The sequence below is a fragment of the Faecalibacterium prausnitzii genome, assembly GCF_003287495.1.
GTDB lineage: Bacteria > Bacillota > Clostridia > Oscillospirales > Ruminococcaceae > Faecalibacterium > Faecalibacterium prausnitzii_I.
Map to the genome: position 1 here is coordinate 456202 of NZ_PRLE01000001.1, position 57671 is coordinate 513872.

The following is a 57671-nucleotide window of genomic DNA, read 5'->3' on the forward strand; positions in this document are numbered from 1 at the left end:
AGTTGACCCAGCGGAGCAGACCGTCCTTGTCCGCGTGGCCGGAGAGGCCGGTCAGCTGGCAGATGTCCGCCTGCACCTCGATGGTCTCGCCGAAAAGCTTGACGGTGGTGGCCCCATCTATTAAGGTGCGGCCCAGAGTACCCACGGCCTGATAACCCACGAAGAGGATGGTGCATTCCGGCCGCCAGAGGTTATGCTTGAGGTGGTGGCGGATACGGCCCGCCTCGCACATGCCGCTGGCCGAAAGGATGACTTTGGGCACCGGGTCGGCGTTGATCATCCGGGATTCGTCACTGGTGATGCTGACCCGCAGCCCCGGGAACTGGATCGGATTGATGTTGGCGTCCAGCAACGCCCGGGTCTCGGTATCGTAGCATTCTTCATCCGTGTTTTGGAAAATGCGGGTGGCCTCAATGGCCAGCGGGCTGTCGATGTAGACCGGGAAGTTTCCGTGGCCGGTGACAAGACCTTTTTCCTTGATCTCCCGGATGAAGTAGAGCAGCTCCTGGGTGCGGCCCACCGCAAAGCTGGGGATGACCACATTGCCGCCCCGGTCGAACGTCCGCTGCAAAATCTTGCTCAGCTCCGCCACATAATCGGGCTTGGGACCGTGGAGGCGGTCGCCGTAAGTGGATTCCATCACCACATAGTCGGCGTCCGTGATGTAGGCCGGGTCCTTGATGAGGGGCTGGTTGGTGTTGCCGATATCCCCCGAGAAGACCAGCTTGGTGGTGCTGCCGTTTTCCGTGACCCAGATCTCGATGCTGGAGGAGCCCAGCAAATGGCCCACGTCCACAAAGCGGATCTCCAGCCCGGGGGCCAGCTCCACTTTCGTCTCATAATCCACGCCGATGAACAGCTTCATGGCCGCTTCGGCGTCCTGCACCGTGTACATCGGCTCAACCGGGGCGTCACCGGCACGCTTTGCCTTGCGGTTTTTCCACTCAGCTTCAAATTCCTGAATGTGCGCCGAGTCCCGCAGCATAATGTCGCACAGCTCCGTGGTCGGCTTGGTGGCGTAAATTTTACCCCGGAAGCCGTTGCGCACCAGCAATGGCAGCAGGCCGGTATGGTCGATGTGGGCATGCGTCGCCAGCACACCGTCGATCTCACCTGGGGCCACCGGGATGGGCTGGTTCTCGTAGATGTCCTTGCCCTGTTCCATGCCGCAGTCGATCAGGTAGCGCTGCCCGGCTGCTTCCAGCAGTGTACAGCTGCCTGTTACCTCATGGTTCGCACCCAAAAATGTCAGTTTCATAAACACACCTCCCGGTACGGTTTGGATTCCAGCCCAATTATACCACATTCGTCGGTTGTCTTCTGCCCAAATCGCAGCGTGTTTCTCGGGCAAAACGCCGAAACCTTGAAAAATTTTTTAGACAATCTTGACAAACCACCCTGAATTGCGATAAACTGAAAAATGTATGACGTAACTTCTACACAAGATTCAAAATAGAGAGGTTGTTTTTATGGTTCGTAACGATTTGCGCAACGTTGCCATTATCGCTCACGTTGACCACGGCAAAACCACTCTGGTGGACGCAATGCTGCATCAGAGCGGTGCATTCCGTGATAACCAGGTTGTCGCCGAGCGTGTCATGGACAGCGGCGATATCGAGCGTGAGCGCGGCATTACCATTCTGGCCAAGAACTGCTCCTGCACCTACAAGGGCGTCAAGATTAACATTGTTGATACCCCGGGCCACGCCGACTTTGGCGGCGAGGTGGAGCGCGTGCTGAAGATGGTCAACGGCGTTCTGCTGCTGGTGGACGCTGCCGAGGGCTGCATGCCCCAGACCCGTTTCGTGCTGCAGAAGGCCCTGCAGCAGAACCTGAGCCTGGTGGTGGCCATCAATAAGATTGACCGTCCTGATGCCCGCATTAAGGAAGTCATCGACGAAGTGCTCTACCTGCTGATGGATCTGGGCGCTACCGATGAGCAGCTGGACTGCCCCATGCTGTTCTGCTGCGGCCGTCAGGGCACTGCCAGCCTGGATCCGGATGTCCCCGGCACCGATCTGGTCCCCCTGTTCGATACCCTGCTGAGCACCATCAAGCCGCCTGAGGGCGACCCCGCGGCTCCGTTCCAGATGCTGGTGTCCTCCGTGGACTACAACGAGTTCGTCGGCCGCATTGGCATTGGCCGCATCCAGAACGGCGTGGCCAAGGTGGGCGAGGAAGTCGTCGTCTGCGACTGGCACAACCCCGACCTGAAGATGCGTGGCCGCCTGACCAAGCTGTATGACTTCCAGGCCAACGGCCGTCAGCCCTGCGACAACATCACCGCAGGCGATATCGTCGCATTCTCCGGCCTGCCCGATGTCACCATCGGTAACACCCTGTGCAGCCCCTCCCAGGTGGAGCCGCTGCCCTTTGTCAAGATCAACGACCCGACCGTTGAGATGACGTTCTCTGTCAACGACAGCCCCCTGGCTGGCCGTGAGGGCAAGTTCGTCACCAGCCGTCAGATCCGTGACCGCCTGCAGAAAGAGCTGCTGAAAGACGTTGCTCTGAAAGTGGAAGACTCTGCCACCACCGATTCGTTCCGTGTCATGGGCCGTGGCGAGATGCACCTGTCCATCCTCATCGAGACCATGCGCCGTGAGGGTTATGAGCTGCAGGTCTCTCCCCCGCATGTTCTGACCAAGATCATCGACGGCAAGACCTACGAGCCTATGGAGCACGTTGTCATCGACGTCCCGTCCCAGTATCAGGGCGCTGTCATGACCGGCCTGGGCCAGCGCAAGGCCATCCTGCAGCAGATGGAGTCCCTGGGCACCGACCGTGTCCGCCTGGAGTTCCGGATGCCCAGCCGCGGCCTGTTCGGCTACCGCAACCAGTTCCTGACCGATACCCACGGCGAGGGCATCCTCAACCAGATCTTCGACGGCTATGACGTCTGGGCTGGCATGATCGCCAACCGCTCCACCGGTTCTCTGGTCAGCTTTGAGACCGGCGAGGCTGTCACCTACGGCCTGTTCAACGCACAGCAGCGTGGTACTCTGCTGGTGGGCGCTGGCGAAAAGGTCTACGAGGGCATGGTCATCGGCTACACCGCTTCCGGCGAGGATGTGGATGTCAACGTCTGCAAGACCAAGCACCTGACCAATACCCGTGCTTCCGGCTCTGACGACGCTCTGCGCCTCATCCCCATCAGCAAGCTGAGCCTGGAGGGCTGCCTGGAGTTCCTGGCACCTGACGAGCTGCTGGAGGTCACCCCGGAGAACCTGCGCATCCGCAAGCAGATCCTGAACCACGAGCAGCGCATGAAAGCCAAGAGCAAGCTGAAGTAAGCTGCCGCGTTAAAATCAAATCGTACAAAATCCCCGATGTTCTCACAACCGAGAGCATCGGGGATTTTTGTTTGTTCCAATCACAAATTTTCAGTTCACCGCGTACGCGCTGCCCAGGGTCCAGGCATTGGTGGAGGCATACTTGGCGTGGTTGCGCAGGTAGGTGACCCAGGCACCGTAGCCGTTGCCCGCCGAGAAGTGGACGCCGTCCGGGGCGGCCAGCACCTCTTTCAGGTTGCCCTCACCGTCTGCCATCGCCTCCCACAGGTCCAGATAAACGCAGCCTTTCTGCGCTGCCAGCTGGGCCAGCTGCTCATTCACCGAGCGGAGGACATCACTGGCGAGGCCCGGCTTTTCGGCCGCGGCTTCCGGCCGTACCGGCGGGATGGACTGCACATAGATCACGCAGTCGTCCCCCAATGCCTGCCGCAGCAGGTCCAGCATCTGGCCGTAATAGGCCAGGAAGCGGTCTGCCGCCCCCAGTGTGGTCAGGGTGTTGGTGCCCAGCAGGAGATACAGCTTTTTGGGCCGCGCGGCTGCCAGCACATCCAGCGCCACTTCCTGCCCGCGCACACTGCTCTTGACAGCGCTCCGGTTGACGATGGCATCCGGGCCAACACCTGTGTAGCCGCAGATGAGCGCCCCGCCCAGGTTGATGCTGTAGTCCGAAAAGCCGACCGTCAGGCTGTCGCCCAGGAACGCGGCATCCGAGAAGTAGCTCAGGTCCACCTGTCCGCAGCCGGGCTGGCGGATCACGCTGCTGTCATAGGCTTTGACGTGATATGCCCCTGCCGTCTGCCGGGCCGGGCCAAACTGCTCCAGTGTCACCGCCGTACCGCCGCCTGCGTTGGCTGTGGCACTGCTGTCACCGTTGGCCGTGGCGCTGTCCGCGCCGGCACTGCCCTGCATGGGCAGCGGAGCCAGAATGTTCTGCGCCGTGCCTGCCGTGGCCGTCTGCTCTGCCTCGTCCTGATGCTTCTGGCCATTTTCCAGAATGGCTGTAATGGCAAACGACAAGATCAAAATGGCCGCAATAACTCCCAGCAGCCGCAGTTTGCCGCCTGCGCCGCCCCGCTGCCCATGGCCGCGGGTAGCATGATACTCATGTGAAATGCCCATCGTCTTTTTCCGCCCTCGTTTTCTTCCAGTTCTTTTCTTTATAATACGGGTATTCTGCCCGGAAAATTGCGTGTTATCCGCCGCGCAGCCATTTTTCAGACTGTGCGGGTTTTATTGTAGCATAATTTTTTTGCCCATGCAACCAATTAGGGCTTGCATACAACAGGCAAAACGGTTACAATAGAAATGTGACAGTTTTGTGCCTATTTCTTGAAGTGCATTCACATGCTGTCACCATTTTTGTACTACTTGCAGCCGTTGGTTCACCATTCCCGCCGCGACACGCAGTGCAGGGCGTATCGCACACCATGCGGGAGCCGCGCGGAAAGCGGCTGCGGAAGTAGAAATTTTTTCGGATCGGTAAGAAGGAGGTTTTCATGGCCAAGAACATCATCATCGGCCAGAGCGGCGGCCCCACGGCCGTCATCAATTCCAGTCTGGCGGGCGTGTACAAGGCGGCCCGCAGCCTGGGCGCGGATACCGTCTACGGTATGAAGTACGGCATTGAGGGATTGCTCAAGGAAGAGCTGCTGGAGCTGAACGTCCTGCTGGACGACCGCATGAGCATTGAGCTGCTCAAGCGCACCCCCTCCAGCTATCTGGGCAGCTGCCGTTTCAAGCTGCCGGACCCGGAGACGGATTCCACCCCGTTCGTCAAACTGTTTACCCTGTTTGACAAATACGACATCTGCGCGGTGTTCTACATTGGCGGCAACGACTCCATGGACACCATTGCAAAGCTTTCCCGCTATGGAGCCAAGGTGGGCAGCAGCGTCCGGTTCATCGGGGTCCCCAAGACCATCGACAACGACCTCTGCCTGACAGACCACACGCCGGGCTACGGCTCTGCCGCCAAGTACATTGCCACCATCCTCAAGGAGGTCATCCGTGATTCCTCTGTTTACAACATCCGCAGCGTGACGGTGGCCGAGATCATGGGCCGCCACGCGGGCTGGCTGGCCGGCGCGGCCTGTCTGGCCGGCGGCGAGGACTGTGACGGCCCGGATCTCATCCTCCTGCCGGAAGTCCCCTTTGACCCGGAAAAATTCCTGGCCAAGGTGGACGAGCTGCAGCGCACCAAGCCCAATGTCATCATCGCGGCCAGCGAGGGCGTCAAGACGGCTGACGGCACCTACCTGTGCGACCTCGTCTCCGGGGCCGGGCAGCTGGACGCCTTTGGCCACAAGGCCATCCTGAGCGGCACCAGCCGCTACCTCTCCGAGCTCATCCACGAGAAGCTGGGCTGCAAGAGCCGCGCCATTGAGTTCTCGACCCTGCAGCGCTGCGCCAGCCATCTGGCCAGCCGCACCGACGTGAACGAGGCTTACGCCGTGGGTGGCGCCGCCGCAGCAGCAGCCTTTGCAGGCGAGACGGGCCGGATGATCGCCCTCAAGCGGATCTCCAGCTACCCTTACCAGTGCATCACCGAGTCGGTGGATGTGCAGCAGGTGGCAAACCTGGAGAAAAAAGTGCCCCTGGACTGGATCACCCCGGACGGGATGCAGGTGACGGCGGCCTTTGAGGAGTACGCCCGCCCGCTGATTCTGGACGAAGTGACCCCCGTTTACGTCAACGGTACTCCGCGCCACATCCGTCTGTAAATCTTGTTCTGCCCGGGCGGCCGGGCAAAGCCTTTGTCCCCCTTTCCGCGTCTGTTTTCGTGCTTCCTGCACGATTTTAGAATAAAAGCCGAAACAGAAAAAAACAAAGGAGAAATCATCATGGGTAAAAATGCAATCGTTGGTCAGTCTGGCGGTCCTACTTCCGTTATCAACGCAAGTCTGGCCGGTGTGTTCGAGAGCTGCAAGAGCCGCGGTGCCGATGTCGTATACGGCATGTGCAACGGTGTTGCTGGCCTCCTGGAGGAGCGCGTGGTGGATCTGTCCACCCTGCTGACGGACGACCTCGACATCGAACTGCTCAAGCGCACGCCGTCCAGCTTCCTGGGCAGCTGCCGCTACAAACTGCCGGACTGGCACACCGATGAAGCTGTGTACAAGAAGCTGTTTGCCATCCTGGAGAAGCTGAACATCGGTTACTTCTTCTACATCGGCGGCAACGACTCCATGGACACCATCGGCAAGCTGGCAGATTACGGCGCACGCATCCAGAGCGACATCCGCTTTATGGGCGTGCCCAAGACCATCGACAACGACCTGATGGTCACTGACCACACCCCCGGCTACGGCTCTGCTGCCAAGTACATCGGCGTGGTGATGAAAGAGATCATCCGTGACGCTACCGTTTACGGCACCAAGTATGTCACCGTGGTGGAGATCATGGGCCGCAACGCCGGCTGGCTGACCGCTGCCGCTGCTCTGGCCAAGGGCGATGACTGCGAGGGCGTGGATATGATCTGCCTGCCCGAAGTCCCGTTCAATGTGGACCACTTCATTGAGAAAGTCCGCGTCATGCAGGAGAAGAAGCCCAGCATCGTGATCGCCGTCTCCGAGGGCGTCAAGCTGGAGGATGGCCGTTATGTCTGCGAGCTGGCTGACGATGTGCACGCGGTGGACGCATTCGGCCACAAAGCCCTGACCGGTACCGCCCGCTTCCTGGCCAACACCGTGGCCCGCAGCCTGGACACCAAGACCCGTTGCATCGAGCTTTCTACCCTGCAGCGCTGCGCTGGCCACCTGACCAGCCGCACCGACATCACCGAGGCTTATCAGGTCGGCGGTGCTGCCGCCAAGGCCGCCTTTGAGGGTGTCACCGGCCAGATGGTCGCCCTGAAGCGCATCTCCAACAGCCCGTACCAGTGCACCACCGAGCTCCACCCCATCAGCGAGGTGGCAAACCTGGAGAAGAAAGTGCCGCTGAGCTGGATGAACGAGAACCATACCCAGATGACGGAGGACTTCCTCGATTACGCGCGTCCGCTCATTCAGGCAGAGCTGACCCCGCTGTACATCGCAGGCCTGCCCCACCACATCTACATGAAGAAGTAATTTCTCCTTTCCCGTTTCAGATACGCAGATAAAAAGGAGCGCTGTTTCCAACGAAACAGCGCTCCTTTTGTTATTCATTCTATGAACTGTGCCGCATCACGGAGTCAGACGGTTGGGGCCGCGGAACAGGAACTCCGCGTCCTTGATGGACAGGCCGCAGAGCAGCATGGTCAGACGGTCGATGCCCAGGCCAAAGCCGCCGTGCGGGGGGCAGCCATACTGGAAGAACTCCAGATAGAACTTGACGTCCTCGGCCAGGCCCTTTTCCTCTGCCTGCTTCTTCAGCACCTCGTAGCGGTGCTCACGCTGGGCACCGGTGGTGATCTCCACGCCGCGCCAGATCAGGTCGTAGCCCTGGGGCACGCCGTTCTCGTCGCGCATGTGGTAGAACGCGCGCTTCTCCGCGGAATAATCGGTGATGAAGAGGAACTCGTGGTTGTAGTGCTTCTTGACCCACTCGTAGCTCAGGCGCTCGGCCTCGGTGGTCAGATCGCCTTTTTCGGACTCATCGACGGTGTAGCCGAACTCTTCTTCCAGGCCCTTGTACAGGTCGGCCAGCTTGACCACGGGGAACGGAGTCTCCGGCACGATGACTTCCTGGCCGAACAGCTCCTTGATCTGGTCGCCGTAAGCCTCCTTGACGGCTTTCAGGCCGGCCGTCAGCAGCTCCTCCTCCATCTTCATGACATCACGGTAAGAGGTGATGTAGCTGAACTCGAGGTCAAAGCCGGAGAACTCGGTGGAGTGCTTATTGGTGTAGCTCTTCTCGGCGCGGAAGACAGGGCCCGTCTCAAAAATGCGCTCGAAACCAGCCGCCATGGCCATCTGCTTATAGAACTGGGGGCTCTGTGCCAGATAGGCATTGCGGTCAAAGTAATCCACCTTGAACACCTCAGAGCCACTCTCGCTGGCCGCGGCGATCAGCTTGGGGGTGTGGATCTCAATGAAGCTGCGATCCAGCAGGAACTTGCGCATCGCGTTGACGAAGCAGCTCTGTGCCTTGAACATCAGCTGGTTCTCATCGGTGCGCAGGTCGATCCAGCGATAATCAATGCGCTGGTCGATGCTGGAGCGCTCGACGGCTTTTTTCTTCTTGGTGGCCGCGATCTCCTTGCGGACGATGGGCAATGCATCCGCAATGCTCTCGATCTCGATCTCCGAGGGGATCATCTCGATGCCGCCCATCTTGACGTAATCGTTCTCCATCACCTTGCCGGTGACGGTGATGACCGAATCCGGGGTCAGCTTGTCGATGGTGTCCACCAGCTCGGGGTGGTCGGCTTTCTCGACGGTGATCTGGAGCTTGCCGGTAATATCTTTGAGCACGATAAAGGCCATGGCCTTGCTGTTGCGCAGGTTCTCAATGAAACCCTGCACCTTGATCGTGTTTCCAATTTCCTTGGGTACCTCTTGGATGTAGGTGCGATTCATGGAAATCCTCCTTTTTGGTGTTCCGTTATCTATCCTATTATATAACATTTTCGGCATAAATCAACCCGAAACGCCGATTAAACCTCTCCGTCATCTTCGCTTTGCTCGATGCCAGCGAGACTGAGAGGTTTTACTTTTTATGATGCAGCGTCCCCGTGCCGCCCTCCACGACACCATCGTGGTCCAGCACCGCCTTGATGGTGCCAAAGAAGCACTTCACGTCCAGCCCAAAGCTCAGGTGCTCCACATAGTAGCCGTCCAGCCGGGCCTTATCGGCGATCTCCAGCTCATCGCGGCCATGGATCTGGGCCCAGCCCGTCAGGCCGGGGCGGACATCGTTGGCACCGTATTTGTCCCGCTCGGCCAGCAGGTCGTACTGGTTCCAGAGGGCCGGCCGGGGGCCGATGACCGCCATGTCGCCCACAAAGATGTTCCACAGCTGGGGCAGCTCGTCCAGGCTGGTCTTGCGCAGGAACCGCCCCACCCGGGTGATATACTGGTCCGGGTCGTGGAGGAGATGGGTGGGCATATCGTGGGGGGTGTCGATCCGCATGGTGCGGAATTTCAGGATGTTGAAATGCTGTTTGTGGATGCCCACCCGTTTCTGCTTGAAAAACACCGGGCCGGGCGAATCCAGCTTGATGGCGATGCAGAGCACCAGCAGCAGGGGCGAAAGGCAGATCATGCCGCCCAGTGATAAAATAACGGCCAGCAGCCGCTTGATTCCATTCCGATACATGGAGGTTCCTCCCTTTGGTTTTGGTTGCGCTCCTATTATAACAAGGGGCTCGACAATTTTCAATTCGGCGGGGCGGATTTCCGCACGCCCTGTTCCGAGTATGGGCTGCATCGGTTTTTGAAAAACTCCTGTTTTGTTGTATCATCTGGCTGGTTTTTTCCCTTGCCGCCCCGCCCGGCCTGCCGCATTCCGCTTCCTTTTCAGCATTTTACGTTTTTACTTGCTTTTTACACTCCGGGTGCTATAATATGAAGTTGCGTTCTGCCTCCGGGCAGGACTGATTTTGGAACGATTTTAACAATACAAAGTGTAAGAAATGCAAGAAAAAGCTTGTTCAAAGGAGGCGGATTTTCCATGGCGCAGATTTCCCGTTCTGGCGATCTGACCAGCGGCCCGATGCTGCAAAAAATCATCCTGTTTTCGCTCCCGCTGGCGGCGTCCAGCATTTTGCAGCTGCTGTTCAACGCAGCAGACGTTGTGACGGTGGGCCGCTTTGCGGGCAGCACCGCTCTGGCGGCGGTGGGCTCCAACGGTGCCCTCATCAACCTGCTGGTCAACCTGTTTGTGGGCCTCTCGCTGGGTGCCAACGTTGTGGCTGCCCGCTGCTTTGGCGCGCGGGACGATCAGGGCGTGCAGAATACTGTCCACACGGCGGTGACGCTGGGCCTTGTCAGCGGTGTGCTGCTGGCGGGCGTGGGCTTTTTTGTGGCCCGGGGCCTGTTGGAGCTGATGTCCAGCCCGGAGGATGTCATTGACCTGGCCACCCTCTACCTGAAAATTTACTTTCTCGGGATGCCCATGACCATGCTGTACAACTTCAGCTCGGCACTGCTGCGGGCCGTGGGCGACACCAAACGGCCGCTGTTCTGCCTGGCGACGGCAGGCGTCATCAATGTCATCCTGAATCTGGTCTTCGTCATTGGTTTCCAGATGAGCGTGGCCGGCGTCGCGCTGGCGACCATCATCAGCCAGACGGTTTCCGCCTGCATGGTCACGGCCCTGCTTCTGAAAGAGGAGGGCCCCCTCCACCTCGACCTGCACAAGCTGGGCTTCCACAAAGGGGCCCTGACCCAGATTTTGCTCATCGGCCTGCCGGCCGGCCTGCAAAGCACAGTGTTCAGCCTCTCCAATGTGGTCATCCAGTCGGCGGTCAACTCGTTTGGCTCCACGGTCGTGGCGGGCAACTCGGCAGCCTCCAACATCGAGGGCTTTGTCTACACCGCCATGAACGCCTTTGCACAGGCCGCTGTGACCTTTACCAGCCAGAACATGGGTGCCCGCCGGTATGATAACCTGGACCGCGTCATGCGCAACTGCCTGCTCTGCGCGGTGGGCATTGGCGTGCTGCTGGGCGGCGGCGCGTTCCTGGGCGGCAACCTGCTGCTCCACTTTTACTCCACCGATGAAGCCGTGGTGGCCGCGGGCCTGGCCCGAATGCGGATCATCTGCACCACTTACTTCCTCTGCGGTGTCATGGACACGCTGGCCAGCTGCCTGCGCGGCCGGGGCTACTCGGTCATGCCCATGATCGTCAGTCTGGTGGGCAGCTGCCTGCTCCGTCTGGTCTGGATCGCCACGGTGTTCCAGCTGTTCCGCTCCACCACCACCCTGTACATCAGCTACCCCATCAGCTGGATCTTAACGGCGCTGGTGCACTTCATCTGCCTGATGGTCGTGCGCAAAAAGCTCCACGCGGAGTCCGCCGCCATGGCTGCCTGAGTTCTGCTTCGCAATGCCTCCGCGCCGAAATGGCGCGGGGGCATTTATTTTGCTTCCGCTGCCCGCAGCAGGCGGAGAATGCTGTTGAGGGTGTAGGTGTAGTTTTCCCGGCTGGCGTAACGGGACTGCGCAAAATCCATGGCCTGCCGGTTGATGGAAAACACAGCGGTCAGGCCCAAGGCCGGGTCATCGCAGAGGTCTTCCACCTCCGGCAGGACGCCGCCCACGATGGCCACCACCGGCACGCTCTTCTCTTTCGCGTGCTTTGCCACGCCGCTGATGACCTTGCCCCGGACGCTCTGGGTGTCCAGCCGCCCCTCGCCGGTGAGGACAAGGTCACAGCCGTCCAGCCGGGCGTCAAACCGGACCAGATCCAGCACGGCCTCAATGCCGGGCCGCAGCTGTGCCCCCAGGAACGCCACCATGCCAGCACCCAGGCCGCCTGCCGCGCCTGCACCGGGCAGAGCGGCTACCGAACGGCCCAGCTTTGCCTCGATGACACCGGCCAGCGCCCGGAGCTGCCCGTCCAGAAAGACTACCGCGGCCTCATCGGCACCCTTTTGGGGCGCAAAGACGCAGGCCGCACCGGTTGGGCCGTAGAGCGGGTTATCGATATCGCACATGGCGGTGAGGGAGACGCCCGCCAACAGCTTTTCCGCTTCTTTCGTGTCGATGTCCGCCACCTCGCTCAGGGTACCGCCCACGGGCACAAAATCGCTGCCATCGGCCCGGAGGAATTGGACCCCCAGCGCCGCCGCACAGCCGCAGCCGCCATCGTTGGTGCAGCTTCCGCCCAGCCCCAGCAGGATGTTCTGGCTGCCCGCCTCCACGGCGTGGCGGATGAGCTGACCCACGCCGTAAGTGGTGGTCTTACAGGGGTCTTTGCGATCTTCTACCTGAGGCAGACCGGCGGCCGAGGCCATCTCAATCACGGCCTGCCCGCCGGGCAGCTGTAAGTATTCTGCCGTGATGGCCTCCCCATAGGGGCCCGAGACGGGCACGGAGACCAGCGTGCCGCCGCAGGCCTCATGGAAGCAGGCCACCGTTCCCTCGCCACCGTCGGCCACGGGAATCCTGACCACCTCGCACCCGGGGAAATACGCCTCCAGCCTCTGCGCCGCAAGGGTGCAGATCTCCTGGCTGGAAAGGGTGCCTTTGAACGAATCCGACACAACGATGCACTTTTTCATTTCTCCACCACCTGTTTTTCTTGAGGAAGTCTGATCACTTGTTCACCACGTTCTGGGGCTGGCCCGCCAGGAACGCCCTGACGTTCTCCACGGTGCAGTCCATAATGCGCTGGCGACTGCTCCGGGAACCCCAGGACATGTGCGGGGTGATGATGCAGTTCTTGGCTTTCAGCAGCGGGTTGTCGGCCCGGATGGGCTCCGTGGACACGACATCCAGACCTGCACAGGCCACCTTGCCGGAGTTGAGGGCGTCGGCCAGGTCCTGTTCCACCACCATTTGGCCGCGGCTGTTGTTGATGATGATGACGCCGTCTTTCATCTTGGCGATGTTCTCTTTGTTGATGATGCCGGTGTTGAAGTCCATCAGAGGCATCTGGAGGCCCAGCACATCGGAGCGGGCAAACAGGTCGTCCAGCTCCACGAACTCCACGCCCAGGTCCTTCGCGGCCTGGGAGGGGGAGCGGTCATAGGCGATGACGTGCATTCCCAGCGCCTTGGCAGCCTCGGCAGTGTGGATGCCGATGCGGCCGCAGCCCAGCAGGCCATAGGTCTTGCCTGCCACCTCGATGAGGGGATAATCCCAGTAGCACCACTCCTCGCCGTTCTGCCACTTGCCCTCGTGGACGGTACGGTCGTGATGGCCGATGTGGAGGCAGGCCTCCAGCATCAGGGCAATGGCAAACTGACTGACGGAGTAGCCGCCGTAGTTGGGCACGTTGCAGACGGGGATGCCTTTCTCCTTGGCATAGGCAATATCCACTACATTGTATCCGGTGGCCAGTACAGCGATCAGTTTCAGGTTGGGGCATTGATCCATGGTGGCCTTGGAGATGGGGGTCTTGTTCAGGATGGCCACATCGGCGTCGCCAATGCGCTCGGCAACGAGATCCGATTCCTCATAGGAAGTGCGGTCATAGACCACCAGCTCGCCCAGCTGCTCCAGAGCGCTCCAGCTCAGGTCGCCAGGGTTTTCCGTATAGCCGTCCAGCACAACGATTTTCATACAATTTCCCTCCATTTCTTTACAGGTGTTTTGCCAGCAGATAGCGGTCATGCCCACCGTACATCTCCCGCCGGGAAACGATCTCAAAGCCGCTGGCTTTGGCGTTATTCAGGCTGTAGGGGTTGCCGGGGCTGACGGTGGCCCCAATGCCCACGATGCCGGGCCGAAGCAGCGGCAGCGCGTCTTCCAGCAGGATGCGCTGCAGACCATTGCCCCGCCAGTCCGGGTGGACGATGACGCTGTCGGCATTGGCCCAGTACTCCCACTCGGCCTCCGGAATGCCCATGAACGCAGCGTAGTTGTGCGCACTGTGCCCGCAGTACCGCAGGATAAAGTAGGCCCCCAGCCGCTCGCCGTCCCATGCGCCCAGGCAGAGGTCGTGTTCGAGATAGCTCTGGATATTTTCCAGCGTATCGGGCATGAACAGCTCCGGGTTCGGCATCATGGCTCGCACCTCGTTCTGGAGCCGGTAGACGGTCTCGGCCTCTTCGCGCGTACACTGCCGGAGCGTGACCGACAGCGACGCCGCCCTGCCGCGGACCTGATGAAGACAAAGTTCCATTTCTGCAATCCCTCCCAAAATAAAATCATACTTTCTTTGCGATTCCAGTATAAATGCCATTTCAAAGAATGTCAATTTATGTTATACTGATGGAAGGGATGCTGGCAGTCTGTGCTCTTGGGCGCTGCTGCCCGCCTCCTGAAGTCTCTGCGGGGCTCACCCTGCATGTGTACCGGAGGAAAACGACCATGAAAGATTCCAGCCTTTCGCCTTCCAGCCGTCTTGGCGGCGCTGTCATCAGCGACCGCGTAGTCGCTGCCCTGCTGCAGGAGCTGCGCACCGGCCGCTACGCGGACGCCGACCGCCTGCCTGCGGAGGTAGACCTTGCCGCCCAGCTCGGTGTCAGCCGTACCGTGATCCGGGACGCGCTGAGCGAGATGGAGCGCGCCGGATACATTGAGCGTGTGCGCGGCATTGGCACCGTTGTCAACCGCACCGTGCTCAACCTGCGCAGCCGCCTGGACCAGAAACTGGAATACTATCCTCTGATCCGCAGTTTCGGCAGCTATCCTCATGCAGACGGCATCCAGATCTACCCCACCCGCGCAGGCGAAGAGCTGGCACGGGACCTCGGTATCGAGGTGGGGGATGAGGTCATCTGCATCAAAAAGAGGATCCTGGCGGACACCACTCCCGTCATCTACTCCATCGATTACCTGCCGCGCGCGCTGTTTGGCAGCCGGGATTACACCCGGATCGACCTCAGTGGCGACATCTTCGAGATCCTGGAGCGGGAGTGTCACCAGCAGATCGCCTCCAATGTCGCCCACCTGAAAGCCAGCTGCGGCGACGAGGCCATCCGGGCAGCCATGCGGCTTGCCCCCGGCGAGGCGATGCTGCTGCTGGACGAAGTCTGCTACAACCGTCTGTGCCATCCGGTTATGCGCTCGTTGAGCTACTACACCAACTTCTTCGATTTTTCCATTCTTCGAAAGCTTCTTTGATGGAGGGAACTGAACAACATGCGTCATCTGATCGATCCTTTAGACTTCAGCCAGGAAGAAATCATGAATCTGTTGAGTCTGGCCGACCGCATCTGCGCCGATCCGGCCGCCTACCAGAACGTCGCCGAGCACAAAAAGCTTGCCACCCTGTTCTACGAGCCATCCACTCGCACCCGCCTCTCCTTTGAGGCCGCCATGCTGAACCTGGGCGGCCATGTGCTGGGCTTCCCCAGTGAAACAGTCTCCAGCGCTTCCAAGGGCGAGAGTGTGGCCGACACCATCCGTGTGGTGTCCTGCTACGCCGATATCGTCGCCATGCGCCACCCCAAGGAGGGTGCCCCGCTGCGCGCCAGCCGTTATTCCCGCATCCCGGTCATCAACGCCGGTGACGGCGGCCACCAGCACCCCACCCAGACCATGACCGACCTGATGACCATTCGCCGCCGGATGGGCCGGCTGGACAACCTGACCATCGGCCTGTGCGGCGACCTGAAGTTTGGCCGCCCCGTCCACTCCCTCATCAAGACCATGGCCCGCTTCAAGAATGTCCGCTTTGTGCTCATCAGCCCGGAAGAGCTGCGAGTACCCGATTATATCATCAAGGACGTGCTGGAAGCCAAAGGCATTGAGTACAAGGAGACCCGCAGCCTGGAGGATTCCATGGCCGACCTGGACATCCTGTACATGACCCGCGTGCAGAAAGAGCGCTTCTTCAACGAGGAAGATTACATCCGCCTGAAAAACAGTTACATCCTGACCAAAGAGAAAATGGCACTGGCAAAGCCCCATATGGCCGTGCTGCACCCCCTCCCCCGCGTGAACGAGATCACCCTGGAGGTCGATGATGACCCCCGCGCTGCCTATTTTGAGCAGGTGCAGAATGCTGTTTATATCCGCATGGCACTCATCATGACCCTGCTGGGTCTGCCCGACCCCAAGGCACCTGACGCAAAGGAGGAACACTGAAATGCTGAACATTGACGAGATCCAGAATGGCATTGTCATCGACCACATCAAAGCCGGCACCGCCATCGGCCTGATGGATCTGCTGGGCATCAAGGGCAACCGCACGGCCAGCGTGGCCCTCATCCAGAACGCCCGCTCCCACAAAACAGAGTGCGGCCGCAAGGACATCATCAAGGTGGAGGGCGACTCCTCCTGGCTCAACCTGGATGTGCTGGCCTACCTTGACCCCAACATCAGCGTGACCGTCATCCAGGACGGCAAAGCCATCAAGAAAGAGAAACCCCAGCCCCCCAAGCGCCTGGTAAACATCGTGCGGTGCAAAAACCCGCGCTGCATCTCTTCCATTGAGGAAGAGTGCGACCAGATCTTTGAGCTGAGCTCCAATGGCAAGTATCGCTGCATTTACTGCGAGCAGGAGCTGCAGGTCAAACCGGAATAATGTAAGGTTGGGTTTGTGTTAATAGTAAGCCCCCGGAAAACCAGCGATTAAGTTGTGAAGCGCACTCCGTCAAGTAGACAGAAAAAATAATATAAGATTTATGTTCGCCGTTTCCACAAGGAGACGGCGAATTTTTTGTGCAAATCGGTATCAAGCAGCTCGGTTCATGGCACTGACATGAGCCTTTTTTCAGCCCGAACTTATCTGTAATCAGACTTGCTTCCCGAATCTGCGGCCTATTCACGCCATTAGGGATAAAGTGCGTTTCTCTTCCATAAGTTTCCTTAAAATAGTCCTGCACGCCCTTGCTCAGAACAATGACCTCGTCCGCATATTTCGCAGCATTTTTTTCGCCTTGGTGGATAAACTTAGAACCAAGTCCTGATTGCCATTTCTCGCGCTGCCAATCAATGCCGCCCGATGTCAAGTCTTGGACAACTTTTTTCACAAATAAATTTGAAAAAGCACAAAAAAATAAGCCCTACAAGGCTTTCAATCGGTTTTGAACCAATTTGAGCCTTGTAGGGCTTAATCTACTTTTTATATTCTGTTTATCTCTGCCGATCATAGATCGTTGCCTACTGCTCACCACGAAGAGGTGTGTGATTATCTGAGCAGCTACCGTGTGGATTTCCACACGGCCTTATTTTGTCGAATACAGGCACGAGTTCGACAGTATTCGACTTTTTGGTCATATTTTGTTCATTTTGCGTTTACAGTTTAGTACCGGGGGTCTGGCACTTTTTTCTTTTTTTAGTACCAGGTGTCTGGCACGTAATCTTAGTCTGGCACCAATGTGGTCTTATTCTAAAAACATAGATTGTTCTTTCTTCATCGCGGAATATGTTTTTCAATAAATTCAGAAACAATCATTTTGTATTTTTCAGGATCTGTTCTATAGCATCCAGTATGCCCTGCCTCAGAAACTATGTACAACTCTCTTTCACTTTTGCAACTATTGTAAATTTTATACGCCATAGATACTGGTGCATTCTTATCCTTGTCTCCATGAATAATTAGAACTGGCACACTTGTCTTAGACACTGCGGCACATGCGTTTGCTTCTTTCAAGTCAAATCTACCCCAAATTTTTGTTCCTGCATTCACTATCCGAGCGAATAAATCTGTCAGTAATTCAAAACGAAGTTTCTCTTTACTGCCTATTTTTATCATTTCTAATGGTGATGTAAACCCAGCATCATCAATAATTCCACAAACTGATTCCGGCAATTCTAAATCACTACTCATCACTGCTACCGCTCCTCCCATGGAAATTCCCATAAGGAATATAGGTACCTGTTCTCCAAATTCAGAATCCACCCAATTTGCCCACTCACGACAGTCGTATCTTTCTAAAACGCCAAGTGTTGAAACGTCACCTTCACTTTCATTGTGTGCTCGTAAGTTCACCAACAGAAGATTCCATTCTTTTTCTTCTGTTATTCTATAGATTGGCACACTATTCGTATAACAATTACCCCAAAGCCCATGAAAAAAGATTATGACTGGCGCATTTTTCTTTCTTTCATAATAGTGACCAACTAATTGTACTCCATCAGATGCCGTAATTGTAATTTTTCTATTTGGCTCATTTTTTATTTTATATGCCTCTGTAAGAATTTCATACTGCCAGTCATCAGCAATTCCTAAATCTGGCCATCGAATTTCTCTTCTCAGGCAGGCTTTCTGAAAAGAGTATTTACTTATTCCCAGCAGTGCCAATATTCCAATACTTAAAATCAACAGGATTATTAAATTACACATGTTTTCATCATCGCAATTCCCATACATTGTACAGAATCTCCATATCACTTAGCCGAATTTATCAAAGAGAAGTTCTTTGCTTCCAGCGTTGCCACTTCTTTTTCGGCCTTCTTCAGAGCAGTCTTCTTCTCTTTCAGGTTAGCCTTTAAAGTGTCAATGTTGGCGGTGATGGATGCGATTTCCGCTGTGAGTGCTTCCTTCGCGGACTGCTTTTCCGCAATCTGTGTTGCAAAATCAGCAGTCACAGTTTTTGGCTTATTTTTGCTACCTTTGGTTCTGGGCATAGGACACAAACCTCTTTCCTGTTATGATGGTTCAAGTATATCACAGATCTGAAAACAAATCAGCCTTGTACACACCATCCGCCAACATTTTCTTGAAGCTGTTTTTTACGGCTGCGACATCCTCGTGGTAGGTCATACCATACCAAGTATCGTTGGTCTTCAGGACCTTTACGGACATCTTTCCCTGCTCCAGCAGCTCACCGATGAAGATTGGGATCAGATACTCGGCTTTCTGAGGATTGCTCGGTACTTCTTTCTCGAAAAACTCCTTGAAACCATTTTCCAGCACATCCAAAAAATCAGGATTCAATCCCCACATATTCATGGATACCAGAGAATTCACATCAACAACCACACCGTCTGCCTCTGCTCCATCTGCAGTCTTTACGATGTTCTTGGTTTCCACAACCTCAGTCAAGTTTCCATTCTCATCCATCTTGCAGATACCACGAGTCACACCGCCATTATCAGACAGGGTATTCTTCAGCACAAAGCCTGCCATACAGGACTTGCCACCATTCACCAGATACTCGTGTACAGCCTTGAAGCCTTCCTTGCCATAGTAATCGTCTGCATTGATAACGATGAACGGTGTATCAATCACTTTTTTCGCTGCAAGCACAGCCTGACCAGTTCCCCACGGCTTTGTACGGCCTGCCGGAAGTTCTCCCGGAATATCGTTGATATCCTGAAAAGCGTAGTCCACTGTTACATCATGAGAAGTGCAAATAGAGGCAATGCGATCACCGATAACCTCTTTGAACTCTTTCTCGATATCCTTGCGGATGCTAAATACCACATGATTAAATCCTGCTTCGATTGCATCATGGATGGAATAGTCCATAATGATATGGTTAGCATCATCCACCGGCTCCAACTGTTTAATTCCCGTTCCGAAACGGCTATCGATACCGGCTGCCATGATAAGTAATGTTGTATTCATTGTTTTTTCTATCAAATTGATTTTATCATAGTTTTTATTCTTCACATCTCTGCCGATCATAGATCGTTGCCTACTGCTCACCACGAAGAGGTGTGTGAAGGTTTGAGCAGCCACCGTGTGAGAATTCACACAGTTTTATTTTTCCTAATACAGACACTAATTCGACAGCATTCGACTTTTGGGGCATATTTAGTTCATTTTGCGTTTACAGTTTAGTACTCTTTCTTCAAGGCTTCTGAATGTTCTTCCACAAACTGTGCTATTACGTTCTCATATCCTTCCGGATCTTTTCTATAGCTCTCTGCATGATTAGCTCCATGAACCACATACAACTGTTTTTCACTGCTACAACTATCATAAAGTCTGTATGCCATAGATAGTGGTGCTTTTGTATCTCTGTCTCCGTGTATAATTAAGATTGGAATATCCGTCTGTGAAACAGCTTTGCAAGCGTCTGCCTTACTTATACAAAAGTGTCCCCATACGCTAGTTCCCATCTCAACAAAGAAGTCAAACATCTTTGTCGGGATATAATCCGGAAGGTGACTCTTGCAATTCACATCTATCATTTCCATTGTGGAAGTAAATCCACAATCATCAATAATCCCTCTCACTGATTTAGGTAATCCCAGATTGCTACTCATCATTGCAACTGAAGCACCCATTGACACTCCCATAAAGAAAACCGACTTTTCTTCTCCAAAGCGTTCTACAGCCCAGTTCGCCCAAGCCTTGCAATCATATTGCTCTATAACGCCTAATGTTGAAAATTCGCCTTCACTTTCATCATGTGCACGCATGCTAACTAAAAGAAGATTCCAACCTTGATTTTTTGTAATTTTATAAGTCGGTTCTCCGCTTACATATCCATTACTCCAAAGACCATGAAAGAATATAATCAAAGGTGCGTTCTTATCTCTTTCGTAATAGTGACCCACAAGATTTATTCCGTCTGAAGCCTTTATTGTAACAGTTTCATTCTTCTCTTTTCGTATATTATACGCATCCACAAGAAGGTTGTATATGTAGTCATCTGCTGTTCCCATGTTCAGCCATGACGTTTCCCTTCGTACACATGCTTTTTGAAAAACAAATCGGCTTCCACAGAGAGACATCAGTATAACAATTACAAAAGTCGTAGCTATTCCGATTTTTATTCGTTTTTTCGTTTTCATAAGCTTTAAAGGTCATTACTTGACCTACTAATAAGTAATGTTGTTTTCATAACTTTTTCCTCTTGCTATCTTTTATTCCACTGTCACACTCTTTGCAAGGTTTCTCGGCTTATCCACATCCAGTCCCTTCGCCACAGATACGTAATATCCCAACAGCTGCAGCGGAATCACTGCCAAACTACCAACAAAGTGCTCGTCCACCTTTGGAACATAAAATAGTCCCATAGTGGGAAGCGGCAGTGTAGTGAAATGATCCACTACTGTGAATGCCAGTGGGAAGACTGAGACTAAAATACTCTCGTTTCCCATGATTATGGCACTTTCAAAAGTATCAAACTAGCCGCATCGACACTGAGCGCTTACATTGCCAGAGTCGTCATTGACTTTACGCTTTATATCCTCTATCACGAATCACATTGACAACTTCGGAAACATATTTCTGACAAGTATCGTGATCAGGGGCTTCCACCATCACACGCACCACAGGCTCCGTGCCGGATTCACGAACCAGAATCCGGCCTGTATCCCCCAGTCCTTCGGCCACTTTCTTTACTGCTGTTTGCACAGCCTCATCGTTCTGTGCCGCTTTTTTATCCGTTACGCGAACATTCTCCAGCACCTGCGGATAAATTTTCAGCGCTGCTGCCAATTCGCTCATCGACTTCTTCTTAGCCAGCATAACTTCCATCATTTTTAAACTCGTCAGGATACCATCACCCGTACTGGCGTACTTGGAGAAGATGATATGTCCACTCTGCTCGCCGCCGATACGACAGCCATTCTTGGCCATATACTCATAAACATACTTATCGCCCACAGCGGTCTTAGCATAGCCGATACCTTGCTCATCGAAAGCCTTGTAGAGACCAAAGTTGGACATAACTGTGGTGACAACAGTATTATTTAACAGCTTACCACGTTCCTTCATGTAGCAACCGTAAATGTAAAGGATATGGTCGCCAGTGATAACATTGCCCTTTTCGTCCACGCACAGGCAGCGGTCAGCATCACCATCGTAAGCAAAACCAACATCCAAGCCATTCTCCACAACAAACTTCTGAAGGCCCTCGATATGGGTTGAACCTGCATTGTTATTGATGTTCAGACCATTCGGATTATTATTGATGACATAGGTATCTGCGCCAAGCGCATCGAACACGGACTTTGCGATATTCCAGGAGCTACCATTGGCGCAATCCAAACCGACCTTGACACCCTTAAAGGAGTAGATGCCCAGCGAGATCAGGTACCCCATGTAACGGTTGCGGCCAGCCACATAGTCTACCGTGCAGCCGATATGCTCACGATGTGCAAAGGGCAACTCTGGCCAGTCCTTATCAAAGACATGGAGTTTGCCATCGATGTAGTCCTCCACCAGCAGCAGAGTTTCCTCAGGCATTTTCTCGCCGTAGCAGTCGATTAGCTTGATGCCATTGTCGTAGTACGGATTGTGACTGGCGGAGATCATAATGCCGCAATCAAAGTCATCCACGCGAGCGATGTACGCCACAGATGGAGTAGTGGTAACATGGAGCAAATAGGCATCTGCACCAGAAGCGGTCAGACCAGCCACAAGGCTGTACTCGAACATGTACGAGCTGCGGCGGGTATCCTTACCAATAACAATACGAGCAGGGTCGGTGTCACCGTTGCGCTCACGGAGAGCATTATAATACCAGCCTAAGAAGCGACCAACCTTATAGGCATGGTCTGCTGTTAATGTAATTCCAGCTTCTCCACGGAAGCCATCGGTTCCAAAGTATTTAGACATTGTTAGTTTTCCTTTACTTTTTTCTTTCCCACCATCCATGGGGCAAGTCTTACAACAACCTCATATGCCGTACTGCATATTGCCATCGTAATAACTACCACTACCATGGCCAGTAGAAAATTTTCTCTCACTGCATCTGTACTCACATTCAACAGAATTGATACAATTTTTACTACGATTCGATACACAGGGCCGTGAATACAAAGAATAATTAGAGAAATCCGACCAAAGTATTGCAGGATTCTATTCTCGTTGATAAGTTGAGAAATCAGAATTACAGCAGCAACACCAATCATGGCTGTTACAAACCACATGATTCCCATAGTTAAATGATAGCATGATAAGGAAAAGCTCAAAGCAAGCAGAACTATCGCTACTATTCCTGCTTTCACTTTTTTCTTTACCGCTTTCACGCTTTTCCCCGCTATGAACACACCCACAGCATAGAATCCTATGTACTTGAATACACGATCAATGCCCCAAATAAGTCCATGCATTGGAACCACAATAAAAGCTAAACTCATTAGAGCAGAAACAAGATAAGCCATTCTCCTTCCGCCTAGATTAACCAGTATATTAAAAAGGATTACCGTTACAAAGAAACATGGTAAGAACCACAAATGGATGTTGAACTCCAAATTATCATAACAGCCAGAGAATAAACCGAACAAAGAATCCATAAAACTCATATCTGAATCCCGGAATCTTCTCTCCATCAATTGCCAGTAGATAAGAACCAGAAAACCGAATGAGAAATACGGAATAACAATGGTTTGGATTCTTCGCTTTATGTCTGCTAAAACTGTTTTTTCTTTATACACCCATCCTGCTGCCAAGAAAAACAGCGGCATATGGAAGGAATACAACCAATTAAAGATGGTTTGATTGGAATAGATATGCCCTATAACAACAAGGATTATGCCTATCCCTTTTAACACGTCAAGCCATGATAAACGCTCTGCTCTGCTCTGCTCTGCTCTGCTCTGCTCTGCTCTGCTCTGCTCTGCTCTGCTCTGCTCTGCTCTGCTCTCAAGATTGTGTCATCTCCCAACTCTTTGTCAATATGAAAGTTTATCTTCTAATTCCAACTTTAGACAAAATAATCTTGATTTCATTTTTCAAATATTCTTTCGGTAGTATTTTCTTCATAGCAAAATCAAAACCCTTTTCTAAGTTTTCAAAGAAAAACATTCTTGATGATGGAATTCTCGATGGATATTCCAATTGATGATTTAATTGGATCGCTCTTGTAATATCCGCATCAAATAGTTCCACATTTGACTTTTTTAGTAATTCTTCTCCCTTTTTCGTTTGACAGAGAACTAAAGATATTCCCTTTTTCTTTTCCTCTTCAGACAATTCACTTCCCCATGAATCACCTAATGAAATATCTGAAACACGAGATTGTGACGCATAACGACAGGAATAACAATTCTCAGTATAATCAATACTTTTCAGGAAAGCATATGTATACATATCAACAATCCGCGGAAAACCATTATTTTTCCCTACTGATCTTAAGCCAAATGATGTTTTCTCACGGAAATTCAACCCTTCTAATTCTTCGATATCCACTGATTTTTCTTTTAAATACATCTTCAACAATTCAGGTGAAGGGGACCCGTGGCATATTAAATCCACTGTATACAAATTATCTTGATTGCGTGAGAAATTTTTCAATGCCGCAACTTGACATGGCAATCCAACAAAAAGGACTTTTTTCCCTTCTTGTAGTTTCCTTTCAATATCTATATATATTGTTTTTGGATTACTTTTAACATATTTAGATCCTACAAATTGCTCAGCCCTTTGGGTCGAATTTGTCAATTCAAAAACAAATTCTCCCTTATTAAGCATACACGAAGCAACATATCCACCATTTTTAATAAATGAATATATAATTGATGAAGCAATTCCTCCTGAAGATGCATTACTTCTGATTTCAGGATTCAATGCCCATCCTTCTTTCCAAAAGATAGGGTTAACCTGCTCCACGCATTTTACATTAGGACAAATTTTTTCACACAACCCACAATTCACGCACTTTACTTCATCAATTACGGCATTATATGTCTTGTAATCATCTACAATAGTAATAGCACTCTTTTTGCACATATTTATGCAAGCCATACAACCAGCACACATATCCTTAGCGCACACGGTTTTCATGCAAAAGCACCTCCCGTGATAGGCACAAGAATATACGCTGTTTTCTCTATTATAACATTATTTCTTATACCCCCCCCCCAGTTTTCGCAGCCTTCTTAAATCCTATAGCTTTTCTAATAGCCATGAGCCTTGGTGAAATAAAATAGCAACACCACATAATTTTTTTCTTAATACTTTTTTCCATTTTTAATGGCAAAAATATGTTTTTCCTAAGGTTAGAAACACACTCCTTATACGTTTCATTATATTCTAAAATCATATTAGATCGAACAAGGCCATCAATTATACTTCTATTGAAACAATACCTGTGATATTCCCATGCTTTCTCAATATCAATATTCTTTTTTATCCATGCTTCCTTTTGCAATTCCAAAGATTTGATTCCACACAAGTTACTCTTTAAATTGAATTTTCTCATCGCACTATCAGGATTAAAAGTTTGATGGTAAACTGCGCTTTCACCAACTGCCACACTGTTTACATGTTGTAGAAACTCAACATTAAAAAGCATTCTTTCACCATACCAAATTTTTTCATTAAATTTTATATAATTCTCTTCGAGCACACTCCTTCGATACATCTTATTCCAAACTGCTACAAAAAGATCTCCCAAATAAATCCACTCAATAGCTTTTTCCGCACTAATCACAGAAAAATTATTTTTTGATATATCATTGCAACCTGAATAATTATTCTTATTCATCACAACATCGCAGCTTGATTTCTCTAGTAAATCAACAAAATATGTCACATAGTTAGCATCAACCCAATCATCTCCATCGACAAAGGTGATATACTCACCTGAAGCGACAGCCATTCCTGCATTTCTAGCACTAGAAACGCCATGATTTTCCTGATGTATTACAACTATTCGATTGTCTTCCTCTTTCAGTCTATCAATGATATAACCACTTTTATCAGGAGAACCATCGTCAACAAGAATTACTTCTATATTTCCATAATCTTGTTTTAATAATGATCTAACACACTTATCAATATACTTTTCAACATTATATACTGGAACAATAATGCTAACCAACTTCTGCATTAGCTCACCCGCTTCCTTTGAATTTTATTTAGAAAAAACTGTAACATCGGAATCCAAGTTTTGGAAAACACCGTAAATCCAATCAAAAGAATCACAAGTTGAAGAAGGAATCCTTTCATTCCATCTACAAACATTAAAATTGCAGACACAAGCATTAATAACGAACCTAAAATGAATTCCTTATACATAATATCATACTTAATATATTTTCTAGTGTGGAACACACGGAACATAAAAACAGCAATATAACTTATACATGTTGCTAATGCAGCACCATAGACTCCTATCACTGGAATCAAGATAAAATTCAATAGTATATTAAACGCTGCGCCAAACGATCCAGAAAACAAATAGCCAAAACTATCCTTATGTACAGTATAACTTGTTGCCATGAAGGTGCCCAATGTTAAATAAACACATCCAATAATCAAAAACGGAGTATATTTCCAAGCGTCATAATAACTATCAGCCACATAAACTCCCAAGAATGGTTTTGTTAATAGCAAAAGGCCAATTCCCATCATAAACGCAATTGCAGAAAGTGTTTTGAACATTTTATTGTTGTATTCAGTTTCATCACTCGTGCCCTCTTCACGAATCGCAGAATAACTCCATGCTTGATTAAATATTCCTGTCAGTGTTGATACAAGGGTGGGAAGTTTATAAGAAACAGCATAGATTCCGTTAGCCGCTGCACCAATCATGTAGGTCACCATAACTCTATCTGAAGAATTCATGATCCACCACATAAATGTGTTCGGGATAAGAACAACCGAATACCGAATCATCTCTTTGAGTTTGCAACGATCTATGTTGTGAAACGAGAACGCTTTATATCCTTTTCCTGCAATAATGGCATAAATCGCAACTATAAAGTTTGCAATGATATATGCCAATAAATATCCACCTGTTTCCATCTTAAAGACAAGTAAAAATGTTATATTTAAAATCGCTATCATCAATGTCTGAAGGATATTTCCAAGTGAATACTTAAGTAACAATTCCTTTCCGCGTAAATCGCATAGAAACAGTTGACTAGCAGATAAAGAAATGACATAAAAATAAACATACATCGCATAGTCAGATACTTCTGTGATGCATCTGCATATTGGAATTAAAACCAGTCCAATTATCATCGCAATAAGTAGAACTATGCTTCCACACTGTGTGTTTTTTTCCTTATCTGCATCTTTGTCTAACCCGAACCGCATAACCGACTCAGCAATATTCAATGTAAGCATTGGCCCTGCAACTGTACTAATAGTAGTTATAAGATCCACCGTACCATACTGACTCGTTGTTAAAACATTAGTATACAATGGAATCAAGAAAAAAGAAATCATCCTAGAGCCAATATTGCCAAGTGTAAAAATCAATGTGTTTTTTAATAAGTATCTATTTCTTGACTCACTACCCATTTTAAATATTTTCCTTTAAATACAACGTTGTTTTTTTACGCTCTTGTTCAATTATTTGATTAGTTTTATAAAAATCAACTTCGGTATTATATAATCGCTCAATATCCTCTAGTTTTTCCACTTTTCTATCCAATTTATCAAGTTTATTAAGTAATGCTTCTAATTTATTGCGATTTGAATCTCTTACCAGAGTACAAAATTTTGTATTCATTTTAATAGAGAAGACTGTACCATGAAATGTATCCGTAATGACATAATCTGCATTTTTGAAATAGGAAAATACATACAACGGATTGCAAATTATATTTTTATCCGCAATATTTGAATAATGTCCAACACATATAATCCTCTTATTGTGCCTTTTTGCAAATTTTTTTATATAGTTTTCTTCTTCTCTGCTTAATCTGCCCGTGTATGCATATAAAATGATATAATCTCTTTCATAAGTCGTATACTCTGCAATTTCTTGTGTAAAATCATACATCAGAACTGGATCCATATGAATTTCCGGAGAGTAACCGAGCAATTGCCTAACAATATGAGCACTATTTTCATCACGCACAGAAATAGCTGCAAATCTTGACAGCATTGTTTTAATTTCGTGTGCAATTCCTGTATCTACCAAATCTTCATAACGTGTGCTTCCAAAAGAAGCCGCATATGAAACAATCTTGGAGTGTGCATATCCATCTCCAAATAACTGCTTAGAATATCCTACTGGATATGGTTGAAGGCAATTAAATACTTCATCACTTCCAATCACTAACGTGTCAACCTCACAGTCATAATTCAGTTTATCAACCCCAATATTCTTTAAATCCAGGATTAAATTTCTTTCTATTTCTTTGAAAAAGTTCTTTTTTTTCAGATAATTCCATGGGGTTCTGTTTTTCAGAATCTTATCCACTATGCTTTCAGCTTTAGACTGCGGTTTTTTTAATCTATTTGTAATATCAACACCAAATCTGTAATCTATAAATTCAACTTCTGATTTTGAAACCGACTCAATCATTTTTTTCAAACCATACGCTTGCAAAAAAGATCCATAATTAATAATCCTTTGCATAGACATAATACCGATTTTTTTATCCATCTACTCGTTTCTCCTCTATCTCATAAATATATACGGTACTGTTTGATGCGCACCAACAAATACAAAATAGTACCACCAATAAAACATATAATATCCTATGATTAACGGTCGAATAATTATTCCGCTTTTTCTTGGTTTTAATGCACTCATTGCCTGTGATATGACAAGCACCTCAAAAATCGCAAAGTATAAAGCAATTCTTCCACCATACCCGCTCACACTGGTAAACTGTGAAAACAAGACTGCATATACCTCCATAACCAAGAAAAATGAAATGTCTTCTCCATCTTTTCTCAAATATCTATAACTCCAGATGATCAATATTATTTGAGGAATACGGATTAAAAGCTGGTTTGGCATAAAAACCAATTTTCCTGTAACGTAGCTGACATATTCCCCAAATCCAACAGCCGACAAAGCAGACACAATCGCTGACATCATAATCATCACTACGAAACCAATCCCCATAGATATCAGCATTCTAGGAGTTTCATTTCTCTTACTAACATTGTTTCCTGTTATGCTCAAAGTTGTTCCTTTGACAATATAATCATACAGAAGATAAATCAGTAATATCAGCAATGAGCTTGTGTGGAATAAGAAAGCAATAATCACACAGATAAACGCATTTTTCTTTTCTGCATTTTTCCAATATTCAAATCCCAGGACTCCTAAAGACATAGCGATTGACTGACGCATCATATTCATCGAGGGATTATAAAATGCCATGCAAAAGACAAACATCGCCATCCCAAGGCTTGTGTTCTTATCTTTTCTAACGGCAACATATAGTGGCAGAATCACACATAATTCCAGTATAGTTTGAACGCAATATAATGAACCTGTAATTTTTGTTACAATCAAAACTAATAACGGAAACAATGGTTCCATATCCTTCACATAATCTGTTGTCCATGTGAAAGCATGGAAAGATGAGTTCAAATACTCACCAATGCTATGGCTTCTTTTCGCTGCCTCATAAACAGGCATTAAATAAACTCGTGTATCTGTTCCAACACCCACCGCTCTCATTCCTGCTAACAAACACAATGCCATAACTGATATGAATACAATCGGTTTCCTTTGTGTATATTTCACCCGATCAGAAAGCGCAAAAAGACCTATCGAAATCATAAATACAATAATATATGGTGTCATCTCTTTTTGCCTCCCCTCTTTACGCCTTCCACTTCCTATTTCTCGCAACGACAACTTTAAGTGCTATTCTATTTCCAAATAATGATATCGCAGCAAAAGCCCGTAATCTCTTTGGGGCATTACCATCTTTTAGCACATTCATCCGATGCGATTTCAATACACTCTGAATGCGTTTATTCTGAAACTCTGAAAGCTGTGGATTTCTCGCAGCAATATCATATACAACATTTATATATTGAGTCGACAGTGCGTTATCAAATTGTGTTTTTCCTTTTACCGCTCTTGCAATATCATCGATAGCATCCAAAGCTTCTAAATGCTTTTCCTTATATCCAGAAACGACGATGCTTCCCTCATCGCGATAATAGTAAAAATAACCATCAAATCCCACATAGGTTACATTTTCACTCTTCAAAATTGTTTTATAGATTGTAAAGAGATCTTCAGAGAATTTTCCATATGGGAATTCAACATCTGTAAACAGACTTCTTTTAAAAAGTTTTCCACATGCAGACGTGCCAAATGGTGTACCATATAGCATCCGAATCAAAGCATCTTCATTTTTGTAACTGGACACTTTCCAATCTATTACAGTATTTTTATCATCGCGTCTGCTCGTCCTCTTCATATTTGCAATAGCTATATCAGAATTGTTCTCTGACATAGCTTCAAAAAGAATTTTCACAAAATTCTTTGAAATATAGTCGTCACTGTCAACAAAAGTAATTAAATCTCCTGTTGCAACTTTCATTCCAGCATTTCTGGCATCAGACAAACCACCATTTTTCTTATGAACAACCTTGATTCTGCCGTCCATTGCTGCATAGTCATCGCATATTTTTCCACATAAATCTGGAGACTCGTCATCAACTAAAATCACTTCAATATTCTTATATGTTTGGGAAAGAATCGAAGCAACGCACTCTTTCAGGTAAAGTTCCACATTATATATCGGCACAACTACACTTACTAGTGGCATCTTATCTCTAACTATCTTATTTTCCGTCATGGCATAATACTTCCTGGTATATATTCTTCATAGCTGCAATAGACTTGGATACATCAAATTCTTTTGCTTTTTCTTTACAATCAATTACCATCTTGGCTCTTTCTTCTGATGGCAAATTCACTATTTTTTCAATGGCGTCTGCAAATTGATGTGCATCGTATGGGTCGCAAAGATATCCTGTTTTTCCGGGAATTACATATTCTCTTATCCCCTGTACATCAGATCCCACAACAGGTACACCTGATGCAAGTGCCTCCACTCCCGTCATTCCAAATCCTTCTCTTACGGATGGGATGACAGCAACATCTGCACATGCATTTATCTCTGGAATATCAAGTCTGTGTCCTGCCAAGAAGATCCTGACTCCTAATTTAGAGGCTGTTTCTTTGAGTTCTTCCTCAATTGTTGAATTAACGACTGCTCTTCCGCAAATTACAAATACATACTGTTCTTTTCTATCAAGCATACCCAATGCTTCTATTATAATCTTCTGGTTTTTTCTTGATGATAATTCACCTACAGACAAAACCATATGGTCTTTTGGCTCTACACCAAATGACGCTCTATACTCGTCTCTATTTATTCTTAAATTAGAAAACCTATTACTATCTAAACCAACGCTCGGAATAATATAAACTTTAGGACAATGCATTCTTTTTGCGTTGTTATAATCTTCATGATTTATTGTAATAATAGCATCACAGAATCTTGACATTAGCTTTTCAGCGTTAAAATAAACAATCCAGTTTTTTTTCGATGACTTGTCTGTGAATGTAAATCCATGTGTTGTATATATAACTGTTGTCCCAGTCTTTCTATATTTCTTTGCTGCCATTCTGGTCAAAATACCAACAATAGGTGTATGACAATGAATCAAATCATATTCTTCATTCACTACTTTTTTTAATTGTTTATACGCAATTACATTATCTCTTGATAAAGGATTTTTAGTATCAAAATCTATTTGAAAAAAATCTATCTTCATTTTTTTCAATTTTTCAACTTCAACTGCGTCACTTCCATCTGGCATACGTGCATTCATTGCTACTGAAACTGTATACCCCATTTCTTGCAAAGTTTTTATATCATTCCATAGAAAAGTCAAAAAGCCTGCTAAATTTACAACAATAAGTGCCTTTTTCATTCTACTCTCCGTGTTTTCGTTGTGCTTTTTCATAAATCTTCATCAACTTGTCATAATGTCCATTGGGAGTGTAGCACTCCTCAAACATATCAAATGAATCTTTTTTCATTTGGTCATATCGAGCCCTTGATATTTTTTCAAATTTATTTATGCACCCAGATAATTCTTCAATGCATCCGCTAGTAAATAGCTCTCCATTCTTTCGAACCAGCTCTGGTATTCCTCCAATGTTGGCGCCGATAATCGGTCTTCCAACCTGTAAAGCTTCTATCGCTGAATAAGGTCCATTTTCGTACCATTCAGACGGAAGAACTACAGCTCTAGCATTTCCAACAATGTCAATCAATTCTTGACCACTTTTAAATCCTAGCAATTTTATATTGTATAGTTCTCTGCTCGAAATATATCTTTCAATTTCTCCTTTAAGCGGTCCAGAACCAACTATATACAAATTAGCATTAACATTCTCAATCGCCTTTATAAGCGTCAGTATACCTTTCTCTTCAGATAGTCTTCCAAAATAAAGATAGTATTTTTCTTGATCTTCTCTATCATTGACTGTAGGTACTTCTCTATCCAAAAAATTGGGAATGTGAACTAATCGATTAGGCTGAACTCCAAATTCCTCAAATTTGGTCTTATAAAATTCACTCGGTGTTATAATATAGTCAATTGCATCATAAGATTTTCTCCACTTATGTAAATAACCTTCCACGGTATTAATGCAACTTTTTGAAAAAGAATCTTTCACACATTTATTCAATGCACAATGGTACATATGACCGTCTTTACAATCTTCACAAACATGACCATGATGCATCATTTTATAATTCAAACACACCATTTTTAGGTCATGTGCAGTATATACCGTTGGAAGATTATACTTTTTGCATACATCTAAGATTGATGGTGATAATTGATGTTGAAAGATATGTAAATGGACAATATCTGGTTTGGTTTTTATTACCAATTCTTCAAATTTTCTCTTAGCTTCTTGGGAATAGATAATATTAATCCCCATTTTCAACTTGTTAATAAGCGAAGTGCTCCCTGAATAGTCAACATTATCCACAAAATAATCAGCATATTTAGATTCAAAATTTTTCTTATCTTTCATTGAAAAATCAATTACTATATGACCTTCTTTTTCAAGTTTCCTTTTAAGAGCGAAATAATAGGTCTCGCTCCCTCCCTTTATATAAAAGAATTTATTTACCATTAATATTTTCATTGCTTATTTCCCCACAAACACATCTTCATACTGCCCACATATCTTATCCCATGTGTACTCTTCTGCCACACGCTTTTTGGCTTTCCGGCCCATCTCTGCAATTTCATCAGCATTCATCTGATCCGTCTTATCGACCAACTTTGCAAGACTCCCCGGCTTGCGGCTCCAATAAAGAGCACAATCCTCTGCGACTTCTTTATTAAAGCCAACATCAACCAGCAGGTTTAAATCTGTACTGCCGAGAGCTTCAATCAGAGACGGGTTCGTACCACCAACCGTATGACCGTGGAAATAAGCATAGGCATTCTCACGAATCTTCTTCAGCAGTTCCTGATCGTAAACAGTGCCGACAAATTTGATTCTCTTATCACTCTTGAAATGAAGTTTTTCCTCAAGCTCATTTAAGAACTTTTCATTCACATTCGTAATAATCGCAAAGTTCTTTTTGCTCTTGCTTTTCATGAACTCCCGAATCATAACTTCAAAAGAGTTCTCCGGTACAAAACGACCGACGACAAGGTAGTAGTCCTTTTTTGTCAGTCCTTTTTCTCTATACCAGTTCATCAGCTTCTCATCGTCATCAGCCAACTTACTAAGGGTCAGATCTGCACCATACGCAATAAATGTAGTCTTCGGATTTCTGCCTTTGATGCCTTTTCCGTCATAACACTCGTGGATATACTTCTCGATATTCACAGAGTCACAGATAGCAAGGTCGCAATATTTGACCATCATCTGCTCAGAAATCTTCCAATACTTCCGAATTGGTGCCGACCATTTTGCCCTCATCCACTCATGTCCATCCGGGTTCAGATACACAGTTCCACCCAGTTTATGGATTTCTCTGTAAAAATGACTAGCAAAAGGCCCAATGCGGCAAGCCATGATGTAAACAATCGGATGCGGGATATGGTTTTTCTTGATATGTTCGCAACAAGCCTTTAGTGCAGCAACATCATAATAAATTGCCTGCGCAGGACCAATCTGAGGAACATCAATTTTGAAGCAGTGGGCATTGTGGAATTCAAATTCGTGGTCGTTGATTTTTGTCACGCCATCAAATTTGCTCTCATCCATGCAGCCATCGCCATTGGCTTTGCAGGCAACATGATATTTGATGTTTTCTTTATTCTGGTGATACTCTGTGAGCTTGTAGACAAAGGTCTCATAACCTCCGTAAGCCCCCAATGACTTCGCGCCGACAAGGTATACGTGCTGCACTTCTTTTTTTGAATTCATTCCTCTATTCCATCCTCACATTTTTATCGCTAATGTTGCATCTATTCCCTTATGGATAAAAACAAACCTACGGCGGGTCGCACAAAGGCAATCCACCGTAGGCTTGAACTCTCCTTCAATCTTTATTTGCTGCTCCTTTTTGTGGGTCAAAACAGAGCTTCCAAAAGCCTCCTACATATAACCCCGGATTTTCCGCATCTTGCAGCTTTTCAACAAATAAAACATTTGAAGGACAACTCAAGCAGTCAAAACCCTTTAGTTATCGTAGGTTTTCTTGGTTGACCCTATTATTTCACACTCCCCTGTGACTAAAATTGTTTTATTCTCTAAACTCACCGCATTCATTTTTCCTTTTCTCCCGTGCAGTCATTTCATTTTAAGTCTCCGAATTCAGAAATCCAACAATATTTGTTGACGAAATTTGTATTCAATATTCATACGTATCGTTCAATTGATTTAATATGCCGCTTTATCCTGTCAGTAATAAATATATTTTATCAAATGACATTATTTCACATTTTAAGTCTCATATTATTTTATCACGTGTCTCGTCAACAATCAATAGTTTTCGCCTTGTCCTCATTATATTACTATCTGAAAAAAAATCGCATCAGCTTGAGCTTTCTTTACAAATTGTCTGATTTCTTATCGGTTCTGAACCATCAGCGGTTTCTCATTCCATAAGTTCCTGTGCTTCTCTTCTGACAAACTTATACTTTTCAGCAATCAAGCCGCTCGAATGCCCCTCTATCTCTCATTTTCCTCCAGCAAAAAAGACACCGCGCCCTGGCTTGCATCTTACAAGCAGGGTGCGGTGTCTTTATTTCTTCTATTTCCGTGATCTTTATTTCAGGTGCTTTTTCTTCTCATATTCCTGCAGAGCGGTCAAAGCTTCGCCGGACAGGGGGTAAAGAGCGATCATATTGAAAATGGTCATCAGGCCGATGCCCACATCGCCCAAATCCCATACGACCGTATAGGCTGCCACACCGCCCACCAGCATCATCGCCAGTGCCAGCAGCTTATAGGCGGTCTGCCAGCCCCAATGGTCGCCAAAGAGATAAGCCACGTTGCATCGTGCATAGAACAAAATCCCGATAAACGTTGAGAAGCTGAACAGTGCCAGCGTGACGGCAATGAACACCACTCCGAAGCCGCCCAGATGGTACTGCATCGCTGCCTGTAACAGATTCATGCCCTGCAGCCCAGCGGTCACGCTTTCCGGCGCCAGCAACATTACAAAAGCGGTACAGCTGCAGATCACGATGGTGTCAATCAGAACGCCCAGCGCCTGCACCAATCCCATCTTGACCGGGTCATCACACTCGGCAGCCGCCGCCGCGCAGGGAGCAGAACCGGAACCTGCTTCATTGGAAAAAAGGCCTCGCTTGACGCCATTCATAACCACGGCTCCAAAGCCGCCAGCGGCCGCCTGCCGCAGGCCAAATGCCTCCGAGAAAATACGGGCAAGCACGCCGGGCAGCTGCGGCAGATTGGTGAAAACAACATAGAGCGTCATGAGGAAATAGCAGCCCGCCATGATGGGAACAATCACATCCAGGCTCTTGACCGTTGCATCTTTCCGCAGGACGATGACTGCCGCCAGCGCGGTAAGCGCAAGGGTCGTCACCAGCGGCGGAATGGAAAACGCATTGGAAAACGCCTCGCTCACCGAGTTGCTGATAACCTGGCTGATGCCGCACCAGCAGATGAGCCCGGACACCGCAAACAACGATGCCACAACAGATTTTTTGAGCAGTTTCCCCCGCTTGCGCTCTGCCAGCTTGTGCAGATAAAACGCCGGGCCGCCGCGCCAGCCGCCATAAAGCGGATCGGGCTCTTTATATTTCTGCGCCAGCGTGGACTCCACAAAGGAAGTGGACGCCCCCAGCAGCGCCGTGACCCACATCCAGAACACGGCCCCTGCACCACCCACGGAAACCGCCGCCACCACGCCAACGAGGTTGCCCATACCCACCCGGGTAGCGGTGGAGACCACCAGCGTCTGGAGCGACGAAAGGCCGCCCTGCTTCCCCTGCTTTTTCTCGCAGACAGCGTCCAGCATATCCCGGAACAGCCGCATCGGAAGCAGCCGGGTGCGCAGTGTGAAATAGATGCCCGCCGTAAACAGCAGGATGACCATAAGGGAGAGGTTGAGCGTCACCCCGCCCAGCGGCAGAGTGAGCAGATCTCCCCACAAAAAATTGTAAACGCTCTCAATCAGAGTAACCAGCACCAAGTTTTCCTCCTTTGGTTGTGTTATATCGAAACACAGCGATTTTATTATAATACATCTCTTCAGGTTTGTAAATTGATTTCCGTGAAGTTCAGGACACGAAAGTGTTTCATCTGCAAAACAGCGCCGCTGCATTTCTCAGGAAATTCTCCCAGAGCCGCAGCGGCGCTGTTTTTCTTATTTCCATCTCAGTCCACGATGTTTCCATCGGCGTGCTCGGCCAGCCATTTGCCGGATTGGCCGCTGCCGTCACCACCGCTGTAGGCCTGGCTGGTCAGTTCCTTGATGAGGGCGTTTTTCTTCTGCTTATAGGTTTTTTCCGCCTCATCCGCAATGTTCTCATCCCGGCCATTTTCTCGCAGGGTCTTCCGCATGGCAGCCATGATCTGCGCAAACTCCGCGTCACACTGGTTCTGGGCGGCCGTTAGCTCCCCGCTCTTGGAGAGGACCGCAGACACTTTCGTCACAAGGTTCCGCTCCTCCACCGGGTGAGACATATACTCGCTATAGGCCGACAGCATAATACTGTAAAGCCGCTTTTCACTGCGGGCCTGCAGCTGCTCGATCTGGCGGATATACTCCGCAATCTTCTGGTCACAGAGTTCCTCCGCAGTGGGGGCACTGCTGGCCGCTGTACTGGACGGGGCACTGGCGGCTTCGGACACGGCATGGGATTCCGCCGCACTGGATGGCACGGAAGACGCGGCGGAATCCGAGGCCGAGGAAACCTCCGGGGCGGTGCTCTCCGCCGAGACACTTTCTTCCGAGGCAGCCGCCTCGGACTCCGGCATCTCTTCCGGCACGGCCTCACTGGAAGCGCTGTTTTCCGCGTCGATCTCTTCCAGCTCTTCTTTTAACTTGCTGACAGCGACCGCTTCTTCCCCGATGGCTTCCGGCAGGCCAGACGCTGCTTCCAGGTCTTGCTCCGCGGAGGCCGCCTGAGTCTTATCCCCGGCCAGCACCAGCAGCTCATGATACGTCAGGCTGGGGCCGGATTCCTTTGCGCCTATAGCCACCAGACCCGCGGCCACCACAATTCCCATGGCCAACGCTGCCACAGCCTTTCCGGCCCGTTTGTTTCGCATCCGCTCCGCCCACTTTCTTTCCGGGTATTTTAACCGTAAAATTTAAAGTTTTGTGAATTTTCTTGTTCAAGAATATCTTAATTTTACCATGCACCCGGTGAAAAAACAAGAAACAAACCGTGAAATATGACAAAACGGTAAAAAAGAAAAAGCCCGGCGAAGCTCTTGACCTGCAAAACCACATAGCCCCGCCGGGCAGCACCCCGTTCCCACACACGGTACCGCCCGCTGCGAGCCACACAGCGGTCAAGTTCTCTATGTACAGCAATCCCCAGACTGCCGCCAAGAGCCTCGTCAGACTTTCGGAAAGCAAAGGCCAGAGGCCCTGCACACACGCATCGCAGGGCCTTATGCATCAGCAGACGCCCCGGAAAAATCCGGCCGCAATCAAAGCGCCATTCCCGCTCAGGTCGCCTTTACTGCCTTTATCATAGCAGATTTGTGCCGCCAATGCACGGGAGTTGTCATATTCTGCATCTCAGGATGTCATATTCCGTTGGTCGGGAACGCACAGGTAAAGCGGAACCAGTTGTCCCGGCAGCTGAGGGTGTACTCGGCGTTGTGCGCCTCCAGCACCGCGCAGACATTGGCCAGCCCCATGCCGTGGCCAGGTTCACGCTTGGTGGAACGGGGCAGCTGCCCCTCCGGGATCTCCACATTCTGTCTGACCCGGTTGCGCACCGAGATCACCAGCTCTCCCTCCGTCTTTTTCATCCGGACATGCACCTCGGGCGGGGCCGCCTGTGCCGCTGCCTCAATGGCATTGTTGAGCAGGTTGGACACCACGATGACCAGATGCGTCCGATCCAGCGGGATGTCTTTCAGGTCTGAGAGGTCAAAGTACATCATGACCCCTTTCCGGGCTGCTTCCTCGTACTTTTTGCTGAGCAGAGCGTCCAGCAGGGGGTTGTGGGTGTTGAGGATGGCACTGTTCATCTGGATGGTCTTGCTGATGGAGGTCAGGTAGCCGCGGGCTCCGGCCACGTCGTTCTGCTGGAGCATCAGGCTCAGTGCTTCGAGATGGTTGGCAAACTCATGGGTCAGGCGACGCTGGGTGGTGTAGGATTCCATCAGGGCTTCCGCCCGCTCCTGCTCCAATGTGGCACGGTACTGAGAATCCTTTTTCTGCACCACCTGCTCGTTGAGCATCTGGACAAAGAGCAGGTGCACCAACACCGCCACCGTGAGCCCCACCGTAAACAGCACGCTGAACTGGGTGGCGTCGAACCGACCGCCCGAGACCATCAGCAGCATGTTGAGCACCACGACCACCCCCGGGAAGAACATGGCAACCACCAGCTGCAGCGGTTCCAGCGCCTGCTTCTGGCCCCAGTGCTTTGCCATCTGAGCCGTGATGCCACCCACGATGAGCATCGCCGCTGCCATGAGCAGAACGCCCAGCGGCTGCCGGATCACCTGCGCAGGCGGAACCGCTTCTAGATAGGTATAGAGATATATGACTGTATTTTCCGTCAGCAGGCAGACCACGCCGTTGACCATGCAGGCCATCAGCTTCTGGCGGATGGTCCCGCCAAAAAACGCCGATGTCACCAGCAGGTACAGCACGTTGAACGCAATGGAAGCGGCATTGAAAAAGCCGAAATCGATCCAGAGCGAAATTACCAGCATCCCGCACAATGCCAGCACCGTACAGGCAAAGGGATGTTTCCACTTGCCTTTGCCCAGCATCTCCCAGTGGATGAGGGCAAACACGCCCCACTGCACGATGCAGACCAGGTGCATCAGCAGCTTCATCTTCAACTCATAGCTCATCGCCAAACTGCCCTTTCCACTCCAGATAAGCGCCCCGGATGGCTGCATAGCCGTTCCGGCTGACGCCCAGTTCCACGCCGTTCTGGAGCATCACTTTGTAATTGCTGATCTGCCGGATATACCGCATGTTGACCACAAAGCTGCGCCCGACCCGCAAAAAACCGTCTTCCTGCAGGGAGGCGGGCAGGTCCGTCAGTTTGCCGTAGTAGGAGCAGAGCGGCTTGTGGAGCGTTTCACCATAGACATTGATCTTTCGCAGGTCGCTCTCCAGATAATAGATCTGATCCAGCGGTACCTCTGTCTCGCGCCGCCCCTGCCGGATGGGCAGCGTCCGGCACTCCCGGCTGTGCTCGGCAAGCACGGCATCCAGACAGCTGGGCAGCATCCGCTCCATATCCCGCTTGAGGAGATACCGGAACGCACGGACCGTGTAGCCCTCAGGAGCAAACTCCAGATAGGCTGAAATGTACACCAGCACCAGCTCCGGGTTCTGCTGCTTGAGCCGCCGCCCCAGTGCAATGCCGGTCATGGTCTCCAGGTCCACGTCCAGCAGGGCCAGCTGGTACTGGGCCAGGTCCGTCCGGGCCAGCACCTCCTCGCCCCGGGTGCAGACGGCGCACTGCACCGGGATGCCCCGCTGTTCCAGGTGCTGCCGGGCAAGTTGTTCCACCTGCCGGGCCACCGCGGGCTCGTCATCACAGATCAGAATATACATGGTCATTTTCCTCCTGTGGAAGCAAAAAGAGGCAGTCCTCCGGGAAGGAGGGCCGCCTCTTAGGGGTCAGTGGTCATTTACAGCGGCCCCGGCTGCCGGGTTACGCCAGGAATTTATCGTACAGGCCAAATGCAAAGATGAACAGCACGATGACCGGCAAACCGTAGGTCAGGTAGCCGCGCATCCAGTCGTGCACTTTGAGGCCATCGCCGGTGTTGACCTCTTTTTTGTAGTTCTCCCAGCCCCAGCCATAGCGGGAGGTGCAGAACAGCAGGTAGACCAGCGAACCCAGCGGCAGGAACAGGTTGCTGACGAGGAAATCCTCCAGATCCAGCACGGCGCCGCCGAAGATGGCAAAGCCATCCCAGGCCCAGAGGTTGTAGCCCAGCACGCAGGGCAATGAGAGGGCAATGATGAGGAACAGGTTGACCCAGCTGGACTTTTTGCGGTCCCAGTGCATCAGCTCCATATCGCAGCAGATGATGTTCTCAAACACGGCCAGCACCGTGGAGAGAGCGGCAAACGCCATGAACAGGAAGAACAGGCTGCCCCACAGCCGGCCCATGGCCATGTTGGCAAAAATGTTGGGCAGGGTGATAAAAATGAGGCTGGGGCCGGAGGTCTGGTCCACGCCATAAGTAAAGCAGGCCGGGAAAATGATGAGGCCGGCCGTAATGGCTACGAAGGTATCCAGCACCACCACACGGACGGACTCGCCCAGCAGCGCGCGCTCTTTGCCAATGTAGCTGCCAAAGATGGCCATGGCACCCACGCCCAGGCTCAGGGTGAAGAACGCCTGGTTCATAGCACCCACCAGCGTGTTGACGACGCCCACCTCTTTCATGCGGGCAAAGTCCGGCACCAGATAGAACTTGAGGCCCTCAGCTGCCCCCGGCATGAACAGGCTGTTGACGGCCAGGATGACCATGATGACCAGCAGAGCGATCATCATGACTTTGGTCACACGCTCCAAGCCGTTCTGCAGGCCACGGGCACAGACAAAGATGCCGAACACGACCACCACGACCATCCAGAACGCCATGATGCCGGGGCTTGCCAGCATCTCGGTAAAGGCACTTGCCACTTCATCCGCGGTCAGGCCGGAGAGCTTGCCCGCAGCCGTCATGTAGAAGTAATGCATCATCCAGCCGGCCACGGTGGTGTAGAACATCATCAGCAGGTAGCAGCCAATGAGGGTAAAGTAGCCGTGGATGTGCCATTTCTGGCCCGGCTTTTCCAGTGCCTGATAGGCGCGCACCGGACTCTTGTGGCTGGCGCGGCCCACTGCAAACTCCATGCTCATGATGGGCAGGCCCAAGATGACCAGGAACAGCAGATAGAACAGCACGAACGCGCCGCCGCCGCCTTGGCCGGCCATGTAGGGGAATTTCCATACGTTTCCGATGCCGATGGCACAGCCTGCGGAAAGCAGGATAAACCCAAGTCTTGATTTGAGTTTTTCTCGTTCCATGATTTTTCTCCTCTTTCTTCCACCGCCGCACCGATTTGTGCAGCCGGATTTTTGCCCTGCGGGCGTTTCCGTACACCCAGTGCGCATAATGTTACTATTATAGCACAATCCCCGCCGGATTACCGGGTTTTTCAATCGTCTTATTCTTCATCTTTAAAGAGTGTTTCTTGCATGGAATTCAACTGTTCAAAACTGTACAGACGGTTCAGCGCCTCCACCAGCTCCTTTTTGGAGAGGCGCGGCGGCAGGCCCAGCGCGTTGAGGAGCTTTGTTTTCCGCTCCGCGCTGCCTGCCGTGCCGGAAAGGCCCCAATCGTACAGGTCGGTATAGGTGATCTGCCGTCCCTCCGGGCGGGGGGCTGCCGCATCGGCCTCCGTGCCCAGTGCTTCCCGCAGAATCTTGACCACAATGGCGTCGTCCACGCCCTCCACGCCCAGAAGCCCCTCTTTGCCGGGCTGGGGTTTCCGCTTCTCCTTGCCGTGAATGGCCGGGACATAAGCCTGCACCACATTCCGCGCCCCTACTAAATTGGTGATGTAGTTGCGGATGCGGAACCCTGCCGCGTCCGAGTCGGTGAGCAGAATGAGGCCGTTCTTCTTCGCCAGCGCCTTGAACAGCTGCTGGCGCTTTTTGTCCTTATAGATCGCAAACCCGTCCGTCAGCAGGATCATGGCGTCGGTCAAATGGGAAAGCCGGGCTGCATCGTATTTTCCCTCCACGATCAGCACCCGGCTGGTGTGTACAAAATTTGCTTCGTTCATCGGCTGCTCCCCGCCAGTGCCAGACGGCAGAGGGCCGTTTCCATCAGCACCCCGTCGTCCACAGGCTGGCTTTTTAAACTTTTATCCAGCTCCAGCAGCACCTGCATACAGGCTTCCAGCTGGGGCAGCGTGTAGTGGGCGGCTGTCTCCGCCGAGCGCTTGAGCCGGTAATCGCTCCCCCTGTACCCGAAATCCTTGAAGACCGTGCTGTAGTTTTTCCGCCGGACCGCCCCCAGCTTGACCCGGTACAGGTCCACATAGCTGCCGATCATGGCCGCTGTAATGGCAATGGGCTCCTGCTGCAGGCGGAGCAGTGTCTGCATTTTTTTGCAGGCACCCGTGGCGTTTTTGGCCGTGATCATCCGGATCATCTCAAACACGTCTGCTTCCAGGCTGACAGTGCCCATCTCGGCCACCATGGCCGTGGTAACGGTCTTGTAGCCGGAAACGGCGCAGAGCTTGTCCACCTCATTTTCCAGCAGAAACGGGTCCTCGCCGCAGCGCTCCAGCAAAGCACCGGCCGCGCTCTCGGGCAGGTTTGTTCCCTGCTCCTTGGCCCGCTCGATCATCATGATTTTCAGCTCATAGGGCTTGGGTTTGGCCAGCTCCTCGGTAAAGCCCAGCTTTTTGCACTGGTTGATGAGCTTTTGCGCCCGCTTGCCCAGCTTGAGCTTATTGCGTTCCAGGTCAAACACGGTGCCCAGCACCACCACGGCGTTTTCCAAACTGCCCAGCGTCTCGCAGAGCTCGTCCAGGTCTTTGTCGCTGTAAGCGCTTGGGTCGATCTCCGGCAGGACGACCACGCGCCGGGTGCCAAAAAACGAGATGGTACCCGCCGCCATGATGAGCTGCTCAATGCCCGGGGTCGCTCCGTCCAGCACGGTGGTCTCTTCGTCCTCCCCTGCTGCCAGCAGCTGGGACGCAGCCGCCACCGCCCGCCGCACCAGATACCGCTCGCTGGAATAAAAATAGTAGACCGCACAGCCCTGCTCTGCCAGCTGCCGGAGTTTTGTTTCGGTTGCCAAAAGGCTGTCCTCCTTTTTGTTTTGTCAAGTGCTATTTTATCATATTCCGCCCGCTTTGAAAAGCGCTCACGAAAGCCGCTCCCCGCCACCGGGGCGGAGCGCCAGGCAGGAGGCGGTCTCTGTTTCCGCATCTTCCTCCATCCAGCGGTATGCACTGCTCAGTGTCAGGCAGTCTGTGTACTGCACCGCGTCCGGGCGGGCCGGGCTTGCCAGCAGCCAGTCAACCCGGACAGGCTTTGCCAGCGGGACACTCCCGCTCAGGGCAACAAACTGCCGCCCCGCCGCCGTGATGCGGACGATGCAGCCATTCTGTACTCGCAGCACTTCCAGCTCTGCCGAGCTGCTGTGGGCACGGCGGGTAGTATAGCGGGGCATTTCGTCTGCTGCCATCCGCTCTCTGGCTTCCAGCGTGCAGGGCGTCCGCGGGTTCATCCGCAGGTCTACCAGCATTTCCACTTCCCGCGCGCCCCGCCGGGTGAGCAGCGTTTCCACCGCCTGCTGGGTACTGCTGCCGCCCCGGAAGAGCACCACGGCGCTCTCTCCCCGCGTGATGACCACGGCCGGAGCGTTCCGGCTCCCGGCCAGCTCCACCCGGACGATCTCCCGGTTCAGGACATTCCCCAAACCGATGGCCAGCGCCGCCGTCAGCACCAGACAGGGCAGTGCCACCCGCGGCCGGACACGCCAGTGGTACGCCAGCCACCCCAGCCCCAACAGCAGCAGGCAGACGAGGGCGGCGCAGGCAGTGTCAAAATAGATCTGTGCCCCGGGCCAGCCGGATACCCAGAGGGCCCATCGGTTCAAACACCCTGCCAGCGTGGCCGCGCACAGGGAGCACACCCGGTGCAGCGGGGCCAGCGCGGACCAGCAGCCAAGCAGAGCCGTGGCAAGGCCCAATTGTAAAACGGGCTCCACCAGCCAGAGCACGGCCACACTGGACACCAGCGCATACAAGCTGGCACTCAACCCCCGGAGCACCAGCACCGGGAAAGTGGCCGCGCTGGCGCAGGCAGAAACGCAGAGCGTCTCCCACACACTGTTCCGCAGCAGCGGGAAACGGCGGCTTTTCCGGGCCAGTTCCGCTCCGGCCAATGTGCCCAGCACCGCCGCAAAAGAAAGCTCAAAGCCGATGTCACAGACGGCGTAGCTGTTGCCCAGCGTCATCCAGACGCCTGCCACGCCCAGCGAGGTGAGGGCATCCGGCGGGCCGTAAACCCAGACGCCCAGCGCGCTGACCCATACCGCCGTGGCTGCCCGCAGGACCGAGGGCGTCAGCCCGGTGACCCCGGCCAGCAGCAGGGCCATGGCAGCGCTGAACAACGCCTGCCGCCTCCGGCTGGCATAACCGCGCTCCCGCTTTTTCTTTTCCGGCAGGTATTTTGCAAACACGCTGCCGCAGAGGATGGACACATGCATTCCGCTGACCACCAGCACATGGGAAAGACCCGCCGCCCGGTAGGCACTGCGAAAGTCTTTGGGCAGATGGGTGCGGTCACCCAGCACCATGGCCGCCAGCACCCCCGCCGGGCCCTGTGCCATCCCCTTGCGCAGAGCCGCGCTCAGCCGCCTTTGGAGCCGCGCCGTTTTGGCCCGGAAGCTCTCACTCGGGCCCAGGTGCTTCATTCCTGAGAGATATTCCCCGCTCAGGGCAATGCCGTCCGCGTAGGAAGAAAGCTGCTGTGTCCGGGCTGGTACTTCCAGCGCGAAGCGGGCCTGCACCCGCTCCCCGGCCGTGCACTTTGGCATACAGACACACTCCACCCGGAATGCGGTCTTCTCACCGCCTGTCGGTTCCACCCGCAGCACCGCATGGACGACGCCCGGGTAATAGGAGGCCGACACCTCTTCCACCTCGGCGGTCAGGGTCACTTCCCGATCAGCGTAAGCGGTGTGGACACGGTCCAGCTTTTGCCGGGTATGAGCCGTGAGCAGCAGCCCGGCCAGAGCCCCCAGCAGCAGGCAGACGCCATAGCCCCGGCTGTTTTTGCCAAAGAGCAGCCAGAGCAGCGCGGGCACAAAAAATGCCGCAAACGGCAGCAAAAGCCCCGTTTGCGGCAAAAACGCGCACACCAACTCTACCCCCAGCGTACCAACGCAGAAGACGCAGAGCGGCCGACGCATATTCGATCAGTGGAGGAACAGAGGCAGCGGCTCAAGGTAGATGATATCCTTGCGCTCCGCTGCATCGCCCTCAGCCAGGACAGCCGCCTGGCCCACGATGGTGCACTGGGTCTGCTCTGCCAGAGCATCCAGTGCCTTGAGGGAGCCACCCGTGGAGATAACATCGTCCACGACCAGGACCCGCTTGCCGTTCATCTCGTCCAGCTCCTTGCGGTCGATAACCAGCTTCTGCTTGCCCTCGGTGGTGATGGATTTGTCTTCCACGACCACCGGGTCTTTCATATAGAGCTTGATGCCCTTGCGCGCGCAGACGTAGGGCTTGCCGCTCTGGCGGCTCATCTCATGAGCCAGAGGAATGCCTTTGGCCTCCGCGGTGAGCAGGATGTCAAAATCCGGGCACTTCTTCAGCAGCTCGGTGGCAGCAGCCACGGTCAGCTCGGCGTCGCCCAGCATGATGAACGCCGCAATGTCCATGTGGTCGTTCACCTTGCAGATGGTCAGCTCACGGGTCAGGCCCGCAACATGCAGGGTATAAGTCTCAGCCATAACAATTCCCTCTCTTTCAATTTCAGACGGGCAGTTTCTCGCCGCCCAGCACATGGAAGTGCAGGTGTTTCACGGTCTGGCCCGCGTCCTCGCCCACGTTGGAGATGACACGGTAGCCATTGTCGAGGCCCTGCTCCTTGGCGAGCTTGGCGATGACGGCAAACACATGGCCCAGCAGCGCGCCATCGGCCTCCGTCAGTGCAGCAGCAGAAGAGATGTGCTTTTTCGGGATGACCAGAAAATGCACTTTCGCCTGCGGGGCGATGTCATAAAAGGCAACCACCTGATCGTCCTCGTAGAGCTTCTTCGAGGGGATCTCGCCCGCCGCGATCTTACAAAACAGACAATCTTCCATGGGAATTGCTCCTTTCGGTTTTATTTAAAATCAACCCAGCTGTTTTTCCACGATGCCCTTGACAGCAGCCAGTGCCTCGTCGATCTTGGTCTCGTCTTTCAGGCCGGCCATCGCAAAGTCCGGCTTGCCGCCGCCCTTGCCGCCTGCGATGGCAGCCAGCTCTTTCACCAGCACACCCGCCTTCAGGCCCTTTTCCTGTGCCAGCTTGTTGACGGTGACCGCCATGGTGATCTTGTCCTCGGCCTTGCCTACCAGCACAGCCACCACGGGGTTCACAGCCTTGTCACGGATGCTGTCGCACATGCCGCGCAGGGTGTCGCCGGTGGTGCCGGTGAAGTAAGCGGAAGCGATCTTCACGCCATCCACTTCCTCCGCATTATCAAACAGGCTGGTCACCTTGGAGGCAGCAACCTTTGCCTTGATCTCTTCCAGCTCCTTGGTCATCGCCTTGTTCTCAGCCATGACAGCCTCGGCACGAACAGGCAGAGAAGTCACATTGTTGGCTTTCAGGGTGTTCGCCACGGTGTGCAGCATCGCCTCCTGCAGGTTTGCACGGAACAGCAGGTTCTTGCCGGTGACAGCCTCAATGCGGCGGATGCCAGCGGCCACAGAGCTCTCGCTCACGATCTTGAAGCAGCCGATCTGGGCGGTGTTCTTGACATGGGTGCCGCCGCAGAACTCGGTGGACCAGCCCTCGATATCAACCACGCGGACCACCTTGCCGTACTTCTCGCCGAACAGAGCCATTGCACCCAGCTTCTTGGCTTCTTCAATGGGCATCTCCTTGACGGTGACGTTCATGGCCTCAAAGATCTTGTCGTTGACGATCTTCTCCACACGGGCCAGCTCCTCAGGAGTGACCGCGCTGAAGTGGGTGAAGTCGAAGTGGGTGATCTTGGCGTCCTGATAGGAGCCAGCCTGATGGACATGGTCGCCCAGCACCTCACGCAGAGCAGCCTGCAGCAGGTGGGTAGCGGTATGGTTGCGGGCAATGGCCATGCGGTACTCTTTGTCCACGCGGGCGGTCAGATGGTCGCCCACCTTGACGATGCCGCTCTCCAGCACGCAGGTGTGGACGTAGTAGCCCTTGGGGGTCTTCTTGACATCCAGCACGCGCAGGGAGCACTCTGCACCGGTGATGACGCCGTGGTCAGCAGCCTGGCCGCCCATCTCAGCGTAGAACGGGGTCTTATCCAGAACGACCAGAACGTCTTCCTTGGCCTGCTCATCGGTAGCGATGGCGTCGGTCAGGGTCTCCTCGTCGCTCAGGGCAACCACGACAGCGTCGCTGCGCAGGGTGTCGTAGCCGGTGAAGACGGTGGGCTCGGCGGTGAGGCCGCCGAACAGGTCCTCGCTCCAGCCAGAGATATTCTTCTTGAGGCGCTCGGCGCGGGCACGCTCTTTCTGCTTCTGCATCTCGGCGTGGAAGCCGTCCTCGTCGATGTCGATGCCCTGCTCGGCAGCGATCTCCTTGGTCAGGTCGATGGGGAAGCCGAACGTATCATTCAGCTTGAAGACGTCCAGGCCCTTGAGCAGATGCTGGTGTGCTTTCTCCAGGCCGTCGATCATGTTGTTCAGGATGTTCATGCCGGCGTCGATGGTACGGGCAAAGTTTGCCTCCTCGGTGCCGATGACTTTCTTGATATAAGCCTCATGCTCCCGCAGCTCGGGGTAAGCGGACTCGCTGGACTGGATGACGGTCTCCACCAGCTCCACCAGGAACGGGCGGCGGATGCCCAGCATCCGGCCATGGCGGGCAGCACGGCGGAGCAGACGGCGCAGCACATAGCCGCGGCCCTCATTGGAGGGCAGGATGCCGTCCGACACCATAAAGGTGCAGCTGCGGATGTGGTCGGTGATGACGCGGATGGAGATGTCGTCCTTGTCGTTTGCACCGTAGGTCTTGCCGGCAATGCGCTCCACATGGTGCAGCACGCTCTGCACGGTATCCACCTCAAACAGGTTGCCCACGCCCTGCATCACGCAGGCCAGGCGCTCCAGGCCCATGCCGGTATCAATGTTGGGGCGTGCCAGACGCTCGTAGTGGCCCTTGCCGTCGGCGTCAAACTGGCTGAACACCAGGTTCCAGATCTCCATATAGCGGTCGCAGTCGCAGCCCACGCCGCAGGTCGGCTTGCCACAGCCGTACTCGGGGCCGCGGTCAAAGTAGATCTCGGAGCAGGGGCCGCACGGGCCGGAGCCGTGCTCCCAGAAGTTGTCTTCCTTGCCCAGGCGGACCATGTGATCGGGCGCGATGCCCACTTTCTTGGTCCAGATATCGTAAGCCTCATCGTCCTCCTCGTAGACGGAGATGTGGAGCTTATCTTTCGGAATGGCCATCCACTCGTCGCTGGTCAGGAACTCCCATGCCCAGGGAATGACTTCCTCTTTGAAATAATCCTGGAACGAGAAGTTGCCCAGCATCTCAAAGAACGTGCCGTGGCGGGCAGTGATGCCAACGCGCTCGATATCCGGGGTACGGATGCACTTCTGGCAGGTGGTCACGCGGTGACGGGGCGGCTCCTCCTGAGCGAGGAACCATTTTTTCATGGGGGCCATGCCGCTGTTGATCAGCAGCAGGCTGGGGTCGTTCTTCGGGACGAGCGGGAAGCTGTCCAGGCGCAGGTGGCCCTTGCCCTCAAAGAAGCTCAGGTACTTTTCACGCAGTTCATTCAAACCGGTCCATTGCATAGGTTTTCTCTCCTCAATTGTCCTTGGCGTTTGCACGTCAGTTTATGGGTATGCTGTTATGGCAGAGGGGCGGGCGGAGCCAAAAACAAAAACAGCCCCATCCCATCAAAAGGGACGAGGCTGCTGGTAAATCAAGCTCCGTGGTACCACCCAAATTGCAAGAGATATGATAAAACGTGTCCCCTGCCGCTTTCGGCGCGGTAACGCTGCGCAGCGTCCGGTTTCTTTCGCCGGAAGCTCCGGGGTGGCGTGAAACGCATCCTGCCGGAGCGCCTTGCAGCCTGCGGGCGCTCTCTCTGGGCGGCGGGTGGTACATTTCTGACCCCATCATTGCCATCTGTCATAATTCTGCTGCCGCAAAAGGGCACAGCGCCCCTTGCGTACAGTTAAATTATAGCATGCGCAAAGCGTTTGTCAACCGATTTGGACAAAATTCACGGAACCCAGATGCGGTCCACATGGGTTATTTCACCGTTTTGGATCGTCACGGTCGTATTTCCCGCATTCCATCCATAAATATCTTCTTCGTTGCTCATGGCATCGCAGACCGCCCGGTCTCCCTTTGCAATCACCGGGTCGGCTTCAAAATCCGCCGCGCCATCCGATAATTCGATATCGTCCGCCATGATAAGCTGCTTCGCCACTCCCACTTCATAATAAGCAGGAAAATCATCCCAGGTCAAAGTCCGGTAATGGTCCTCTTCTTTGCACAGGTCGATTCCACCCTCTTCCATTCCTCCATTGATGGCCACATAGTCGTTCTTTCGTTCTATGCTCTCCACGCTCAAAACCGTGGTGTTCTCCGTGCCATCCAGATGCGTTACAATGGTATCTCCCTCGCTCAAAGCTTCGATTTCTTCGGCTGTGTACCGGTCATAGTCGTAAACAATGGCATCGTTGATGCTGTTCTTGCGTTCCCCGACCCATACTTTATCTTTTTCAAAACTGATGTGATAGGTTCCATCTGCAAGCGGGTCACTCAGTGAAATCCCCTGCATCGGCTGTACTTCTGTTTTTTCCACTTCCGACGACGCTGTACTTGTTGCAGAAGCCACAGTACTGCTTGCGGCAGAATTGGTTGCTCCACAGCCTGCCAGTACCACACCAGCAGCCAGAATCGCCGTCAGCGCCATCATTTTATGGTTTTCTCTCATGCGAGTACCCTCTTTCTTTTGCTTGACTCAACGGTCTTGTTCCGCTACAATAAAAACGAATCAAGAACCCATTCTATTGCAACTGATTTTAAGTATAGAGAGGAAAATTTCCGTGAAAATTTTAAAAGTGAAATGTCTTGCCCCCACCCGGCTGGACAATTATTTGATGGAGCAGTTCCCGGCGCTGAACCCGGGCCGCCTGAACAAGGCCCTGCGCGAAAACAAGATCAAACTCAACGGCAAAAAGCAGCCCCTCTCCACCCGCGTCATGGCGGGCGATGAGATCAAGCTCTTCATTCTGGACGAAGTGTTGGACGCCGACCGCCGGGTAGAAGGTCCCGCCTGGAAGAACGCCCGCGGCCCCGCGCAGGTGGTGTATGACTGCCCGCAGATCCTCATCGTCAACAAACCCGCCGGCCTTGCCGTGGATGGCCCGGAGGACGACACCCTGCTCAACCGTGCCCTGCTCTATCTCAACCAGCAGGGGGAATACAAGGAGAACAGCCTCTACACCCCGGCCCTCTGCCACCGGCTGGACACCGGCACCAGCGGTCTGGTCATCATCGCCAAAACGCCCGAGGCCGAGGAGCTCTTCCTGGCTGCCATCAAAAACCGCGATGTGCAGAAGACTTACCTCTGTGTCACCTTTGGCCGCCCCACCCCGCCAGACGCCACGCTGGGCGGCTACCTGCTCAAGGACGCTGACCGCGGCATCGTCAAGATCGTGGAGGACAAGCAGCCCGGTGCCAAGGAGGTGGAAACGCAGTATGAGACCATCGCCGTCTCTGGCCGTCTGGCCCTGCTCAAGGTCAAGCTCATCACTGGCCGCACCCACCAGATCCGCGCCCACATGGCCAGCATCGGCTGCCCCATCCTGGGCGACAGCAAGTACGGCAACAACGCCGCCAACCGGGAGCTGAAGCTGAAGTATCAGGCTCTCTGTGCCTGGGAGCTCACCATGCCCCGCTTCACCCAGCCGGACTTTGCCTTCCTCAGCGGCAAAACGTTCCATGCACCGAAGCCGTGGTATTACCAGCAGGTGCTGGACGGGACGTTGAAGTAACACTCATACTCAATGAAACAGCGGCATCTCTCCGTAAACACGGAAAGATGCCGCTGTTTCGTTACATTCTATAATCTTTAAACTCTCACCATATCCCGGGTGATCTCACTCAGGCTGTGTGCCCCGCACATCTGCATGGTGTCGGCAAGCTCACCTGCGATCTTATCAATATAGCACTTGACGCCCTCTTCGCCGCCGCCATAGACCGCCGTGACGAACGGACGGGCGATGAGCACCGCGTCGGCACCCAGTGCCAGTGCCTTGAAAACATCCACGCCGGAGCGGATGCCGCCGTCCACCAGGACTTTCACGCCGCTGCCCTTAAGAGCCTCCGCGATCTCCGGCAGAACTTCTGCAGTCGCAGGGCACTGGTCCAGCACACGGCCGCCGTGGTTGGAGACGACAATGGCGGCCGCTCCTGCTTCCTTGGCCTTGAGGGCCCCCTTGACGGTCATAATGCCCTTGACGATGAACGGCTTGCCCGCCAGCGCCACGATCTCTTTCAGCTCCGCCACGCTCTTGCTGCCGGCCGGAGGGGTCATGTTCTTGAGGAACGGCAGACCGGCCGCGTCCACATCCATGGCCACGGCAAAGCAGCCGCTCTCTTTGGCCTGCTCCATCTTGGCCTTGATGGTGTCGATGTTCCAGGGCTTGATGGTGGGCACGCCGCAGCCGTTCGCCGCTCCGATGGCCTTGGTGGCCATGGTCATCACGTCGGGGTTGGTGCCGTCACCCGTAAAGGCGGTGATGCCGTTCTCCGCGCAGGCGCGCACCAGCACATCGTTATAGGTCATGTCGTTGTAGGCGTCCGAGTAGTGGAGGCTGACCGCACCCACCGGGCCTGCAAAGAACGGGTATTGGAAGCTCTGCCCAAACAGCTCCACATGGGTGTCCGGGGTGCCGTTCTCGCACAGGGTGTCCATGTTCACCCGGATGTCCGCCCACTTATTATAATTGCGGATGGCTGTGTCGCCCACGCCCTTGGCACCCGGGCCGGGGACCTGGTTTTTGCAGGCCACGCCATTGCACACCGGGCAGGCCTTGCAGTATTTGCCGATACACTGCCGCGCGTTGTTTAAAACATCAGAATAATTCATTGTATTTTCCTCCCTGTTCGTTCCTGACCCTGCGTTTTTACCAGGGTCCGCACTCTCTCTGTTCTCATCATAGTCTTTCTTTTTTCCCGCGTCAAGAGGTTTTGCAGGCGTTCGGGAGTTCCGTTCAAAAGTCGTACTACGCACCATCGTCCTTTTTGAAAAAATACAAATTTTTTTGAAAAATTGCTTGACAAAACCCCTCGTTTCAGGTATTATAGTGGAGCGCTGAGGGCCACGGCCCGAAAGCAAAACAGAAGATGTGGAAAGATGGCTGAGTTGGTCTAAGGCGCACGACTGGAAATCGTGTAACGTGTCAAAAGCGTTCTGGGGTTCGAATCCCCATCTTTCCGCCAAAACGCCCGGAACTGAAAAGTTCCGGGTTTTTGCTTTATGTGAAAATTTGAGAGGATGATAAAATGTCCATTACGATCGCCATGCCCCGGATGAGCGCCGACCCGGAGCTGACCACCGCACAATCCAAATATGTGGAAAGTCTGGCCCGGGCGGGTGCTTCCGTCCGCTGGGTGGAACTGGCTGACCCGGACAAGGCCGTGGCCGAGGCGCTGGAATGCGCCGGCCTGCTGCTGCCCGGCGGCGGCGACATTGAGCCCAGCCTCTTCGGGCAGGAGCGCATCCCGGCCTGCGGGGAGCCCAATCCCCTGCGGGATGCCGCTGAGCCCAAGCTGCTCCATGCATTCCTTGCGGCGGGCAAGCCCATCCTCGGCATCTGCCGGGGCATCCAGGTGCTCAATGCGTTCCTCGGCGGGGAGCTGTATCAGGACATCAAGCCCCTAGAGCATGTGCCTCACAACGATCACTGGGCTAAAATCCACACCGTGACCGTCCGCCGGGGCACCCTGCTGGCGGAGATCCTAAAGCAGGACACCGTTCTGGTCAACAGCCAGCACCATCAGGCAGCCAGCCGGGTGGCTCCGGGGCTGGAAATTGCCGCCCTCAGCGAGGACGGTTTCATAGAGGCGCTGGAAAAGCCGGACGCAAAGTTTTGCCTCGGGGTCCAGTGGCACCCGGAGTGGCTCAGCGAGGCCGACCCCCGCCAGCAGGCCCTGTTTGACGCTTTTGTCAAAGCCTGCCATTAAGAGGTTTTTTATGAAAATTGCGATTCTTGGCCTCAGCGGCAGCGGAAAATCCACCCTTGCCAAACAGCTGGGCAGTTTTTATCACGCTCCGGTCCTGCATCTGGACGCTGTGCACTTTCTGCCCGGCTGGGTGGAGCGCGTTCCGGGAGAGGAGGAGCAGCTGGTCACCTCGTTTCTTGACACCCACAGCAGCTGGGTCATGGACGGAAACTACACCAAAACCTGTTATGCCCGGCGGCTGGAAGAGGCAGACCAGATCATCGTCCTTGCATTCAACCGCTTTCTTTGCCTCTGGCGGGTCATCCGGCGGTGGTGGGCCAACCGGGGCGCTGTGCGGGATTCCTCCGCGCCCGGCTGTATGGAAAAGATCGACGCTGAATTCGTCTGGTGGGTCTTATATCAGGGCCGCACACCTGCCCGGATTGCCGGATACCGGCAAATTGCCCGGCAATACCCCGAAAAATTTATTTTGATCCAAAATCCCCGGCAGCTTGCACGATTTTTAAGTTCTGGTTCGTATTCTCAATAAAAGGAGGCGTTCTCTATGGCATCTTCCCGCAAAAAGCGTTCCCGTGCCGTTGTCACTCTCCTGCTCTGCCTTGCGGCAGTCTGCATCGTGGCGGCTCTTGTCCTTTACGGCCTTGCAAACCGCAAGCTGAAAGCCCTGCAGCAGGGCGCGGATTTCGAGTTCACTTACGCTGTCACCTCCCAGGGCGGCACCACCCACCCGGCCCTTTACTCCATTCTGGACCAGGCCGGGGCCACAGAGGGCCGAATGACCGGCCTCTACTCCCCCGGCCAGCTGCAGCTTTATCTTTACTCCCGCGATGCCGCCACCACCGAGACCAGCGGCGACAACTTTTTCACCGATGTCTATATTGATGCAGACCAGACTCTGTTCAATGCCGGGAAGCTTTACCGGACCCTGCGGGATTCCGTTGTTTCCAGCTACCCGCTGGTAGGGACGTTCTTCCCCGAGTGGTCGCTGCCCAATTACGTCTCGCAGGCGCAGCTGGCCCAGATGCTGGGCGTCCCGGATTCTCAGGTGGCCATGCAGGACATGTCCGGCTACACCCTGAAACTGGACCCCAAGTGGATCGTCCGCCCGGACTCCGATCCCCAGGGCTTTACTTATTTTCAGTTCCCGTCGGAGGGCGTTGGCTCCCCCACGCTGGTGCTGGGCCTGCCCCTCAAGTCTCTTCTTTTTGGCGACAGCATCCCGGTGGACATCCATCTGGAGATCCCCGCCCATGATGTCTCTGTGACCCTCACGGGCTCTGTGGCCCCTGTTGTCAACAACCTCTCGGCCCCCACAGATCTCATTCAGGACAGCGACATCGCCTCGTTCGTCCAGCTGCGGCAGACGTTGGAACAGATCGCGCAGCTCGTCCAGAGCACCCTCAACGCCATCCAATAAGCACACACGCCAAAACGGCAGGTTCCCCTCTAAATGGGGGCACCTGCCGTTTTTCTTCGTTCCTCTCTTTTGATCAGGTCACGCGCTTCTCAGCGGTCCAGAATTTTGCCGTCCACCGAGAATGTGACCACCTGCCAGGGGATCATTTTGCCGCTGTTCTGCAGGGCCGTGACCACAGCCCGCTCCAGCCCGCCGCAGCAGGGCACTTCCATCCGCAGAACGGTCACGCTCTTGATGTCGTTCTGGCGCAGGATCTGGGTCAGCTTTTCGCTGTAATCCACATCGTCCAGCTTGGGGCAGCCGATCAGCGTCACTTTGCCCCGCATGAACTCCTGATGGACATTGGCATAGGCATACGCCGTGCAGTCTGCCGCCACCAGAAGCTTGGCCCCTGCAAAGTAGGGGGCGTTCACAGGCACCAGCTTGATCTGGCAGGGCCACTGGGCCAGCTGTGAGGGCTGATTTACCGGAGCAGCCGCGGCAGGAGCCGCTGCCTCCTCCCGGTGGAACTGGTGCATCCGGCTGCCCGGGCAGCCGTGAAATGCCGAGGCTGCGGGCTGGGCAGGAGCTGCCTGTGCAGCCGCTGCTTTTTTCTGCTTGTTTTCCAGCACAGCCTGCTCATCGTAAGCAGCGGCCTCCCGCTCGGTGAATGTAATGGCACCGGTGGGGCAGCCGGGCAGGCAGTCGCCAAAGCCGTCGCAGTAATCGTCCCGCAGCAGCTTGGCTTTGCCGTTGACAAGGCCGATGGCTCCCTCGTGGCAGGCGGTGACACAGGCACCACAGCCATTGCATTTTTCTTCGTCTATGTGAATGATTTTCCGGATCATGATAGACCCTCCTTTTGAAAGTTAACATCAGTATACCACATCTGTCAACCCCTCGCCGTTGCCATGGCCACGGTTTTGACCTTATTCTGTTCTTTTTTCCGGCACCAGTGTCGTTACCAGCCGGACCATGAGAGGCGTCAGCGGCAGCCAGATCAGGGTACAGAGGGCATTGAACAACGTGTGTGCGTTGGCGATCTGCCGCGCGATAATTTCCAGCTCTTCTCCCTCCGGCGGCAGCAGCTCCACCAGCCGCACGAACCACGGCAGGGCCAGCAGGCAGACCAGTGACCCCGAGAGGTTAAAGCAGCAATGGGCGGCCGCCGCCCGTTTGGCGTCCCGGGTGCCGCCCGCCGCCGCTAAAATCGCCGTAATGGTCGTGCCGACGTTATCCCCCAGCAATACCGGAACGGCCCCGGCCAGCCCCAGCAGGCTGTGCACCCCGTCCGGCCCGGCCTGCCGTGCCACGCCCTGCAGCACGCCGATGGTCGCCGAGCTGCTCTGCACCACCAGCGTCATCCCCAGCCCCAGCAGCAGACCCCAGAGCGGCTTTTCCCGCACCTGCGCCATCCAGGCCTCAAACTCCGGGCGGAGGGCCAGCGGCTCCACCACGCTCTGGATCTGCTCCATCCCCGCAAAGAGCAGCCCGAATGAAAACACCGCCGTTCCCATCTGCCGCCCCCGCTCCGTCCGGGCCACTGCACAGAGAAAAAAGCCCCCGAACAGCACCAGCCCCAGCATTTCTTCCACCCGGAATGCCAGCAGCTGGGCCGTGACCGTGGTGCCGATGTTGGCCCCAAAGATGACTGCCACCGCCTGGGGCAGCTCCAGCAGCCCGGCGCTGACAAACCCAATGACCATGATCGTGGTGGCCGAGCTGCTTTGCACCACTGCCGTGACCACCATCCCGGCCAGCGCCCCGGTCAGCGGGGTGCGGGTCAGGGCTGCCAATGCCCGCCGCAGCCGCTCCCCCGCTGCCTGCTGCAGTGCCTCGCTCATCCGGTCCATTCCAAACAGAAACAGCGCCAGCCCGCCAAACAGTGGTAAAATCCCTGTCCTTTCCGTGGTCCTCCCTCCCTTTTGGGTTCTGATGCCATTGTATGGCCCGGGCGCATAAAAAGAACCGGGAGCGCTTCTCCACCCGGAAAAGTCCTCTCGGTTCTTTGTCTTTCCTGCATTATTTTGCAAACAGGCCCATACTGACAGCCCGGACCACCAGGCCCAGCACCACCGCCGCCACCAGCACCACGGCCATTTTGCGGCTGTAGTGCACCCGGCGCTGCTTTTTGCGGCCGCTGCCGCGGCTGCGGGAGCCATTGCCCCGGCCCGCACTCCGCCCGCTGTTTGTGCGGCGGGCATTTCCGCTGCGGGAACTTCCGCTGACGCGGCTCTGGCTGCGGGGCTTTGTGCCATTCCGGTTTCGCGTGCTGGCACGGGGCTCTTCTTCCTCTGCCTTGGCCGAGGCCAGCGGCTTTTTGGCCCCGCAGCGGCTGAGGAAATCCTCCGCCATCCGGTAATACTGCTCCAGCTCACTGGTCTTGAACGCCGTGCCCGCATAGCCCTCTTCCAGGCTCTCGATGGCCTCGTTGAAGAGGATGGCCGCCTGGGTGCCATCGGTGCGGTCCGCCGCGTGGGCGGCTTCGTTGCGGGCCGTGCGCACCGCGTTGCAGGCCCGGCGGGCCGCCGAGGGGTGCGGCGTATTGCCCAGCAGGTCCAGAGGCTTGGCCGCGTCTTTTTCCGGGTCCAGCAGCACCCGCATACACAGGGTGGTATCCAACTGCTGCCAGCTGGTCTTTCCGCTCAGGTCCGGCATTCGGTTGTAGTAATCCGGGCTTTCTTTCTGGCGCTGGGCCAGGTGCTTGAGCAGGGCATCCAGGCCGTGGGCCCCGGGCTTCTGTTCCCAGTGCCAGCGCAGCAGCTTGCGGCTGATCTCATCGCAGGCCGTCTTGATCTCAAACGCCGCTTGTAACGTCTCGTCTACCATATTGCCACTTCCTCGATTTGAAATAAAACCTCTCAGGCCGCGCTTTGGCGCGTCCAGCGATCCTCCCTCTGTCGCTGGCGCGACATCTCCCTCCGGCCGGAGGGAGTCTGTCCTGGCAGGGGAGCCAAATAGCAGTTGCAACAAAAAAGCGGAGGAAACGCTCACCGCCTCCTCCGCTGCTGTTTTACAGGATAAACTGATAATACACAAAGCCCCACAGCGCAATGCCTGCGCAGATGATGGCCGTGATGGGCGGCACCCAGCGGATAAGGGTCTCAGCGATGCTGTCACGGGAGTCCGCTTCCTCCTCGTAGTCCTCCTCGTCCACGGGCTGCGGCTCCGGAGCGCGCTGCGGTGTCGGGGCAGCGTCCCGCACGGCGGCGGGCATCACACGGGTGCCCTCGTCGTCCGGCCGGGCCGCGCGGGCAGCAGGCTGGTAGTTCCGTGCATCCAGGAT

General features: G+C 52.9%; 51 protein-coding genes and 1 tRNA gene (2 of these 52 only partly in view). 12 read left to right on the top strand and 40 right to left on the bottom strand.

Features of this window, described 5'->3' with window-relative positions; genetic code table 11:
• Positions 1–1258, bottom strand: the 5' portion of a protein-coding gene (locus C4N22_RS02145) for an MBL fold metallo-hydrolase RNA specificity domain-containing protein (RefSeq protein ID WP_022256808.1). 350 nt of this gene lie to the left of the window's left edge; 1258 of the gene's 1608 nt are visible here — the first part of the coding sequence; it begins with the start codon at positions 1256–1258; its stop codon lies beyond the left edge, outside the window.
• Positions 1259–1469: 211 nt separating this feature from the next.
• Here C4N22_RS02145 and typA point away from each other — a divergent pair, with 211 nt between their 5' ends.
• Positions 1470–3293: a translational GTPase TypA gene (typA, locus tag C4N22_RS02150; RefSeq protein ID WP_112147825.1), complete on the top strand. Its 1824-nt coding sequence runs from the start codon at positions 1470–1472 to the stop codon at positions 3291–3293.
• Positions 3294–3383: 90 nt separating this feature from the next.
• Here typA and C4N22_RS02155 read toward each other — a convergent pair whose 3' ends face one another.
• Complete coding sequence (locus C4N22_RS02155) at positions 3384–4412, bottom strand: GDSL-type esterase/lipase family protein (protein ID WP_112147826.1); 1029 nt, start codon at positions 4410–4412, stop codon at positions 3384–3386.
• Between the two features lie 377 nt (positions 4413–4789).
• Between C4N22_RS02155 and C4N22_RS02160 the strand changes: the two genes are divergently transcribed.
• Positions 4790–6013, top strand: a complete 1224-nt coding sequence (locus C4N22_RS02160) for a 6-phosphofructokinase (RefSeq protein ID WP_112114690.1) — start codon at positions 4790–4792, stop codon at positions 6011–6013.
• A gap of 120 nt (positions 6014–6133) precedes the next feature.
• Positions 6134–7360, top strand: coding sequence for a 6-phosphofructokinase (locus C4N22_RS02165; RefSeq protein ID WP_112114689.1), 1227 nt, complete (start codon positions 6134–6136; stop codon positions 7358–7360).
• 96 nt (positions 7361–7456) lie between these two features.
• On the opposite strand, the gene aspS is transcribed toward C4N22_RS02165, so the two are convergent.
• Together aspS and C4N22_RS02175 are read right to left on the bottom strand one after the other, a co-directional pair.
• Positions 7457–8791 carry an aspartate--tRNA(Asn) ligase gene (gene aspS, locus C4N22_RS02170; RefSeq protein ID WP_112147827.1) on the bottom strand — a complete coding sequence of 445 codons (1335 nt, stop codon included), beginning with the start codon at positions 8789–8791 and terminating at the stop codon, positions 7457–7459.
• A gap of 130 nt (positions 8792–8921) precedes the next feature.
• A complete protein-coding gene (locus C4N22_RS02175; protein WP_022256142.1) occupies positions 8922–9530 on the bottom strand; it encodes a sugar transferase in 609 nt (202 codons plus the stop codon).
• A gap of 354 nt (positions 9531–9884) precedes the next feature.
• Here C4N22_RS02175 and C4N22_RS02180 point away from each other — a divergent pair, with 354 nt between their 5' ends.
• Positions 9885–11249 carry an MATE family efflux transporter gene (locus C4N22_RS02180; RefSeq protein ID WP_112147828.1) on the top strand — a complete coding sequence of 455 codons (1365 nt, stop codon included), beginning with the start codon at positions 9885–9887 and terminating at the stop codon, positions 11247–11249.
• A 44-nt stretch (positions 11250–11293) separates the two neighbouring features.
• On the opposite strand, the gene C4N22_RS02185 is transcribed toward C4N22_RS02180, so the two are convergent.
• Genes C4N22_RS02185 through C4N22_RS02195 form a run of 3 tightly spaced genes read right to left on the bottom strand, consistent with a single transcriptional unit; the run spans position 11294 to position 14004 of the window.
• The gene (locus C4N22_RS02185) at positions 11294–12439 is read right to left on the bottom strand and encodes a glycerate kinase family protein (RefSeq protein WP_112147829.1); all 1146 of its coding nucleotides are present in this window, start codon (positions 12437–12439) and stop codon (positions 11294–11296) included.
• A gap of 34 nt (positions 12440–12473) precedes the next feature.
• Entirely contained in the window at positions 12474–13442 is a 969-nt protein-coding gene (locus C4N22_RS02190; protein WP_112147830.1) for a D-2-hydroxyacid dehydrogenase, read from the bottom strand.
• 19 nt (positions 13443–13461) lie between these two features.
• Entirely contained in the window at positions 13462–14004 is a 543-nt protein-coding gene (locus C4N22_RS02195) for a GNAT family N-acetyltransferase (RefSeq protein ID WP_112147831.1), read from the bottom strand.
• A 188-nt stretch (positions 14005–14192) separates the two neighbouring features.
• On the opposite strand from C4N22_RS02195, the gene C4N22_RS02200 reads away from it, so the two are divergent.
• Genes C4N22_RS02200 through C4N22_RS02210 form a run of 3 tightly spaced genes read left to right on the top strand, consistent with a single transcriptional unit; the run spans position 14193 to position 16353 of the window.
• Entirely contained in the window at positions 14193–14948 is a 756-nt protein-coding gene (locus C4N22_RS02200) for a GntR family transcriptional regulator (RefSeq protein WP_022256147.1), read from the top strand.
• 18 nt (positions 14949–14966) lie between these two features.
• Entirely contained in the window at positions 14967–15914 is a 948-nt protein-coding gene (gene pyrB / locus C4N22_RS02205) for an aspartate carbamoyltransferase (RefSeq protein ID WP_112147832.1), read from the top strand.
• A gap of 1 nt (position 15915) precedes the next feature.
• The gene (locus C4N22_RS02210) at positions 15916–16353 is read left to right on the top strand and encodes an aspartate carbamoyltransferase regulatory subunit (RefSeq protein WP_022256149.1); all 438 of its coding nucleotides are present in this window, start codon (positions 15916–15918) and stop codon (positions 16351–16353) included.
• Here the strand turns inward: C4N22_RS02210 and C4N22_RS13165 are convergent.
• The 28 genes from C4N22_RS13165 to C4N22_RS02360 form a co-directional block, all read right to left on the bottom strand.
• Positions 16340–16801, bottom strand: a complete 462-nt coding sequence (locus C4N22_RS13165; protein WP_112147833.1) for a DUF1972 domain-containing protein — start codon at positions 16799–16801, stop codon at positions 16340–16342. The two genes, C4N22_RS02210 and C4N22_RS13165, sit on opposite strands and share 14 nt — an antisense overlap.
• A gap of 383 nt (positions 16802–17184) precedes the next feature.
• A complete protein-coding gene (locus C4N22_RS02220; RefSeq protein WP_112147834.1) occupies positions 17185–18144 on the bottom strand; it encodes an alpha/beta hydrolase in 960 nt (319 codons plus the stop codon).
• 17 nt (positions 18145–18161) lie between these two features.
• Positions 18162–18401 carry a hypothetical protein gene (locus tag C4N22_RS02225; RefSeq protein ID WP_242980921.1) on the bottom strand — a complete coding sequence of 80 codons (240 nt, stop codon included), beginning with the start codon at positions 18399–18401 and terminating at the stop codon, positions 18162–18164.
• A gap of 40 nt (positions 18402–18441) precedes the next feature.
• Positions 18442–19344, bottom strand: coding sequence for a sugar phosphate nucleotidyltransferase (locus C4N22_RS02230; RefSeq protein ID WP_112148013.1), 903 nt, complete (start codon positions 19342–19344; stop codon positions 18442–18444).
• A gap of 212 nt (positions 19345–19556) precedes the next feature.
• Positions 19557–20519, bottom strand: coding sequence for an alpha/beta hydrolase (locus C4N22_RS02235; protein WP_112147835.1), 963 nt, complete (start codon positions 20517–20519; stop codon positions 19557–19559).
• A 385-nt stretch (positions 20520–20904) separates the two neighbouring features.
• Positions 20905–22290, bottom strand: coding sequence for a phosphoglucosamine mutase (gene glmM, locus C4N22_RS02245; protein WP_112147837.1), 1386 nt, complete (start codon positions 22288–22290; stop codon positions 20905–20907).
• Between the two features lie 2 nt (positions 22291–22292).
• The gene (locus C4N22_RS02250; RefSeq protein ID WP_112147838.1) at positions 22293–23228 is read right to left on the bottom strand and encodes an acyltransferase family protein; all 936 of its coding nucleotides are present in this window, start codon (positions 23226–23228) and stop codon (positions 22293–22295) included.
• 133 nt (positions 23229–23361) lie between these two features.
• Positions 23362–24459 carry a Coenzyme F420 hydrogenase/dehydrogenase, beta subunit C-terminal domain gene (locus C4N22_RS02255; protein WP_242980922.1) on the bottom strand — a complete coding sequence of 366 codons (1098 nt, stop codon included), beginning with the start codon at positions 24457–24459 and terminating at the stop codon, positions 23362–23364.
• A gap of 64 nt (positions 24460–24523) precedes the next feature.
• Positions 24524–25507, bottom strand: coding sequence for a glycosyltransferase family 2 protein (locus tag C4N22_RS02260; RefSeq protein ID WP_112147839.1), 984 nt, complete (start codon positions 25505–25507; stop codon positions 24524–24526).
• Positions 25507–26925 (bottom strand): oligosaccharide flippase family protein, encoded by a 1419-nt coding sequence (locus C4N22_RS02265; protein WP_112147840.1) that lies wholly within the window; start codon positions 26923–26925, stop codon positions 25507–25509. The genes C4N22_RS02260 and C4N22_RS02265 overlap by 1 nt, the downstream gene beginning before the upstream one ends.
• 1 nt (position 26926) lies before the next feature.
• Positions 26927–28018: a polysaccharide pyruvyl transferase family protein gene (locus tag C4N22_RS02270; protein ID WP_112147841.1), complete on the bottom strand. Its 1092-nt coding sequence runs from the start codon at positions 28016–28018 to the stop codon at positions 26927–26929.
• A 15-nt stretch (positions 28019–28033) separates the two neighbouring features.
• Positions 28034–29176 carry an EpsG family protein gene (locus tag C4N22_RS02275; RefSeq protein ID WP_112147842.1) on the bottom strand — a complete coding sequence of 381 codons (1143 nt, stop codon included), beginning with the start codon at positions 29174–29176 and terminating at the stop codon, positions 28034–28036.
• Between the two features lie 19 nt (positions 29177–29195).
• On the bottom strand, positions 29196–30185 hold the full coding sequence (locus tag C4N22_RS02280) for a glycosyltransferase family 2 protein (protein WP_112147843.1): 990 nt from the start codon (positions 30183–30185) through the stop codon (positions 29196–29198).
• Positions 30172–31329 (bottom strand): glycosyltransferase, encoded by a 1158-nt coding sequence (locus C4N22_RS02285; protein ID WP_181567149.1) that lies wholly within the window; start codon positions 31327–31329, stop codon positions 30172–30174. The genes C4N22_RS02280 and C4N22_RS02285 overlap by 14 nt, the downstream gene beginning before the upstream one ends.
• Before the next feature lies 1 nt (position 31330).
• Positions 31331–32560, bottom strand: a complete 1230-nt coding sequence (locus C4N22_RS02290) for a glycosyltransferase family 4 protein (RefSeq protein ID WP_112147845.1) — start codon at positions 32558–32560, stop codon at positions 31331–31333.
• Between the two features lie 3 nt (positions 32561–32563).
• Entirely contained in the window at positions 32564–33799 is a 1236-nt protein-coding gene (gene cps2T, locus C4N22_RS02295) for a beta 1-4 rhamnosyltransferase Cps2T (protein WP_112147846.1), read from the bottom strand.
• 844 nt (positions 33800–34643) lie between these two features.
• The gene (locus C4N22_RS02300; protein ID WP_181567150.1) at positions 34644–36035 is read right to left on the bottom strand and encodes an alanine/glycine:cation symporter family protein; all 1392 of its coding nucleotides are present in this window, start codon (positions 36033–36035) and stop codon (positions 34644–34646) included.
• 188 nt (positions 36036–36223) lie between these two features.
• Entirely contained in the window at positions 36224–37120 is an 897-nt protein-coding gene (locus tag C4N22_RS02305) for a hypothetical protein (protein WP_112147848.1), read from the bottom strand.
• A gap of 486 nt (positions 37121–37606) precedes the next feature.
• Positions 37607–38893 carry a sensor histidine kinase gene (locus tag C4N22_RS02310; protein WP_112147849.1) on the bottom strand — a complete coding sequence of 429 codons (1287 nt, stop codon included), beginning with the start codon at positions 38891–38893 and terminating at the stop codon, positions 37607–37609.
• Complete coding sequence (locus C4N22_RS02315; protein WP_022257690.1) at positions 38883–39608, bottom strand: LytR/AlgR family response regulator transcription factor; 726 nt, start codon at positions 39606–39608, stop codon at positions 38883–38885. Before C4N22_RS02315 ends, C4N22_RS02310 begins: the two co-directional genes overlap by 11 nt.
• A 100-nt stretch (positions 39609–39708) precedes the next feature.
• Complete coding sequence (locus tag C4N22_RS02320) at positions 39709–41079, bottom strand: sodium-dependent transporter (RefSeq protein ID WP_112114637.1); 1371 nt, start codon at positions 41077–41079, stop codon at positions 39709–39711.
• Positions 41080–41219: 140 nt separating this feature from the next.
• Complete coding sequence (locus tag C4N22_RS02325; RefSeq protein ID WP_112114636.1) at positions 41220–41840, bottom strand: toprim domain-containing protein; 621 nt, start codon at positions 41838–41840, stop codon at positions 41220–41222.
• The gene (gene holA / locus C4N22_RS02330; protein WP_112147850.1) at positions 41837–42865 is read right to left on the bottom strand and encodes a DNA polymerase III subunit delta; all 1029 of its coding nucleotides are present in this window, start codon (positions 42863–42865) and stop codon (positions 41837–41839) included. The genes C4N22_RS02325 and holA overlap by 4 nt, the downstream gene beginning before the upstream one ends.
• Before the next feature lie 66 nt (positions 42866–42931).
• Positions 42932–44923, bottom strand: coding sequence for a ComEC/Rec2 family competence protein (locus C4N22_RS02335; RefSeq protein ID WP_242980923.1), 1992 nt, complete (start codon positions 44921–44923; stop codon positions 42932–42934).
• A gap of 69 nt (positions 44924–44992) precedes the next feature.
• The gene (locus tag C4N22_RS02340; protein ID WP_112147851.1) at positions 44993–45532 is read right to left on the bottom strand and encodes a phosphoribosyltransferase family protein; all 540 of its coding nucleotides are present in this window, start codon (positions 45530–45532) and stop codon (positions 44993–44995) included.
• Positions 45533–45554: 22 nt separating this feature from the next.
• Positions 45555–45887, bottom strand: coding sequence for a histidine triad nucleotide-binding protein (locus C4N22_RS02345; protein WP_022257684.1), 333 nt, complete (start codon positions 45885–45887; stop codon positions 45555–45557).
• Positions 45888–45917: 30 nt separating this feature from the next.
• On the bottom strand, positions 45918–48578 hold the full coding sequence (gene alaS, locus C4N22_RS02350; protein ID WP_112147852.1) for an alanine--tRNA ligase: 2661 nt from the start codon (positions 48576–48578) through the stop codon (positions 45918–45920).
• A gap of 434 nt (positions 48579–49012) precedes the next feature.
• Entirely contained in the window at positions 49013–49732 is a 720-nt protein-coding gene (locus tag C4N22_RS02360; RefSeq protein ID WP_022257682.1) for a hypothetical protein, read from the bottom strand.
• Positions 49733–49844: 112 nt separating this feature from the next.
• On the opposite strand from C4N22_RS02360, the gene C4N22_RS02365 reads away from it, so the two are divergent.
• A complete protein-coding gene (locus C4N22_RS02365; protein ID WP_112147853.1) occupies positions 49845–50795 on the top strand; it encodes an RluA family pseudouridine synthase in 951 nt (316 codons plus the stop codon).
• A 77-nt stretch (positions 50796–50872) separates the two neighbouring features.
• Here C4N22_RS02365 and C4N22_RS02370 read toward each other — a convergent pair whose 3' ends face one another.
• Positions 50873–51892: an alpha-hydroxy-acid oxidizing protein gene (locus tag C4N22_RS02370; RefSeq protein WP_112147854.1), complete on the bottom strand. Its 1020-nt coding sequence runs from the start codon at positions 51890–51892 to the stop codon at positions 50873–50875.
• A 261-nt stretch (positions 51893–52153) separates the two neighbouring features.
• Between C4N22_RS02370 and C4N22_RS02375 the strand changes: the two genes are divergently transcribed.
• The 4 genes from C4N22_RS02375 (at position 52154) to C4N22_RS02390 (ending at position 54406) form a co-directional block, all read left to right on the top strand.
• Positions 52154–52245, top strand: a tRNA-Ser gene (locus C4N22_RS02375).
• Positions 52246–52308: 63 nt separating this feature from the next.
• Complete coding sequence (locus C4N22_RS02380) at positions 52309–52989, top strand: gamma-glutamyl-gamma-aminobutyrate hydrolase family protein (protein ID WP_112147855.1); 681 nt, start codon at positions 52309–52311, stop codon at positions 52987–52989.
• Positions 52990–52999: 10 nt separating this feature from the next.
• Positions 53000–53518: a DNA topology modulation protein FlaR gene (locus C4N22_RS02385; RefSeq protein ID WP_112147856.1), complete on the top strand. Its 519-nt coding sequence runs from the start codon at positions 53000–53002 to the stop codon at positions 53516–53518.
• A 15-nt stretch (positions 53519–53533) separates the two neighbouring features.
• A complete protein-coding gene (locus tag C4N22_RS02390; RefSeq protein ID WP_112147857.1) occupies positions 53534–54406 on the top strand; it encodes a hypothetical protein in 873 nt (290 codons plus the stop codon).
• A gap of 89 nt (positions 54407–54495) precedes the next feature.
• On the opposite strand, the gene C4N22_RS02395 is transcribed toward C4N22_RS02390, so the two are convergent.
• The 4 genes from C4N22_RS02395 to C4N22_RS02410 form a co-directional block, all read right to left on the bottom strand.
• Positions 54496–55233 (bottom strand): ATP-binding protein, encoded by a 738-nt coding sequence (locus C4N22_RS02395; protein WP_112147858.1) that lies wholly within the window; start codon positions 55231–55233, stop codon positions 54496–54498.
• A gap of 81 nt (positions 55234–55314) precedes the next feature.
• Positions 55315–56322 (bottom strand): Na/Pi cotransporter family protein, encoded by a 1008-nt coding sequence (locus tag C4N22_RS02400; protein WP_347476087.1) that lies wholly within the window; start codon positions 56320–56322, stop codon positions 55315–55317.
• Between the two features lie 85 nt (positions 56323–56407).
• Positions 56408–57214: a hypothetical protein gene (locus tag C4N22_RS02405; protein WP_112147860.1), complete on the bottom strand. Its 807-nt coding sequence runs from the start codon at positions 57212–57214 to the stop codon at positions 56408–56410.
• A gap of 184 nt (positions 57215–57398) precedes the next feature.
• Positions 57399–57671 carry the 3' end of a hypothetical protein gene (locus tag C4N22_RS02410; RefSeq protein ID WP_112147861.1) on the bottom strand. It continues 798 nt past the right edge of the window, so only the last 273 of its 1071 coding nucleotides appear in the window; the start codon falls outside the window, past its right edge; its stop codon occupies positions 57399–57401.

Bases quoted from the DNA above. Each gene is read 5' to 3' on its own strand.
- typA (WP_112147825.1), top strand. From the start codon at position 1,470: ATGGTTCGTAACGATTTGCGCAACGTTGCCATTATCGCTCACGTTGAC.
- C4N22_RS02155 (WP_112147826.1), bottom strand. From the start codon at position 4,412: ATGGGCATTTCACATGAGTATCATGCTACCCGCGGCCATGGGCAGCGG.
- C4N22_RS02160 (WP_112114690.1), top strand. From the start codon at position 4,790: ATGGCCAAGAACATCATCATCGGCCAGAGCGGCGGCCCCACGGCCGTC.
- C4N22_RS02165 (WP_112114689.1), top strand. From the start codon at position 6,134: ATGGGTAAAAATGCAATCGTTGGTCAGTCTGGCGGTCCTACTTCCGTT.
- aspS (WP_112147827.1), bottom strand. From the start codon at position 8,791: ATGAATCGCACCTACATCCAAGAGGTACCCAAGGAAATTGGAAACACG.
- C4N22_RS02175 (WP_022256142.1), bottom strand. From the start codon at position 9,530: ATGTATCGGAATGGAATCAAGCGGCTGCTGGCCGTTATTTTATCACTG.
- C4N22_RS02180 (WP_112147828.1), top strand. From the start codon at position 9,885: ATGGCGCAGATTTCCCGTTCTGGCGATCTGACCAGCGGCCCGATGCTG.
- C4N22_RS02185 (WP_112147829.1), bottom strand. From the start codon at position 12,439: ATGAAAAAGTGCATCGTTGTGTCGGATTCGTTCAAAGGCACCCTTTCC.
- C4N22_RS02190 (WP_112147830.1), bottom strand. From the start codon at position 13,442: ATGAAAATCGTTGTGCTGGACGGCTATACGGAAAACCCTGGCGACCTG.
- C4N22_RS02195 (WP_112147831.1), bottom strand. From the start codon at position 14,004: ATGGAACTTTGTCTTCATCAGGTCCGCGGCAGGGCGGCGTCGCTGTCG.
- C4N22_RS02200 (WP_022256147.1), top strand. From the start codon at position 14,193: ATGAAAGATTCCAGCCTTTCGCCTTCCAGCCGTCTTGGCGGCGCTGTC.
- pyrB (WP_112147832.1), top strand. From the start codon at position 14,967: ATGCGTCATCTGATCGATCCTTTAGACTTCAGCCAGGAAGAAATCATG.
- C4N22_RS02210 (WP_022256149.1), top strand. From the start codon at position 15,916: ATGCTGAACATTGACGAGATCCAGAATGGCATTGTCATCGACCACATC.
- C4N22_RS02220 (WP_112147834.1), bottom strand. From the start codon at position 18,144: ATGTATGGGAATTGCGATGATGAAAACATGTGTAATTTAATAATCCTG.
- C4N22_RS02225 (WP_242980921.1), bottom strand. From the start codon at position 18,401: ATGCCCAGAACCAAAGGTAGCAAAAATAAGCCAAAAACTGTGACTGCT.
- C4N22_RS02230 (WP_112148013.1), bottom strand. From the start codon at position 19,344: ATGAATACAACATTACTTATCATGGCAGCCGGTATCGATAGCCGTTTC.
- C4N22_RS02235 (WP_112147835.1), bottom strand. From the start codon at position 20,519: ATGAAAACGAAAAAACGAATAAAAATCGGAATAGCTACGACTTTTGTA.
- glmM (WP_112147837.1), bottom strand. From the start codon at position 22,290: ATGTCTAAATACTTTGGAACCGATGGCTTCCGTGGAGAAGCTGGAATT.
- C4N22_RS02255 (WP_242980922.1), bottom strand. From the start codon at position 24,459: ATGAAAACCGTGTGCGCTAAGGATATGTGTGCTGGTTGTATGGCTTGC.
- C4N22_RS02260 (WP_112147839.1), bottom strand. From the start codon at position 25,507: ATGCAGAAGTTGGTTAGCATTATTGTTCCAGTATATAATGTTGAAAAG.
- C4N22_RS02265 (WP_112147840.1), bottom strand. From the start codon at position 26,925: ATGGGTAGTGAGTCAAGAAATAGATACTTATTAAAAAACACATTGATT.
- C4N22_RS02270 (WP_112147841.1), bottom strand. From the start codon at position 28,018: ATGGATAAAAAAATCGGTATTATGTCTATGCAAAGGATTATTAATTAT.
- C4N22_RS02275 (WP_112147842.1), bottom strand. From the start codon at position 29,176: ATGACACCATATATTATTGTATTTATGATTTCGATAGGTCTTTTTGCG.
- C4N22_RS02280 (WP_112147843.1), bottom strand. From the start codon at position 30,185: ATGACGGAAAATAAGATAGTTAGAGATAAGATGCCACTAGTAAGTGTA.
- C4N22_RS02285 (WP_181567149.1), bottom strand. From the start codon at position 31,329: ATGAAAAAGGCACTTATTGTTGTAAATTTAGCAGGCTTTTTGACTTTT.
- C4N22_RS02290 (WP_112147845.1), bottom strand. From the start codon at position 32,560: ATGAAAATATTAATGGTAAATAAATTCTTTTATATAAAGGGAGGGAGC.
- cps2T (WP_112147846.1), bottom strand. From the start codon at position 33,799: ATGAATTCAAAAAAAGAAGTGCAGCACGTATACCTTGTCGGCGCGAAG.
- C4N22_RS02305 (WP_112147848.1), bottom strand. From the start codon at position 37,120: ATGCGAAACAAACGGGCCGGAAAGGCTGTGGCAGCGTTGGCCATGGGA.
- C4N22_RS02310 (WP_112147849.1), bottom strand. From the start codon at position 38,893: ATGAGCTATGAGTTGAAGATGAAGCTGCTGATGCACCTGGTCTGCATC.
- C4N22_RS02315 (WP_022257690.1), bottom strand. From the start codon at position 39,608: ATGTATATTCTGATCTGTGATGACGAGCCCGCGGTGGCCCGGCAGGTG.
- C4N22_RS02320 (WP_112114637.1), bottom strand. From the start codon at position 41,079: ATGGAACGAGAAAAACTCAAATCAAGACTTGGGTTTATCCTGCTTTCC.
- C4N22_RS02325 (WP_112114636.1), bottom strand. From the start codon at position 41,840: ATGAACGAAGCAAATTTTGTACACACCAGCCGGGTGCTGATCGTGGAG.
- C4N22_RS02340 (WP_112147851.1), bottom strand. From the start codon at position 45,532: ATGGCTGAGACTTATACCCTGCATGTTGCGGGCCTGACCCGTGAGCTG.
- C4N22_RS02345 (WP_022257684.1), bottom strand. From the start codon at position 45,887: ATGGAAGATTGTCTGTTTTGTAAGATCGCGGCGGGCGAGATCCCCTCG.
- alaS (WP_112147852.1), bottom strand. From the start codon at position 48,578: ATGCAATGGACCGGTTTGAATGAACTGCGTGAAAAGTACCTGAGCTTC.
- C4N22_RS02360 (WP_022257682.1), bottom strand. From the start codon at position 49,732: ATGAGAGAAAACCATAAAATGATGGCGCTGACGGCGATTCTGGCTGCT.
- C4N22_RS02370 (WP_112147854.1), bottom strand. From the start codon at position 51,892: ATGAATTATTCTGATGTTTTAAACAACGCGCGGCAGTGTATCGGCAAA.
- C4N22_RS02380 (WP_112147855.1), top strand. From the start codon at position 52,309: ATGTCCATTACGATCGCCATGCCCCGGATGAGCGCCGACCCGGAGCTG.
- C4N22_RS02385 (WP_112147856.1), top strand. From the start codon at position 53,000: ATGAAAATTGCGATTCTTGGCCTCAGCGGCAGCGGAAAATCCACCCTT.
- C4N22_RS02390 (WP_112147857.1), top strand. From the start codon at position 53,534: ATGGCATCTTCCCGCAAAAAGCGTTCCCGTGCCGTTGTCACTCTCCTG.
- C4N22_RS02395 (WP_112147858.1), bottom strand. From the start codon at position 55,233: ATGATCCGGAAAATCATTCACATAGACGAAGAAAAATGCAATGGCTGT.
- C4N22_RS02405 (WP_112147860.1), bottom strand. From the start codon at position 57,214: ATGGTAGACGAGACGTTACAAGCGGCGTTTGAGATCAAGACGGCCTGC.